A 48,472-nucleotide genomic window follows, 5' to 3' on the forward strand; every position below is an offset into this window, starting at 1 on the left:
CTGCGGCGCCGATCCCGAAGGCGTCGTCAAGGCGGTCGACATGCTGCTCGGCGCCGAGCGGCCGGTGATGCTGGTCGGCCAGGGCGTGCGCTATGGCGGTGCCGCCGAAGAACTCCTGAAGCTCGCCGAACGCCTGCAGATTCCGGTGGCGGCGTCGGCCTCGGGCCTCGGCGCGATCGACTGCAATCATCCGCTCGCGCTTGGCCTCGTCGCGCGCGCCGGCCATTATCAGGCCAACCACGCCACGCGTCAGGCCGACGTGCTGCTGGCGCTCGGCGTGCGCTTCGACGACCGCACTTCGAGTTCGTGGATCCCCGGTTATTCCTTCACCATTCCGCCAACCCGCCTCATTCACGTCGACATCGATCCCGAAGAGATCGGCCGCAACTATCCTGTCGCGCTCGGCCTGATGGCCGATGTCCGCACCTTCCTGCGGCAGATCCACGCCGAACTCGACCGCCGCGCCGACCTGACCAAACGCGCCGATGCGCGCAGGAAATGGCTGGCGCAGATCGACACCTATCGCAAGGAATGGGACAAGTTCGTCGCCCCCGGTTTTTCCGACGACACCACGCCGATCAATCCGCAGCGCGCAGCACTCGAGATCGACAAGGCGCTGCCGGAGAATGCGATCCTGGTCAGCGATATCGGCGTGCATCACAATTGGCTGCTGAGCTTCTGCAAGCCGAAGCGGCCGGACTCGCTGATCGGCTCGATGGGGTTTGGGCCGATGGGTTTTGGCGTCGCCGGCGTGATGGGCGCGAAATTCGCCGCGCCCGACCGGCCCTGCGTGTCGGTATGCGGCGACGGCGCGTTCTTCATGCACGCCAACGTGCTGGGAACGGCGGTCGAGTATAATCTGCCTGTCGTCTGGGTGGTCTGGAACAACTACGCCTATGCCTCGATCCGTGGCCTGCAGCGCGGCTATCTCGGCGGCCGCGAACTCGCCACCGACTTCCACGATCCCGTCAGCGGCCAGCGCTACAATCCGGATTTCGCCGCGATGGCGCGTTCCTGCGGCGTCGAAGGCGTGCGCGTCGACCGCGCCGGCGATCTCGGCGAAGCCATTCGCAAGGGCATTGCCGCCAACAAGCCCTATCTGATTGACGTCGATATCGCCGCCGACATCAATCCCTCCGGCGCCGGCGTCTGGGAGCTTCCGGGGCTCGGGCGAAGCAAGCCGGGCATTGGAACGCAATTCGAGCCGACCTGATCGTCGCAACAATCGAAGCGGAATTCTCGTCCGCAAAAAATCAAAGGGGGAAACGTCATGATGCTCAAAGGCAAGAAGGTCGTTGTGGTCGGGGGTTCGTCCGGTATCGGTCTTTCGACCGCCGAACTGGCGACGCGGGAAGGCGCCGAGGTCATCATTGCCTCGCGCAATGCCGAACGCCTCAACGCCGCGGCGGGCCCGATCGGCTCCAGGGCGATTCCGGCCGACGTCACCAGCGACAAGAGCGTTGAAGATCTGTTCCGCGCCTGCGGCCCGGTCGATCATGTCGTGGTCACGGCTGCGCAACTCAAGACCGGTCCGTTCAAGACCGTGGCCATGGACGACGTGCGCTCGACGATGGAAGGCAAGCTCTGGGGCGCCTGGCGCGTCGCGCGCTTCGCCGATATTCGTCCCGGCGGATCTCTCACGCTGGTGTCCGGGTATCTGAGCATTCGGCCCCGGCCCAATTCCGCTGTTATCAGCGTGGCCAACGGCGCGCTGGAATCGCTCACCCGCGCCTTGGCGCTCGAACTGGCGCCGGTGCGCGTCAATTGCGTGTCGCCGGGGATTATCGACACGCCGATCCGCGCGGCGATGCCGGAAGCGGCGCGCCGCGATATGCTGGCCAAGACGGCGGCGAGCCTGCCGGTGGGGCGCGTCGGCGTCGGCGAAGACATCGCAAGGCAGATCCTCGCCTTCATGACCATCGGCTTTGCGACGGGTTCGATCGTCTATCTCGATGGCGGCGGGCTGGTCACCTGAACATAAGGCCTCAAGCCCGCGAACACTCGAATGCCGCAAAACCCCGCAAAGCTGGTTGTTGTCGGACACGGGGCGGCCGGGCTCGCCGCGGCGCTTTCGGCGGCCGAGCAGGCGCGCGGCCGCGGCGTTTCCGTCGACATCACCGTGCTTGAGAAATCGCGCGAAGATGAAGCCGGCGGCAATACGCGCTGGTCGCCATCGAACATGCGGCTCGATGCGCCCGACCGGATCGATCCCGCTTTTGCCGATGACATGCTCAAGATTTGCGGCGGGCGCGGCGATATCAGCTATTTTCGTGCGCTGGCGGAACATGCGACCGCGACGATCGGATGGCTGCAACGCCACGGCGTCGAATTCATCACGCCTCTCTACTATCTCAGCGCCGGGCCTGCGCGCATCCAGCCGGTCGGCGGCGGAGGCGCCATCATTCAAAAGCTGCTCGCCGCGGCGAAGCAGGCAGGAGTGAAGGTTCGCTATGAATACGAGGCGCAGCGGCTGGTGATGGCGGAGGGGCGCATCGGCGGCATCGAGGTTCACGCCGGCGTTGGCGCTGCGACAACGCTCGACGCCGATGCGGTCATTCTTGCCAGCGGCGGATTTCAGGGTAACCCTTCGATGATGCGCGCGCATTTCGGACCCGGTGGCGAGAGCATCAGGCTGATCTCGCCGGGAACGCGCTTCGACACCGGCGACGGCATCCGCATGGCGACCGAGCAGGGCGCCAACATTTCCGGCGCGTGGGACGGCATGCATATCGAGCCGGTCGACCCGCGCAGCCAACATTCCGCGCCAGTCGTGCTGGTGTACCCTTACGGCATCGTCGTCGATCAGCACGGCCACCGCTTCTTCGACGAAGGCGGCGGCCTGATGCACGAGACCTGGGAGGCGCTTGCCCGCGACATCCACTTTGCACGGCCGAAGCGGTTGGCCTATGCGATCCTCGATTCCCGGCTGTTCGATATCGACGGCTACGCGCGCGCGATCCGGTCGGAGGTCCCACCTGTTAAGGCCGACTCGATCGAAGCGCTCGCGGCGCAGATCAGCGTACCGCCCGATAATTTGCGAAGCACGGTCGAGGCGTTCAACGCGGCTGCGACCGGCGACCCCGCGCGGTTCGATGCGGCCCGCTGCGACGGCCTGGCGGCTTCCAGCGAACTGAAGCCACCGAAATCGAACTGGGCGCGGGCCATTACAAAACCGCCGTTTCTCGCCTATCCCCTGGTCGGCGCCATCGCCTACACTTTCGGCGGTCTTGCGACCAGCACAAGAGCTGAAGTCATGGGCGAGCAGGGGCCGATATCGGGTCTCTACGCCGCCGGCGAAACCACCGGGCATTTCTACGGCACCGCGCCGAACGCGGTTGCGGTGCTGCGGGCGCTGGTTTTCGGAAAAATCGCGGGAGAAGCGGCTGTAGAATTCCTGCAGCGGCGATAGCATCGCCTCCTGCGCGGATAAGAAGAGGAAAGACACCATGACCGAACTGAACAACGGCGCCTTCATCCGCAACATCGCCGAAGTGCCCTGGCGCGAATTCCCCAACCATTTCGGCGGCGCGCTGTCGAAGCCGCTGGTGATGCCGGAGACCGCGGGCTCACACCATATCGATTACCGGATTTCGATGTACCAGCCGATGGCGCATGTCGCGCGCCACAAGCATCAGGTTCAGGAGCAGATCTACCACGTGCTCGAAGGCGAGGGGCTGATGGAGATCGCAGGCAAGAACCATCTGGTGCGCAAGCACGATTTTATCTTCCTGCCACCCGGGGTCGAGCACGCGATTTCGAATTCAGGTCTGGTCGACCTGGTATTCCTGGTGATCACCTCGCCGGTCACCGACGACGCCAAGATCGTCTGATGATTCATCGGCCACATGGTTCGAGACGCGCTTCGCGCTCCTCACCATGAGGGACTTCGGCCGTAGCAGAATTGGACCTCATCCTGAGGAGCACGCGTTAGCGTGCGTCTCGAAGGATGAAGCCACCGCACTGGAAATTGCTTCAACCGAGCGGGCCTGAGTGAAAATGCCGGCTTCCGACGCTTACGATGTCGTCGTCATTGGCGCTGGCGCCGGTGGCATGACGGCGGCCGCCGTCGCCGCCGCGGAAGGCTTGAGCGTCCTTGTCATTGAGAAGACGGACTTCGTCGGGGGAACGATGGCGTGGTCGGGCGGAATGGTCTGGATCCCCGTCAACACCTTGATGAAGCAGGCAGGCCTTGATGACAGCTTGCCCGCCGCCGCGAGCTATCTCGCCGGCACCGTTCCTGAAAGCGAAAACGCCGATTTGCGGCAAGTGTTTCTGGCGCGGGGGCCGGAGGCGGTCGAATATCTCGAAGCGAAGACCGAGGTCCGGCTGCAGCCGGTGAAAACCTATCCCGACTACTATCCGGAAAAGCCGGGATCGACGGCCGGCGGCCGCGTGCTCGAACCCATCAGTTTTGACGGCGCCGCGTTGGGCGCGAATTTTGCGCGGCTGCGTCCGCCGCTGCCGGAATTCACATTGTTCGGCGGCATGATGGTCAACCGGCTCGATATACCGCATCTTCGCAAAGTGGGGCGCTCGTTGCGCTCGACCCTGCGCGCGCTGCGTCTGGTTTCGCAATATGCGCTGCAGCGGCTTCGCGCACCCCGCGGTACCACGCTGCATCTGGGCAACGCGTTGGCCGCGCGGCTCTACGCGTCGCTGCTGAAGCGAAATGTCGATATCCTGTTCGGCACCGGTGTTGAGCAGCTCGTGATCGAAGGCGATGCCGTCCAGGGTGTGGCGATCAGGGATTCATCCGGCGCACGGGCGATCGCCGTGCGCAAAGGTGTCGTGCTGGCGACCGGCGGCTTCTCGCACGATGCGAGACTTCGGGAACAGTTCTTCCCCGCTGGAGCAGGTCCGGTTTCGGCCACGGCGCCCGCGGGGACCGGCGACGGCCTGCATGTCGCACTCGCCGCCGGCGCCAGCCTCCATACGCGGGTGGCCAGTCCTGCCTATTGGGTGCCGGCATCGCTGTTCAAGCGCGCCGATGGCAGCCAGGGTGTTTTCCCGCATACCGTGACCGACCGCGCAAAACCCGGAATCATCGCGGTCAATGCGGCGGGCAGGCGCTTTGTCAATGAAGCCTTGTCCTATCACGAGTTCGTCCTGGCCATGCTGCGTGACGGCAACGACGCGGCGGACCGTTCGATTCATCTCGTCTGCGACCGGCGGTTTCTATGGCGCTATGGGCTTGGCCGGATTCAGCCGTTCACTCTGAACGTGAGACGATACGCCCAGAGCGGCGAACTGATCGAGGCCGCCAGTGCCGACGCGCTCGCCGAAGCGATCCGCGTAGAAAAATCGGCGCTGGCAAGAACGCTGGAGACATACAATGCATCCGCCCGGATCGGGATCGATCCCGAATTCGGGCGCGGCGGCTCCATCTATCAGCGTCACCTCGGCGACCCCAGTCATTCGCCTAATCCCTGCGTCGCGCCGATCGAGCAGCCGCCGTTTTACGCGTTGCGGATTTATCCGGCGGATCTGGGCACCGCGATCGGCCTCCAGACCGATGGCCACGCCCGCGTTCTGAGGAAGGACGGCAGCGTCATTTCCGGGCTCTATGCCTGCGGCAACGATATGGGCTCGATCATGAACGGAAATTATCCGGGCCCCGGCATCACGCTCGGGCCGGCGCTGACCTTCGGCTACATCGCCGGCCGGCATCTCGCGCAAGAAAGAGGTAAGTGAGAGGACAATCATGACAAGCCCGGCCGCCGGCTTCGGCGTCAATACCTATTCCTATATTTTCGGCGGCAGCGCCGCCGATACCGTCGCGCGGCTCGCCGACCAGGGTTATGGCGGTGTCGAGCTGATGTTCTTTCCCGGCCATCTCTGGCCGGCCGAGCTTGATGCCGCAAAACTCCGCGGCTTGCGCAATCTCTGCGAGCAGCGGCTGCGGCTGGTGGCCGTCAACATGCCCAATGTCGACATCAACGTCGCCGCCGCCGCCGAGGAGATGCGCGCCTATACGCTCGATCTCCTGATAAAATTCGTTCGCTGCGCCGGGGAGTTGGGAGCCGGCGGGATCATCATCGGCCCCGGCAAGCCCAATCCGCTGTTTCCAATGCCACGCGACCGCATGGTCTCCCATTTCTATCGCGCGCTCGATGTGCTGGCGCCTCTGGCACGCGAGGTCGGCACAAGGCTGTTGATCGAGAATATGCCGTTCGCCTTCCTGCCGGACGCGGAGTCGTTGATGAACGTGGTCGACTTCTATGGCGACGCCGGCATTCGCGTCATCTACGACGTGGCGAACGCGCACTTCATCGGCGAGGCCCCCACGGAGGGATTGCGGCGCGTCCGCGACCGGCTCTCTCTCGTGCATTTCTCCGATACGACAAGGCAGACCTACAAGCACGATCCTTTGGGCCACGGCGATGTTCCACTCGCCGGCATCGCGTCCGCGATGAAAGAGGCCGGATACAGCGAGCTGCCGATGCTGGAAATCATTTCGCGCAGCCCGGATGCCGACATCGCCGATAGCTGCGCCCGCATGCGCGAAGCGGGGTTTGGCGGCGAAGCGTGAGCGGGTTTCGCGCGCGGTTACGCGCTGGTCCCCAGCCCCAGGCTCGCATAGATCCGCCGCGCATAGGCGCCGAATTCGTCCGTGGTCTTGATCGGCAGCGCGCGGGGAAACGGCAGCAGAATTGGGAAATATTCCGCCATCCGCGCGGGTCCCGCGGTGAGCACGGCGCAATGCGAGGCGAGGAACACAGCTTCCTGGATGCTGTGGGTAACGAAGATGATGGTCTTGCCGCTTTCGCGCCAGATCCGCAGCATCTCCAGATTCATCTGCTCGCGGGTCAGCGCGTCCAGCGCGCCGAACGGCTCGTCCATCAGGATCAGTTTCGGGTCGTGGACGAAGGCGCGCGCGATCGCGGTGCGCTGCTGCATGCCGCCCGACAATTGCTGCGGATATTTGTCCTCGTAGCCGGAAAGCCCGACAAGGTTGAGCAGGTCGCGCGCACGCGACCGCGCCGCCTTCATCGGCAGGCCGACGATTTCAGCCGGCAGCAAGACGTTGTCGAGAATGGTCCGCCATTTCAGCAGCAGCGCCTGCTGGAACACCATGCCGATGTCGCGCGCGGGGTCGAACGGCGTGTGGGCATTGCCGATCTGGATGGTGCCGCCGTCGGCGTCGTGGAGCCCCGCCAGAATCTTCAGCACGGTGGTCTTGCCGCAGCCGGAAGGCCCGACCAGCGAGATCAGCTCACCTTCCCTGACGTCCATGGTGACATCGGAGACCGCGAGAAATTCCTGGCCGCCCGAACGATAGACCTTGCGCACATTGCGCAGGCGGATGAAGGGCTCCTGCGGCTCGCTCATGCCAGCCATTTCTGCAGATTGTCGGTGACGAAATCGTCGTCGGAAAGATCCGCGTGCTCGTTGCAGACCCGGTCGATCTCGTGCATCTGGCCGGGGCTGAGGCCCTCCGCGGGATCGAGGCACCAGATTCCCTCCATCAGGCCTTGCCGGCGCAGGATCTCGTGGCAGCCGGCGATGCAGCCGCGGAAATTGTTGGCGACGTCGAAGAACGCGCTGTTGCAGTCGGTGACGCGGGCATCGAGCGCCAGGAGATCCGCCGGCACCGCCGCCTTGCCCCGCGCCGCCTTGCACATCTCGAACTGCTTGATCGCGCTCGCGGTCCATACCGACCAGTGGCCGAGCAGGCCGCCCTTGAAATAAGCGCGCGTGGTGACGCCCTTGTCGCGCAAATCGAACGGCAGCGTGAGGTCGAGCAGGATGTGGTCGTCGTTGCCGGTATAGAGCGCGATGCGATCGAGCCCGCCGGCGGCGGCGACGCCGCGCAGCACGTCGAGCGTGCGGTAGCGGTTGAACGGTGCGACCTTGATGGCGATGACGTTGTCAATCATCGCAAATCGCCGCCAGAACTCCGCGCTGAGGATGACGCCGCCGACCGCCGGCTGCAGATAAAACCCGACCAGCGGAATCTCGCGCGCCACCGCCTCGCAATGACTGATGATCTCGTGTTCGCTCGCGGATTTCATGGCGGCGAGGCTGAGCAGCCCGGCATGATAGCCGATGCCGCGCGCAACTTCCGCCTCGGCGACGGCTTGCCCGGTCGGGCCAGCGAGGCCTGCGACCAGCGCCAGCGGCCGCTTGGTCCAGCCCACCGCGGTCTCCGCGGCGAGCTCCAGCACCGGCCGGTACAGGCCGACATCGCGGATCGCGAACTGCGTGGTGTGGACGCCGACCGCAAGGCCGCCGGCGCCGGCGTCGATGTAATAGCGCGTCAGTGCGCGCTGATGTGTGGCATCGAGCGTGCGATCGGCGTTGAGCGCCAGCGGATGGGCGGGGATCACGGTCCCGTCGGCGATCAGGCGCCGCACCGCGGATTCGATTTTGCTATGATGCATGGCGATGATCCCTATCCATATTCCGGGCCGGCGACGGCGAAGGGCAGTTGCGCGGGCGGCGGGGCGGCGTCGCCGAAGCGCATGCGCTGAAACGGCCGCTCGATCTTCCAGCCAGAGCGTGTCAGGCCGTCGAGGAATGGGGCCTGCTCGAACACGACGTCGATCAGCAGCGGACCGTTCTCGGACCGCACGATTTCATTGACCAGAGTCAACGCCTGCTCCGGGCTGGTCGCAAGCAACGGGCCGATATGCCGCGCCTTGCGGCCGTCGCGGACGAGGGCAAGCGCATCGCCGTTCGACACCAGCCGGGAGCCGGAACGTCCGCCGAGCTCCGTCAGCAGGTCAACGCGATCGAAACCCATCGCGAGACGGTCCCGGGCGGCAAGTGTCGCGGTATCGACGGACGACAGCGACGGCGGCGCTTCGGCCTTGGTCGACATCGCATGCTCGAGCCGCAACCGCCGCAACTGCAGCGTCGGCTTGAATCCCAGGGGACCATAGACCGAGGCGCCTGCCGGCGTGGCGTCGAGCCACGTCGTCAGCCCTTGTTTGGCCGCGGCGGCGAGACAGGCATCGACCGATCTCGTGGCGAGACCGCGCCGGCGCCAGCTTTCGGTCACCAGCACCATGCTGATCCAGGCATTGCCGGACGAGTAGGGCAACAGCGCCGCGCTGGCGACGAGATGCCCGTCACTGTCGCGCACGCCGAACACAGCTCCCTTGGTCAGGAAGAAACGCCAGTCGGCCTCGTTCTGGTTCCAATGCGCTTCCGTCGAAAGCAGGAGTCCCGCGGCTGCGTCGTCCAAACCGAGCCGAACGATCGGCGTCTCGTCAGTACCGGCCATCGCGCACCTCGTATTTGGTGGGCTTTCCCAAGCTCGGCATCGCGCGCGCGACCCAGTCCGCGGTCCATTTTATCAATTGCTCGGTATCGACGATCGGCAGACCGAACAGTTTTACGGCCTGCGAGGTGTCGGTGAGCCAGGCGGTCGGCTCCTCCTTGCCGACGATGACAGGCGCACGGCCGAGCCGCGCGCCGAGTTTGGCGGCGAGATCGCGCACCGCCAAGATCTGGTGGCCGCTGACATTGATCGGCGAGGTCGGCGTGTCGCAATTCGCGAGGCAGCGCAGCGCCTGCGAAGACGCATCGCCCTGCCAGATGAAATTGACATGGCCGAGGCTGACGTCGATCGGCTTGCCGTTAAGGATCTTGCTCGCGATGTCGTGCAGTACGCCGTAACGCATGTCGATCGCGTAGTTCAGCCGGAACAGCCGGCCGGGCGTCGAAAACCGGCGCGAGAAATATTCGAACATGCGCTCGCGGCCGACGCAGGATTGCGCATATTCGCCGGGCGGATTGGGCTGAACGCTCTCGTCCGCGCCCTTGCCGTCGATCGGAACGAACGGATAGACGCAGCCGGTCGAGAACGCCACGATACGGGAGTTCCGGAAGACCTGCGCGACCAGCGCAGGGACGTGCGCGTTCATCGCCCAGGTCAGCGACAGATCGCCCTCGGCGCCGAATTTGCGCCCGGCCATGAACACGATATTTTTCACCTTGGGCAGCGCCTTGATCGCGGTCTCATCGAGCAGGTCGCACGCGATCGTCTCGACGCCGCGGGCCTCCAGCCACGCCTTCGCGGCCGGTTCACTGAAGCGCGCGATGCCGATCACGCGGCGGCCGGGCAGGGCGGCTTTGGCGAGGCCCGCCAGTGTCGGTCCCATCTTGCCGGCGACCCCGAGGATCATGATGTCGCCGTCGACCTTGTTGAGATCGTCGATCAGCGCCTGGCTTGGGCGGCACAAAAGATCGTCGAGCGCTCCGATATCGGCGATCGTCTCCGGCAAGGTGTTGCGCGTCAGAAACATGGATCTTCCTTCTTATTGCAGCCGCACGTCCCTGACCACGAACAGCCGTTCGAGGCCAAGCACCAGGCCGTAGAGCGCTACTCCCAGCAGCGTCAGCAGCACGACCGCCATCACCATGGCCGGTGTGTCGAGCGAGGATTGCACCTGGATCATGAGATAGCCGAGCCCGCGTTCGCTCGCGATGAATTCGCCGACGATGGCGCCGGCCACGGCCAGGATGGCGCCGACCTTCATGCCGGAAAACACGTAAGGCAGCGCACCCGGCAGCTGGATCTTGCGGAACAGCGTCCAGCGCGAGCCGCGCAACGATTTCACGAGGTCGAGCAGATCCGGCTCGACCTCGGTGAGGCCGCGCGCGGTGGTCAAGAGGATCGGGAAGAAGCAGATCGAGAAGGCGATCAGGATGTTTGGAAAGATGCCGTAGCTGAACCAGACGATGAACAGCGGACCCAGCGCCACCTTCGGGATCATGTTGAGCGTGACGAACAGCGGCAGCAGCAACAGGCTCACCAGCGGCGACCAGCAGAACACCACCGCCAGCGCCACGCCGACAAAGGCGCCCAGCGCAAAACCGCCGAGGATTTCGACCGCCGTCACCGCCAGATTGGAGAGCCATGCATATTTCGCGTAACCCAGCGTCGCGATCGTCGCCAGCGGCGATGGGAGCACGAATTTCGGCACGTGAAAGGCATCGACCAGCACCTGCCACAGCACGATCACGGCGACATGCACGACCAGGATGATCGCGAAGGTGCGGGCCGAGCGCATGCCGTCTGTGAACAAGGTGGTCTCCTGTCCCGCCCGCCGCTGGCGGGCGAGGGGTAGCTTAACCTATCCCGATACCCAGCAGCTTTCAACCAATTGGTTGATTAGGTTGGCTGCTTCCGTCGTCATTCCGGGATGGTGCGAAGCGCCAGACCCGGAATCTCGAGATTCTCCGATGTGCAATGGCACACCGTAGTTCGATGCTGCGCATTGCCCGGAATGACGGGGCTCCCTCACGGCCTCAACGCCTGCATCACCAGATCGACCACGTGCTTGCGGCGGGCGCGCCGGGCGGTGGGGCTCGACAGGTCCTTGCCGAAGATCGCCGACAGCGTCGGGGTGTTGGAGAAGAAGAAATAGCTCAAGCCGGCGATCGAGATATAGAGATGCACGGGGTCGACGCCGCTGCGAAAGGTTCCGGTCCGGACGCCCTGCTTCAGGATCTTCGAGACCATGCTGACCAGCGGCGAGTGCATGTCCTCGATCCGCAGCGAGGCGCGTACGTGCCGGGCACCGTTGCGGTTCTCGTCGTTGAGCAGCACGATGAAGTCCGGATGCAGCGCGAGGTGGTCGAAGGAGCTCTCGATCAGCTTGCGGATGGCCTGCTCGGGAGGCAATCCCTCGAGGTTGAGCGTGCGCTCCTGGGCGCGGATTTCCTCGTAGACCCATTCGAGCACCGCCAGGTACAGCGCGTCCTTGTCGCCGAAATAGTGATAGACCAACTGCTTGTTGACGCCGGCGCGGGCCGCGATCTCGTCAACCCTAGCTCCGGCAAGCCCGCTCTTGGCGAATTCGCGCCGCGCTGCGGTCAGCAGCTTCTGGCGTGTGGCGACGGGGTCGCGGCGCTGCGGCTTGGCGGCAGTTGGTCGTTGTTTGGGCATTTCCAACCAGACAGTTGACAATTCGGTCCGTCCCTTGTTGCATTGGTAGACCGGCGAAGGCGTGGCGACAAGGCCGCGAGACCCGAGTCACAAAGCGCCAACCGCGAGATCGAGGAGAGCCGCCATGAAGCGTTTCGGGATTGCAGGACTGGCGCTCGCGCTGCTGGCGCCGACCGCTCCCGCCGGCGCCGGCGAAGCCGTCAACCTGATCCTGAACTGGACGCCGACCGCCGATCACTCGCCGTTCTATTACGCCAAGGCGCAGGGCTGGTACGAGAAGGCCGGCATCGATCTCACCATCGAGGTCGGCAAGGGCTCCGGCGTCTCGGCGCTGAAGGTCGGCTCGGGCGGTTCGCCGTTCGGCATCGCCGATCTCGCGACCATGCTGGTGGCGCGCAGCAAGGGCGCCGACGACGTGGCGCTGATGAGCATCTACGCCAATACCGGGCAGACCTTCTACTGGCTGAAGAGCTACGGCGTGAACGGGGTCAAGGATTTTCCCAGCCACAAGATCGGCAATCCGCCGGGCGACGCCTCGCGCGTAATGTGGCCGGCCTTCGCCAAGGCGGCGGGGATCGCGCCGGATTCCGTGAATTTCGTCAATGTCGGGCCGACCGCGAAGATCGCGGCGTTGAAGAGCCACACCGTCGACATCATCAGCGATTTCTACAACGAGCACGATCTGAAGGCGATCGAGTTCGGGGCCGACCTCGGCTACGTCAACTGGAAGGACATCGGGCTCAACCCTTACGGCAACTCGCTGATCGTCAACGGTGCCTACCTGCAGAAAAATCCGAAACTGGTCGAGGATTTCGTCAAGATCAGCCAGAAGGCGTTCGCCGCCTGCGTCGCCGACGTCGATCCCTGCCTGAAGGCGCTACTTGACCAGGTCTCCGGCCTCGACAAGGAAAACCAGCAGCGCCAATGGGAAAGAATAAAATTCCTGATGACCGACGAGTTCACCACCAGCAAGGCGCTGGGCTGGATCGACGGCGAGCGGATGAAGAAGGATTACGAGCTGGTGCAGACCTATCTCGGCATGGAAAAGCCGTTCAACGTCGAAGACGCGTTCACGACCAGGATGCTTGATACGTCGGTGAAGATGGACGCGAGCAAGGTGAAGAAGTGAGCGCCTAGGGCGCGTTCGGGTCCGGTCGGGTAACGATCGGCCGTTTGGCTTCATAGGCTCGACGCACGGCTTTGCCGTGCTCCTCACCATGAGGGTCCAAGGCCTCATCGTGAGAGTCTGATTCAAAAAGCGGTCAATAAGTTCGGACATTGGCGCCTGGCTCGTCATGCCCGGCCTTGTGCCGGGCATCCACGTCTTATAGTGCAGCGGCGAGAGAGACGTGGATGGCCGGGACAAGCCCGGCCATGACGAAAGTGAATCAATTTCGGGCTACGAGCGAGTGCCCTAATATGCTGGCTGCTTTTTCAGTCAGGCTCTGAGGGGCGCGTAACGCCGTCGCGAAGGATGACGCCCCCTGAGTTGGAACGATGCACGAGTTTGAATTTCGCGACACGTGAGGGAGGACCACACCATGACTGCAACAGCCAGCAGCGAAGCCGCCAAGGAAATGTCAAAGGAAACGCCCAAGGACGCGTCCGCCTCCGTCGTCGCCCAGCAGGCGGCGATGCTGGGCGCGCTGCCGTTCTCCGACACCGCCGATTTCGACGACGCCGCGCGCGGCTTCATGGGAACGATCGAGCATGCGCGGATCGCCAACCCGCAAGGGCGCGTGGTCTGGAGTCTGGAGCCCTACGGCTTCCTGTCCGACGCGGAGGCGCCCGCCACCGTCAACCCGAGCCTGTGGCGGCAGTCGCGGCTCAACATGCAGCATGGGCTGTTCGAAGTGATGCCGGGCGTCTATCAAATTCGCGGGCTCGACATCGCCAACATGACGCTGATCGAGGGCGACTCGGGCGTGATCGTGGTGGACACGCTGACCTCGATCGAAGGCGCGCGCGCCGCGATGGAGCTCTATTTCAAGCACCGCGGCCTGCGCCCGGTCGCCGCCGTGATCTTCACCCATACCCATACCGACCATTGGGGCGGCGCGCGCGGCGTGCTGGAAGAGGATGCGCTGGCGACCGGCCGCGTCCCTATCATCGCGCCCAACCTGTTCATGGAGCATGCGGTTTCCGAAAACATCATCGCTGGTCCTGCGATGCTGCGCCGCGCGCAATATCAATTCGGGCCGTTCCTCGCCAAGGGGCCGCGCGGGCAGGTCGATTGCGGGCTCGGCAAGTCGATGGCCGCGGGCTCGGTGGCGCTGCTGCGCCCGACCGATCTCATCATGGAGACCGGCGACAAGCGCATCATCGACGGGCTGGAATTCGAATTCCAGATGGCGCCGAACTCGGAGGCCCCGGCGGAGATGCATTTTTACGTGCCGCACTACAGGCTCTTGAACCTGGCGGAAAACTGCACGCATAATTTCCACAATCTGCTGCCGTTCCGGGGCGCCGATGTGCGCGACGCGCTGGCCTGGTCGAAATATCTCGGCGAGGCCTTGGCGATGTGGGGTGGCAAGGCCGACGCCATGTGCGGCCAGCACCACTGGCCGGTCTGGGGCAAAGCGCGCATCGACACCATGATCCGCCAGCAGCGCGATCTCTACAAGTTCGCGCACGACCAGACCATCCGCCTGATGAACCACGGCCTGACGGCGACCGAAATCGCGGAGACGATAAAGCTGCCGGCGAGCCTGGAGGGCGCATGGCATACGCGCGGCTATTACGGCCATATCCGTCATAACGTGAAGGCGATCTACCAGAAATATCTCGGCTGGTACGACGCCAACCCCGTGCATCTCGATCCCTTGCCGCCGGTCGACGCCGGCACGAAATACGTCGAGTATATGGGCGGCGCGGCGGCGATCCTCGATCGCGCGCGCAAGGATTTCGCCAAAGGCGAATTCCGCTTCGTCGCGCAGGCCGTCAGCCATCTGGTTTTCGCCGATCCCGATAATGCCGCCGCCCGCGCGCTGCTCGCCGACACCTTCGAGCAGCTCGGCTATGCCGCCGAAAGCGCGACCTGGCGCAACGCCTATCTGTTCGGCGCGCAGGAGCTGCGCCAGGGCATGCCGAAGGCGCCGCCACGCCCCTCGATGCCGCGCGAAACGCTCGCCGCGCTGCGCAGCGGGCAAATATGGGACGTGCTTGGCGTCCGCCTGAACGGGCCAAAGGCCGAAGGCAAGCACATCGTTCTGAACTGGAGCTTTACCGATACCAGGGAAAACTTTGTGCTGACGCTGGAGAACTGCGCGCTGACCTATCTCGAGGGCGCACTGGCTCCCACGGCGGACGCCAGTTTTACGCTGCCGCGCAGCGTGCTTGACGATGTCATCGCCAAACAGACCTCGTTTCCGGAAGCCGTCGCCAGCGGCAAGATCACCTTCACTGGCAATGCGATGCGGCTCGCCGAACTGATGAGCCTGATGGACGAATTCCCGCGCATGTTCGAGATCGTCGAGCCGAAGCGGACCGCAGTGAGCTAGCGAGCCGTCATTCCGGGGCGATGCGCCAGCATCGAACTCCGATGTGTCGGCAACCCGTCCGGGGCTTCGGGCACGCCATGCGGCTCGCGGAACGGATGGGCCCGATGGACGAATTCCCGCGCAGGGAGCTGTTGCGGTCTGTCGTCGGGCTGCCAAGTCGGATCAGCGAAGCCCAGGGGGGAAGCCGGATGGTCACTTCAGCATCCTGCACTGGCGCAGTCTGCGTTCCTTCCGTAAAGAAGCCGGACGCCGGGCGGCTTCGATCGCCCGGCCAACATTGGGGAGGAAAATACCGCATGTTTTCGCATGTCATGATCGGCACCAACGACCTTGAAAAAGCAAAATCGTTCTATGATGCGTTGCTGGGCACGCTCGGCGTGCAGCCCGGCAGGGTGGACCGCCATCGCATTTTCTACAGGACCAAGACCGGCGTGTTCTCGGTCTCGAAGCCGATCGATGGCAAACCGGCGACGCCTGCCAATGGCGGCACCGTCGGCTTCGTCGCCGCTTCCCCCGAAGAGGCCGACGCCTGGCACGCCACCGGCGTCGCCAATGGCGGCAAGACCTGCGAAGACCCGCCCGGCGTGCGCGAAGGCCCGCAAGGCAAACTCTATCTCGCTTACCTGCGCGATCCCGACGGCAATAAGATCTGTGCCTTGCACCGGATGTAACCGCAGGTCGGATCAGCGATAGCGTAATCCGCCGTTCCTCGTGCGGGTGGCAAATAAGTGCGAGTCGTTTCTGCGCGTCACACCGTGGCGTCCCCGCGAAAGCGGGGACCAACCACAGGCGGTAGCGGGTGCACGAAAGCCGTCGAACAGCGTCTTTCACAACAGACGACACGGAGTGTCCCGGCTTTCGCCGGGACGACTAAGAGAGCGCCCGCCGCTCAGCGCCTCCCGTCTACTCCGCGCTGCTTACCAGCTTGATGCGTGGTTCGGCGGCTTCCATCAGGCTGCGATAGGCCGCGAGATAGTCGAGCGCCATGCGGCGGGCGGTGAAGCGGGCTTCGAACTGCTTGCGGATCGCAGGACGGCTCAGGCCCGACAGACGGTCGACCGCAGAGACCGCGCTGGTTTCATCCTCGACGACGAAGCCGGTCAGCCCGTCCTCGATGATCTCCGCGACCGAGCCGCGGTTGTAGGCGATCACCGGCGCGCCGCACGCCATCGCCTCGATCATGACAAGGCCGAACGGTTCCGGCCAGTCGATCGGAACCAGTAGCCCGATCGCGCCGCTGAGGAAGTCCGATTTTTCGTGGTCGCCGATCTCGCCGATATATTCGACCAGAGGATGGTCGATCAGCGGACGGACGATTTCATCGTAATAATCCTGGTCGGCGCGGTCCACCTTGGCGGCAATCTTCAGGGGGATGCCGCATCGGATGGCGATCTTGATGGCGCGATCGACACCCTTTTCCGGCGCAATCCGGCCCAGCACGGCCAGATAGCCGGGGGTCACCGGCCGCGGCGTCAGCAGCGCTTCCGGCAGCCCGTGATGGATGGTGCGCACCCAATTGGCCTGCGGCACCGGGCGCCGCTGGGCGTTCGAGATCGAAATCACCGGGATCGATGAAAATGTCGTGAACACCGGCTGATGCTCCGGCAGATCGAGCCGGCCGTGCAGGGTGGTCAGAAACGGCGTCGGCTGGCGGGAGAACAGCGAGAAGGGATAATAGTCAAGATGGAAGTGCAGAAAGTCGAACTCCTCATCGTCGCATTTTCGCCGTACGCGTTCCAGCATCACCATGTGCAGCGCGTTGGGATCGCGCACCGCGCCGTCGAGGCGCAGCGCCTTCGGCCAGGTCGCATCCAGCTTGGCGGAGGTCTGGGAGTCGCCGCTGGCGAACAAGGTGACGTCGTTTCCCAGCGCGACCAGTTCCTCGGTCAGCCAGTGCACTACCCGCTCGGTACCGCCGTACAGTTTAGGGGGAACAGCCTCCGTCAACGGAGCAACCTGCGCGATGCGCATCTCTCACTCTCCTGTTCGTGATCACAATTGAACAATCAGCCCTTCGCGGAGTCGGTACCGGCATGCCGAGTCGGGAACGTTCTCGCATGTGCGAAGTTCCTTGGAACAGCACACTTCTTCCGTCTCACGGTCTTCTTGATGCCATCGACCCAGATCAGAGGTTTGACGCGCGCCATGCTGCAAACGCGTAGTAGGGGCAGCGTTGCGGGAACCGCGGGGAAGTATCGATCATTCAACTACCGGGCTCCGAACCGATAGAGTTCCCTCTCCAACAGGTCTGCCGCATGGACAATCTTTCAGGCTACGCCAACCGTCCGCTTTCGTTCGTGTTGCGCTATCTGCGCCACCGTCTCGCCGCCCATGTCGTCATTTTGACTTCAGTTGTCGCCGCGGTTGCCTGTTCCGTAGGCACTCAATACGGCGTGAAGTATCTGGTCGACGGCTTGTCGGCGGGACCTGCCCGCGCCGGCGGCGTGTGGCTGGCACTCATTTTTCTGATGTCGCTGATCGCGGCGGACAATTTCCTCTGGCGGATCGCAAGCTGGACCGCGAGCTTCACCTTTGTGGGCGTAACCGGGGATCTGCGCCGTGATATTTTCCGTCATCTCACCGGTCACGCGCCGAGCTATTTTTCCGACCGGCTGCCGGGCATGCTGACCAGCCGCATCACGGCCACGTCGAACGCAGTTTATACCGTCGAGAACATGGTCGTCTGGAATGTGCTGCCGCCCTGCATGGCGACGATCGCTGCAATTGCCCTGATCACGACCGTGAGTCCGGTGATGGCTGGGGGTATGATCGTGGTCGCGGGCGTCATGGTGGTTGCGATGTTCCGTCTGGCGGCCGCCGGCAAGCCTTTGCATGACGATTTCGCCAACAAGGCCGCGGCTGTCGATGGCGAGATGGTCGACGTCATCAATAACATGCCGCTGGTGCGAGCATTTTGCGGGTTCCGCTTCGAGCACGAGCGCTTCGACGCGACCGTCAGCCGCGAATTGACGGCGCGGGGACGAAGCCTGCGCTATCTGGAAAAGCTGCGGATCACTCACGCCGCGATAACGGTCGCACTGACCATCGCGCTGCTGGTCTGGGCGATCGTGCTTTGGCAGCACGGCAGCGCCACCACCGGCGATGTCGTGCTGGTCTGTACGCTGGGGCTTTCGATTCTGAGCGCGACGCGCGATCTCGCGGTGGCGCTGGTCGACGTGACCCAGCATGTCGCCCGGCTGACCGAAGCCATCGCCACCCTGCTGCTGCCGCACGAACTCCGTGACCATCCGCAAGCCGAGCCGCTGATAAAGGCGGGGGCGGCGATCGTCTTCAACAAGGTGTCGTTCCAGTATCCCGGGGGCCTGCAGGTATTCGACAAGTTCAGCCTCCGGCTCAACGCGGGCCAGAGGGTCGGGCTGGTCGGACAGTCCGGCGGCGGCAAATCCACCGTGTTCGTCCTGCTGCAGCGTTTCTACGACGTGAACCAGGGGCACATCGCTATCGATGGCCAGAACATTTCCCGGGTCACGCAAGAGAGCCTTCGCGCGGCGATTTCGGTGGTGCCGCAGGATATTTCGCTGTTCCATCGCTCGATCATGGAAAACATCCGGTACGGACGGCCGGGCGCTACCGACGACGAGGTGCTGCGTGCGGCCATCGCGGCGCGGTGCGATTTCGTCGAGACCCTGCCGGAAGGTTTGGCGACCCAGGTCGGGGATCGTGGCGTCAAATTGTCGGGCGGGCAGCGGCAACGCATCGCGATTGCCCGCGCCTTCCTGAAGGACGCGCCGATCCTGCTGCTGGACGAGGCCACCGCAGCGCTTGACAGCGAGTCGGAGGAGGCGATCCGCGAAGCGCTTGCGCGCCTGATGCGCGGGCGTACAGTGATCGCCATCGCGCATCGGCTGGCAACGCTGCGTAATTTCGATCGGGTCATCATGCTGCAGGGCGGCCGGATCATCGAGGATGGACCGCCCGATCGTCTCATGCAGGGCGGCGGCCCGTACCGGGAACTGGTGGCGCGGGAGATGAACCGGCTGGCGACGCATGCGGCCTGAGGTCGTCAGCGATTGTTCTGAGTTGCGTACCGTCGCGCGAAATACGCAAGCAACCGGCCAAGGTCACCCAATGGCAATTGAAGCTCTCTCTCAAACGACGATTCGCGAGACCGACATCGTACTGGAATCGCCGTTCTATATTCCGATGACCGGGCCCGCGGCGCGGCCGCGGCGCTCGCTCAAGCACGACAACACCTTCATCGTGCTCGACAGCCATGGCGACATCGGCGCTTCCGCCGGCGGACCGGACGGGCTGTTCAACACCGACACCCGTTATCTGGCCCGGCTGGAACTCGTGCTGGACGAGCTGCAGCCGCTGCTGCTCGGCTCGAACTTGCGCGATGACAATTCCGCCCTGACGGTCGATCTCACCAATCCCGACGTCTATCGCCAGGGGCGGATCGTGCTGCAGAGGGACATGCTGCACATCGTGCGCACCATCTTCCTGTGGTGCGGCACCGCCTATCAGCGGATCGGCGTGCAGAACCATGGCGACCGGCCAGCGAGTTTTGACATGACGCTGCTGTTCGACAACGACTTCGCCGATCTGTTCGAAGTGCGCGGCGAGAAGCGCCCGCGCCGGGGCGTCGGCTCCAGCAAAATGCTCGGCCCCGCCCACGTCCTGCTCGAATACAGGGGGCTCGACGATGAAGCGCGCGCCACGGCGCTGCATTTCGATCCCCGGCCGACGCGGCTTGCGGTGAATTCGGCGACCTATCATTTCGATCTGGCGCCGCAGCAGGTCGCTTCGCTGTTCGTCGCCGTATCGTGCAACAAGCCGGCCGGGTTCAGTCCGGCGCCGTTCTTTCGCGGATTGCTGGCGCATCGCCGCGAAATGCGCCGATCGACATTGGGCGCCACCTGCGTAGAAACTTCAAACGATATCTTCAACGAGGTGCTGTGCCAGTCAATGGCCGACCTCAACATGCTGATGACGGACACGCCGCAGGGACGATATCCCTATGCGGGCATCCCCTGGTATTCGACGACCTTCGGCCGCGACGGAATCATCACCGCGCTGCAAATGTTGTGGATCGATCCGCGGGTGGCCCGCGGCGTGCTGCGGCGGCTCGCCTTCTATCAGGCGAAGTCGGTCGATCCGCTCGCCGACGCCGAACCCGGCAAGATCCTGCACGAGATGCGCGGCGGCGAGATGGCTGATCTGCGCGAGGTGCCGTTCGCGCAATATTACGGCAGCGTCGATGCGACGCCGCTGTTCGTGCTGCTGGCCGGCCTCTATGTCGAGCGCACCGGCGACGACGAGACGCTCGCGGAGCTGTGGCCTTCGATGGAAGCCGCGCTGCAGTGGATCGACGGGCCCGGCGATCCCGACCGGGACGGCTTCGTCGAGTACCGGCGCGCATCGGAACAGGGCCTCGCCAATCAGGGCTGGAAGGATTCCTACGACGCGATCTTTCATGCCGACGGTCGCTTGGCGGAAGGCTACATCGCGCTTGCCGAAGTGCAGGGCTACGTGTTCGCGGCCAAGCGGCTGGCGGCGCGCTGCGCCTTGCGCCTCGGACTTGCGCAAAAGGCCGGGCAACTCGCGACCGAGGCGCAAACGCTTGCCGCACGGTTCGAAGAGGCCTTCTGGTGCGACGATCTCGGGACCTATGCGCTCGCGCTCGACGGCGAAAAGAAGCCGTGCCGGGTGCGGACCTCGAATGCCGGGCAACTCCTGTTCACCGGCATCATCCGCCCGGAGCGCGCCCGAATGGTCGCCGCCGATCTGATGCGGCCGCATTTCTTCACGGGCTGGGGCATCCGCACCGTGGCGCAGGGCGAAGCGCGCTACAATCCGATGTCCTACCATAATGGCTCGATATGGCCGCACGACAACGCCCTGATTGCGCTCGGACTTGCGCGTTACGGGCTGAAGCATTCGGTCGAGTGTGTGTTCAAGGGCCTGTTCGACGCCGCCGCCTACATGGATTTGCGGCGGCTTCCAGAGCTGTTTTGCGGATTCCGGCGTGAGAAGGAGCGCGGACCGACGCTGTACCCCGTCGCCTGCGCGCCGCAGGCCTGGGCGAGCGCGACGCCGTTCACGCTGCTGGAAGCGGCGCTCGGCCTCGAATTCGATGTTCAGCGCGGCGAAATTCGGCTGCGCAATCCGCGCCTGCCGGCATTCCTCAACGAGGTGGTGCTGCGCGATCTGCGACTGGGACCCTCAAGCGTCGATCTTCGGGTCAGCCGCCACGGCGAGGAGGTCGCGCTGGAGGTGCTGCGCACGCGCGGCCAGATCCAGGTGTCGATCGTCCTGGCGCATTGAAGGCGGCGCTCGACCGGAGGAGGCCTTATGCGCGCAAGACACCTGTTTATGTGCGTTGCCGTCGCGTTCGCGGCGTTGCCGGCCGCCATGTCGTGGGCTCAAGATCCCCCGGTGGCGCCGAAAACGCCGGCGCCGCCGCCTTCCGTCACCATTATCGCCGCTAGGGAGGCGCACGGGGTGCTCGGCCGCGACGTCCGCAGCCCGGCGGATGAGGACATGGGGCATATCGTTGACGTGATCGTCGATCGTGCCGGCGTGGTGCGCGCGGCCGTCATCGACTTCGGCGGCTTTCTCGGCGTCGGCAGCCGGAAGATCGTCGTCGACTGGAACGCGCTGCATTTCGGGCATGTCGCTGACAAGGGCGACAGCATCACGCTTGAATTGACGAAGGAGCAGGTGAACGCCGCGCCTGAATACAAGGAGGACACGCCGATCGTAGTGCTTGGCGCGGCGGGCAGCCTGGCGCCCTGGCAATTTGACCATTGACCCCGGAGAAGCAAACTGTTGGTGCGCTCGTCCAGACAGTCGCCCGATCGGATTGACGACCGCGGCGCCCGGGCCAACGTCCGCGGCGGCGATCCCGTGCTGCCGAGGGAGCCGGAGGTGCGCAGGTCACCGGCGCCGTCTCGGCAGAGCTTGCGCGGTCTCGACTGGTTCATCTTCTTTCTCGCGGACGTGCAGACCGGGTTCGGTCCGTTCATCGCGGTTTACCTCACGACACAAAAATGGACCCAGGTCGAGATCGGTCTTGTACTGTCGATCGGCGGTCTGGTCGCCCTGATCGGGCAAATGCCGGGCGGGGCCATCGTCGACGCCGCCCGTTCCGAGCGGCTGGTCGCCGGCCTCGCAGTGGCAACGATCGGCACCTGCGCGCTGGCCTATGCCGCCTGGCCGATCTTTCCGGTGGTGGTGGCCGCGGCGACCCTGCACGCCGCCGCCAGTTGCGTGCTCGGTCCGGCGATTGCGGCGATCAGCCTCGGCCTGGTCGGGCCGTTTGCGATTGGCGAACGGTTCGGACGCAACGCCCGCTACGCGTCGCTCGGAAATGGCGTCGCGGCAGCCGTGATGGGCACGTGCGGCTACCTGCTGTCGAGCCGTTCGGTGTTTCTCGTCACCTTCCTGCTGGCGATTCCGACCCTGCTGGCGCTGGGGCGGATTCGCGAGCGCGAAATCGACGCGGCCCGCGCGCACGGCGCCATGGCGCGTGATGCGTCCGACGCCAGCGCCACCAGCGTTCTCCGTCTGCTGCGCCAGCGCCCCCTGCTCATCTTCGCCGGCAGCGTGTTGCTGCTGCAACTCGCCAACGCGGCGATGCTGCCGCTGATGGCGGGCGTGGTTACGACCCGCTCGAGCCAGTGGGCGCCGGTGCTGATCGCCGCCTGCATCGTGGTGCCGCAAGCCATCGTGGCGCTGACGTCGCCGTGGGTCGGACGAACGGCACAGCTATGGGGTCGACGGCCGCTGCTGCTCTTGGGTTTCGCGGCGCTGGCTGTTCGCGGCGTACTGTTCGCCACCGTGAGCGATCCATACCTGCTGGTCGCGGTGCAGGTGTTCGATGGCATTACCGCTTCGGTCTTCAGCGTGATGATACCGTTGACCGTCGCCGACGTTGCCTTCGGAAGCGGTCACTTCAATCTGGCGCAGGGCATCGTCGGCACGGCGACCGGCATCGGGGCTTCGCTCAGCACCGTGCTGGCGGGTTACGTCAGCGACAGGTTCGGCAGCAGTATCGCGTTCACGGGACTTGCATGCGTGGCGGCCACGGGCCTCGTCATGATCTGGCTGGTGATGCCGGAGACGCGGCGGAGTCCGAACTGATCGGGCCGGAATACGAAAACGCCGGCCCAACGGCCGGCGTTTGAAACGGGATCAGACGAGAAACTTGGCTCGCTTATGCGTCCAGCGTGCGTAGCTTCTGGCGGTTGCGGAGCACGATCTGGCGTGCGCCGGAAAATCCGAGAATTCCCTGGCTGTGGAGCTGCGAAAGCGCCCTCGAGACGGTTTCCAGCGTAAGGCCGAGATAATCGCCGATATCCCTGCGGCACATCGGCAGCGCCATCATGCCCGCAACGGCGAGCCGGCCGTCCATTTCCAGGAGGAAGGTGGCCACCCGCTCCATCGCCGTCTTGCGTCCGAGCAGCAGCATATGGTCTTCCGCATGCCGGAGATCGCCGGCGGTCATGGCCCAGAGCTTGCGCGCGACCTGGACATCGACGCCTGCTGCCTGTTCGAGGCTGCGGCGCTTCACCAGCCGCACGGTGGTATCGATGATGGCTTCCGCGGCCAGCCGGTGAATGGTTCCGGATTCGAGGCCGAAAACATCGCCCGGAAGGTGGAATGCGCCGATCTGGCGGCGTCCGTCGGACAGCAGCTTGTAGCTGCGAACCGCGCCTGTAATTACCTGGTAAACGTATTCCGCAGGTTCATCCTCGCCGTAGATTTCCTCGTCCTTCTTGTAGGAAAATTCCGTTGCGACGAGACCCGCATGACCGGTAACCGCGCCGAACTGGTCGGGGGCAGGAGCGGGGAAGGCGACGGGGCTGACCTTGTGGCCGATAACCGAGGTGCTGAGGGATTGGGTAAGCATTTTGCCATCTCCTGTGCGGCGGATGGCGAATGGGTACCGGGGATTTTCGGGGCTGGAAATTTCGCGAGATATCTTAAGGGGAACTACTTACGTATATTACCGGAGGTGGCCGTTCCAGGCCTCAGCCGCCGGCCGGTCCGCTCTCCTGGATGGCCCCCCGGATACGGGTGACAAGGCTCTCATCCAGCAGCGGTTTCATCAGGACGTGCCGGACGCCCGCCGCTTCAGCCCTTGCCGAGATGTTTTCGTCGGGGTAGCCGGTAATGAGGATGACCGGCGCGGCGATGTCGCGGTTTCGCAGGCGGCCGGCCAGATCGATGCCATTCATGTCGGGCATCTTGTAGTCGATCACGAAACAGTCGACGCCGGTCGAATCCACGGCGTTCAGCAGCGAGGCGCCGTTCCTGAAAGTGCGGACGTTGAAGCCGTCCGTTTCAAGAAGGAATCGAAGCGAACCAAGCACATCCGCGTCGTCGTCGACCACGTAAACTGTTGGTTTGGCGAGTGGCGACATCGCGAAAGCCCGCGCATCTTTCGAGCTGATCTGGATCATAATTTATCCAGACTACCACCCGATAGGCGATGGGGGCTTGATTTAGCTCAATCCTTCAGCAGGCCGGCGCGCATCGCCAGCCGCACCAGTTCCGAGAGGCTGTTGGCCTGCATCTTTGTCATCACGTTCGCCCGGTAAACTTCGATGGTGCGGGGGCTGATGTCGTAGTCGCGGGCGATCAGCTTGTTGGAAAGCCCGGCGATCAGTCCGTCCATGACCTGGCGCTCGCGAGGGCTGAGCGATGCTACCCGCGCCGCGATATCCTGGGTGATCGCCTCGCTCTTGGCGGCCGGCTCCGCCTGATGGATGGCCGTCTCGATCATGGCGATCAGGCGGTCATCCTCGAACGGTTTCTCGAGAAAATCGACCGCCCCCAGTTTCATGGCTTCGACGGCAAGCGGCACGTCGCCATGCCCGGTCATGATCACAATCGGGAACGTGCTGTGGCCCGCCTTCATGCGCTTCAGAAGCTCGATTCCGTCGAGGCCGGGCATGCGCACATCGGAAACGACGCAGCCGAATTCAAGGCGCGGGAGGGCATCGAGAAATTTCAAGGCGGTCTCGAACAGCGTGACCTTGTAGTTGGCGGAATCGAGCAGGAAGTTCAATGAATCCCGCATCGCCTCGTCGTCGTCGATGACATAGACCTTTCCCCTGTCCGGCATATCTCAACTCTCGTTCGATGCTGCTGGCAGGGTGAAGCGAAACGTCGCGCCTCCCGCAGCATTGCTTTCGGCCCACATCCGGCCGCCATGGGCTTCGATGATCGACCGGCTGATGGAAAGTCCTACCCCCATCCCGGTTTCCTTTGTCGTAAAGAAGGTTTGAAACAGGTTGGCTTTGACGTCGTCGTGGAATCCGGACCCGGTATCCGACACTTCGATCTCGATCATGTCGTCCTCGACCTTGGCGTTCGACGCAATAAGCTCCCGTCGAGGCGACTGCGCCATCGCCTCCAGCGCATTGCGAAACAGATTGACCAGCACCTGCTGGATCTGGACCCGATCCGCCAGTACCAGGTCGAACTCCGGATTGAGGTGGAAGCGCAGTTGGATGTTCTGCTCACGGGCGCCCGCCAGACCGAGCGCGCCTGCTTCCTCGATCAGTTTCGAGAGGCTTTCGACGCGTTTTTCGGATTCGCCCCGAGAAACGAAATCGCGGAGACGGCGGATGATCTGGCCGGCGCGAAGCGCCTGTTCGGCGGCGCGGTCCATGGCGTTTTCAATTTTCGCCGCATTGGGATCGGTGCTGCCCGCCAGCAGCCTGCGCGAGCCCTTCATGTAGTTGCTGATGGCGGCGAGCGGCTGGTTGAGTTCGTGCGCCAGCGCGGATGCCATCTCGCCCATCGCGCTCAGGCGCGAGATGTGGACCAGTTCGGATTGCAATTCCTGCAGCCTTGCCTGGGTTTGCTGGTGTTCGGTCAGATCGCGCACGAACCCGGTGAAATAGGGCTCTCCGCCCGATTGCATCTCGCCGATCGTGAGGTGCATCGGGAAGGTGGTGCCGTCCCGGCGCTTGCCGGTCACGATCCGCCCGATGCCGATGATGTGCCGTTCGCCAGTGGATCGGTAGCGCGCCAGATAATCGTCGTGGCGCGCCTGGTCCGGCATCGGCATCATCTCGCTGACGTTTTTGCCGATCGCCTCCCGCTCGGTATAGCCGAACAGCCGCTCGGCCGCGGTGCTGAAGAACTGGATGATGCCGTAACCGTTGATCACGATCATCGCATCCGGCACGGTGTCGAGGATCGACCGCAAATGGCTCTCGCGCGTTCTCAGCGCCTCTTCGAGCTGCTTTTCCTCGTCGATATCGAGCGCGATCCCGCTGACATGGCATGGAACCCCGGCCTCGTCTTTGACCAGGCCCCCGCGGGCGCGAATCCACTGCCCGGACTTGTGCCTGCCACGCAGCCTGAAAGAAACGTCGAGACTGCCGCCGGTCTCGGCAACCTTCGTGATCGCCCGGTCGATGCGCTCGCGCTCTCCGGATTCCAGCAGGGAAAGAAACAGCTCGTAGGATATGGGCTGTTCGCGGTCGACGCCGAACAGGTTTCGCGTGGCATCGGACCATTCCAGCTCTCGCGTGGAAAGGTCGAGGTCCCAGGTTCCGACGCCGAATCCCTCCATTTGGAGTTGAAAGTGCCCTTTTGCCGATCCGGTTATGCCAGCCACGCTAAACTTTCACTTCCTTTGCCCGACGTCCACCAGTCCGAACCAGCAAGCGCGCAGGACAATCCTACACCAGTTTGACGTCCGATAACCGCCAGTAACTCAAACTTTGATGCTGGATTCACAATTTCGCCCGGGTTGGCATGGTCCGGAATCCACCAAGGCGTCATTGCATATCCCGGCCCGTTTTCCCAATCGCACGCCGGCCGTGGGGGCTCTTGCGAATTTCGCGAAAAGTTCGAAGGCACTTTGATCTATCTCATCCTGGGCTTCGATTCCGTCTCTAAAAGAGCTCCGTGGCAACGGAGAAAGTCGGATGACATACGCGACCGTCATGGTCAGCCTGGCGCTTGATCAGCCGAACGAGGCGCGTCTCGACGCGGCGGGGCAGATCGCCGAACGATTCGACGCGCGTATCGTCGGGATCGCGGCGTCGCAGTTTACTCCGCCGCTCTATTTCACGTCAGGCGAACTGGCCCAGGACCTGATCGACGAGGGACAGGCATCGATCAAGAAACGCATCGGGGAGTTGGAAGTCCGGTTTCGCGACGCGGTAAGGAATCGGGCCAAGCCAGTCGAATGGCGCAGTGCGATCGACTTCCCGGCACGCTATATCCTGCGGGAAGCACGTTGCGCCGACATCATCGTCAGCGGTGGAGACAGGGGGGTGCTTTCGGACCCGCTGGCGATGGCCAGCCCGAAAGACCTCGTGATGCAGGCGGGCCGGCCGCTGCTCATCGTTCCCGATTCGGCCAATTGGCTCGATCTGCGAAGCGTGCTGGTGGCCTGGAAGGATGCCACGGAGGCGAGGCGGGCGATCGCCGATGCCCTGCCCATGCTGCGCAAGGCCAAAAACGTCACCGTCACGGAAATCCTGGAGCACGACGGTAGCCGGTCGGCCGCCACGGCGCGGGTCCGTGATGTCGCGGCGTGGCTGTCACGGCACGGCGTTTCCGCCTCCGAGCGCGTTGCGGAGAAGGATGGCGACCAGGACGCGACCGCGCAACTGGACGGAATTGCCGCCGACGTCGGGGCCGGGCTCATTGTTGCCGGCGCCTACGGTCATTCGCGATTCCGCGAATTGATTCTCGGCGGCATGACGCAGCATCTCATCACCCAATCCGCTCGCTGCGTGTTGCTGTCGCATTAGAGGCCAACGCTTTAACCACGGAATCGATTGGATCGCGCCTTGTACAAGTTTCTCGAACAAACCGTAGCCGGCTACATGACGCGCGCAGCCAAGACTGTGACGCGCGAACGAACAGTGCGCGAGCTGAGCGAAATGTTCGAGCGAGACGATTTCAACTCCTATCCGGTCGAAGAGGACGGGCAGGTGGTCGGCATCGTCACCAAATTCGACCTGCTGAAGTGTTTTATCTTTACGCCGAGCCAGATGATTCCGCCGTACGAGCAATTGATGAGCCGGACCGTCGGCGACGTCATGACTCCGGAATTCATTTACGTTCGTACCGACACCAAACTGACCCGGGTACTCCAGCTCATGGTCGATCACCGCATCAGGAGCGTTCCCGCGATCGACGACGAACATCGATTGTCCGGCATCATCGCGCGCAGGGATGTTCTCAAGGCGCTGGCGGATTGCAGCGGCGGGTGACGCTTCCGTCTGTCCACAGGCGTTTCATCGCCGACGTCGGGAATGAATCGCGTCCATCAAGCCGTTGACTAGAAGCGCTAAAAGACGATTCCCGGGCTCGGCGTCGGTCTCACGGATCAAACCTAGTTGATCTCGATCAAATCGCGCCCGGTCGGACTGTGGTTGTTTGAGTCGTGTCCTCAAGAGAGAATCCGCATGAGCCAGGCCTCTAGTTCCAAAACCATGACCATCGGCGAAAGTGGCTTGTCACTGATGTTTGCAGTGACTTCCTTTCTTTGCGTGGTCGCCGCGGCCAAAGCCGTCGACGCGCCCTTCGCATTTCATGCCTCTCTCGGCGCCGCTGCCAGTCTTGCGGCGGTATTTGTCATCCTTAACCGGTATTTCGACCGCCCCGCCGCGCTGCCGGCGTATGAAATCAATGGCCGGCCCAACTACAATATGGGTCCGATCAAGTTCGCTTCGGTCATGGCGATGTTCTGGGGAATCGCCGGCTTTACCGTCGGATTGTTGATCGCTTCGCAACTGGCGTGGCCGTTGCTGAATTTCGATCTGCCCTGGACCAGTTTCGGCCGGCTGCGGCCGCTGCATACGTCGGCCGTGATCTTTGCGTTCGGCGGCAATGTCCTGATCGCAACCTCGTTCTATGTCGTTCAAAAGACGTCCCGGGTACGTCTCGCCGGCGATCTCGCGCCGTGGTTCGTCGTTGTCGGCTATAATTTCTTCATCCTCATTGCCGGCACCGGCTATCTGCTCGGGGTCACGCAATCGAAGGAATATGCCGAGCCGGAATGGTACGCCGATTTGTGGCTGACCATCGTCTGGGTGACCTATTTGCTGGTGTTCCTGATGACGCTGGTCAAGCGCAAGGAACCGCACATCTTCGTGGCGAACTGGTTCTATCTGGCCTTCATCCTCACCATCGCGGTGCTTCACCTCGGCAACAATCCCGCACTGCCGGTATCGGTGTTCGGCTCGAAGTCGTACATCGCCTGGGGCGGCGTCCAGGATGCGATGTTCCAGTGGTGGTACGGCCACAACGCCGTCGGGTTCTTCCTGACAGCCGGCTTTCTCGCCATCATGTATTATTTCATTCCCAAGCGCGCCGAGCGGCCGATCTATTCGTACCGCCTGTCGATCATCCACTTCTGGGCCCTGATCTTCCTCTACATCTGGGCGGGCCCGCATCACCTGCATTACACCGCGCTTCCGGACTGGGCTCAGACGCTCGGCATGACCTTCTCGATCATGCTGTGGATGCCGTCCTGGGGCGGCATGATCAACGGCCTGATGACGCTGTCGGGCGCCTGGGACAAGCTTCGTACCGATCCCGTACTGCGCATGCTGGTCGTCTCGGTGGCCTTCTACGGAATGTCGACCTTCGAAGGCCCGATGATGTCGATCAAGGTCGTCAATTCGCTGAGCCACTACACCGACTGGACCATCGGACACGTGCATTCCGGCGCGCTGGGCTGGGTCGGCTTCGTCTCGTTCGGCGCGTTGTATTGCCTGGTGCCCTGGCTGTGGGATCGCAAGGGACTTTACAGTCTCAAGCTCGTCAACTGGCATTTCTGGATCGCGACCATCGGTATCGTTCTCTACATCTCCGCGATGTGGGTTTCGGGGATCCTGCAGGGCCTGATGTGGCGCGCCTATACCTCGCTCGGCTTCCTCGAATATTCCTTCATCGAGACCGTGGAGGCGATGCATCCATTCTACATCATCCGCGCCGCGGGAGGAGCGCTGTTCCTGATCGGCTCGCTGATCATGGCCTACAATCTCTGGATGACGGTGCGCGTCGGTGAGGCGGAAGTGCAGTCGCCCGTCGCTCTTCAGCCGGCGGAATGAGGAGCGATTAAATGTCTTTCTGGACTCGGCATCAAATTTTCGAAAAGAACTCGATCATCCTGATCGTGGGAATTCTCGCGGTCATCGCGATCGGCGGTCTGGTCGAGATCACCCCGCTGTTCTACCTGAAGAGCACGATCGAGGTGGTCGACGGCATGAGGCCGTACACGCCGCTCGAGCTCACCGGCCGCAACATCTACGTCCGCGAGGGCTGCTATCTCTGCCACTCGCAGATGATCCGGCCGCTGCGCGACGAGGTCGAGCGTTACGGTCATTTCTCGCTCGCCGCCGAAAGCATGTACGACCATCCGTTCCAGTGGGGATCGAAGCGAACCGGGCCCGATCTGGCGCGGGTCGGCGCCAAATACTCCGACGACTGGCATGTGACGCATCTGACCAATCCGCGCGCCATCGTTCCCCAATCGGTGATGCCCGGCTATCCGTTCCTGGCCGAGACCGAGATCGACGCCGACAACATCGCCGATCATCTGCGGACCAACCGCGCCGTCGGCGTGCCCTATACGGACGATCAGATAGCCAACGCCGTTGCCGATCTGAAGGCGCAGGCCGATCCAGACAATCCGGGGGTGGATGCGTTCTCGAAACGCTACCCGAAGGCCGTGGCGCGCAATTTCGACGGCAAGCCGGGTGCTCCGACAGAATTGGACGCGCTGATCGCCTACCTGCAGATGCTCGGCACGCTGGTCGATTTCAAGCTTTACAACGAAAAAGCCAACCTTCGCTGAGGCAGAACGATGAGAGCAATCCTAACCGTTCAGAATATCACATCGGATTTCGTCACGACCTTCTGGACGCCGATCTTCGTCGGAATCTTCATCGCAATCGTGACTTACGCGCTTTGGCCTCGCAACCAGAAAGCCTTCGACGAGGCGGCGAGAATGCCGTTGCGGGAGGAATGACAAAATCATGACTGAACATAGCGATTTCGACCAGATCTCCGGCAGGACCACGACCGGTCACGAGTGGGACGGCATCAAGGAACTGAACACGCCGCTGCCGCGCTGGTGGGTGATCACCTTCTATTTGTGCATCGTCTGGGCGTTCGGGTACTGGATCGTCTATCCGGCATGGCCGCTGGTTTCCGGATATACCTCCGGCGTGCTGCATTATTCGTCGCGCGCGGACCTTGCCGTGGAACTGGCTAATCTCGAGAAGATCCGCGGCGACAAGATGGTTGCGCTTGGCGCGGCGTCCCTCGCGGATATCGAGAAGGATCCGGCCTTGCTGGCGCTCGCGCGCGCCCGCGGCAAGACGGTGTTCGGCGACAACTGCGCGCCATGCCACGGCTCCGGCGCCGCCGGCGCCAAGGGCTTTCCCAACCTGAACGATGACGATTGGCTCTGGGGCGGCACGCTCGAGCAGATCATGCAGACGATTCAGTTCGGGGCGCGTTCGGGGCATGCAAAGAGCCACGAAGGCCAAATGCTCGCCTTCGGCAAGGACGGAACGCTAAAGAAGGAGGAAATCGTTACGGTCGCCAATTACGTCCGGTCGCTGTCGGGCCTGCCCACGCGTCCGGGATATGATGCGGCAGCCGGCGCGAAGATTTTCGCCGACAACTGCACCGTCTGTCACGGCGATGCGGGTAAGGGAAATCAGGAAGTCGGGGCGCCCAATCTCACGGACAAGATCTGGCTTTATGGTTCCGACGAGGCGACGATCATCGAAACCGTCACCAACGGCCGGGCCGGCGTGATGCCGGCATGGGTGGGGCGGCTCGATCCCTCCACGATCAAGGCCATGGCGGTCTATGTTCATTCGCTCGGCGGAGGGAAGTGACCGCCATAGCGTTTTCGAGCGGAGTCGATGCCGGTCCGCGGGATGAAAACGCGCCAAACCGACGATTTGCAGCCTCGGTTCTGATTCAATCAGAACGGGGCTTTGGCAAAGGACATCCCCGATATCTGCCGGCTATTTGAGCTGGATCAACCGCGCGTCGGATGCTGGGTCTAGGCTCAGTTGCAAATGCGAGATGAATCCCGCCGATGAACAAGCCCGTACTCCCAACGGAAATGGAATATGACGACAACGGGCCGCTTTATGTGGCCCAAAAGAAGGTCTATCCGCAGAGCGTTTCCGGAACCTTCCGCCGCATCAAATGGGGGCTGATGGCATTCTGCCTCGGCGTCTACTACCTGCTGCCGTTCGTGCGCTGGAATCGCGGCCTCGGCGCCCCCAGCCAGGCGGTGCTGATCGACCTCCCCAACAGCCGCTTCTATTTTTTCTTTATCGAGCTTTGGCCCCAAGAGGTCTACTATTTTACCGGCCTGTTGATCGTCGCCGCCCTTACGCTGTTCCTGATGAACTCGATGGGCGGACGCATCTGGTGCGGATATCTATGTCCGCAGACCGTGTGGACGGATCTGTTCTACGCCGTCGAGCGCCTGATCGAGGGTGACCGCCGCGAGCGCATGAGAAAAGACGCCGCGCGGGGTACGCTGAAGCTGGAGCGCTTCGCCGAGATCACGCTGAAGCATTCGATCTGGCTGATGATCGCATGGTGGACCGGGGGCGCCTGGGTGCTCTATTTCAACGACGCGCCGACGCTGGTGAAGCAACTCGTGACGTTCCAGGCACCCATGCTGGCCTATATCTGGATCGGAATCCTGACCGCGACGACCTATGTTCTCGCCGGGTTCCTGCGCGAGCAGGTCTGCGTCTATATGTGCCCATGGCCGCGCATCCAGGCGGCGCTCACCGACGAATGGGCGCTCAATGTCACCTACAAATACGATCGCGGCGAAAAGCGTACTTCCCTGAAGAAGGCGATCGAATTGCGGGCGCATGGCGAAACCGCCGGCGACTGCATCGACTGCTATCAGTGCGTCGCCGTTTGTCCGACCGGCATCGACATCCGCAACGGCCCGCAGCTCGACTGCATCCAGTGTGGCCTGTGCATCGATGCCTGCGACACGGTGATGAAGAAGATCGGCCGGGAAACCCGCCTGATCGGCTACGACAACGACATCAACATCCACCGCCGCCAGGCCGGCAAGCCGCCGGTCTATCGCCTCGTCAGGCCGCGCACGATCGTCTACAGCGCCATGATCGCCGCCGTCGGGGCGGTCATGCTGTATGCGATGCTGACGCGGTCGCTGCTCGACGTCAACGTATTGCATGACCGCAATCCGGTCGCGGTGCGACTGAGCGACGGCTCTGTTCGCAACGCCTTTACGGTTCGGCTTCTGAACAAGCGGGGCTTCGACCGCGTCATCGCGATCGACGTCGACGGGCCGGCTAACGTCACGGTCCATGTCGTTGGCGTCGATTCCGTCACACCGGACCGGCCGATGATCATCCTGGCGCGGGATACCACAACCGAGCTGAGGGTTCTCGTCACGGCACCGTTGGAAGAAAATGCCGAAAAATCGATCCCGGTGAAATTCCGCGTCACCGACATCGGGCTCGGCGAGGTCGCATCCGCAACCGATCATTTCGTTACTCCCTGAAGAATCCAAGAAGGAACCCGGCATGAGCAGATCGCACGTTTCACCGAAGCCTCTCACCGGACGCAAGGTGCTTGTCATGCTGGTCGCGTTTTTCGGCGTGGTGTTCGGGGTAAACTTCCTGATGATGAAGCTCGCTATCGATACCTTGCCGGGGACTGAAGTGGACTCGGCCTACAGCGCCAGCCTGGCTTACGAGAAGGAGATCGCGGCGGCGCACGATCAGGACGCGCGGGCATGGAAGATCAATGCCCACGTTCAGCGCGGTACGGATGGCGGCGCCACGGTGCAGGTCGAGGCGCGCGACAACAAGGGCGTACCGATGTCCGGCCTGACGTTTCAAGGCCGCTTCGAACGGCCGACCGACCGGCGAGCCGATCAGTCGGTTGGACTCACGGAAGTCGGCGGCGGCGTCTATCGCGGCAACGCGCCGCTGATCGCTCCCGGACAATGGGATCTGGTGCTCGAAGGCGACGCGGCGGGACAGCGGATGTTCCTGTCTAAGAATCGCGTGCTGCTGAACTAGGAAAACCCGACCATGCAGGCGACGCGCGACTTCTCCCATTATGTGAGGGATGCAGGCCCGGGCCTGCAGCACATCGACCTTGCCATCGAAGGCGTCAGCTGTGCCGGATGCATGTCGAAGATCGAGCGGGGGCTGTCGGCGATCCCCGACGTCACGCTCGCGCGCGTCAATCTGACCGACCGTCGCGTGGCGCTGGAATGGAAGCAGGGCACGCTCGATCCCGCCCGCTTCATCGACCGGCTCGCGGAGCTTGGCTACAAGGCCTATCCGTTCGAAACCGCGGGCGCGGAGGCGGCGGAGGCCGAACAATCGCGCTTTCTGATGCGCTGTCTCGGGGTCGCGGCATTCGCGACCATGAATGTGATGATGCTTTCGATTCCGGTGTGGTCCGGCAATGTCAGCGACATGATTCCGGAACAGCGGGATTTCTTTCACTGGCTGTCGGCGCTGATCGCGCTGCCGGCGGCGGCCTATGCCGGCCAGCCTTTCTTCCGCTCGGCATTCCGCGCACTGCGCACCGGCAACGTCAACATGGACGTTCCGATCAGTATCGGCGTGATTCTTGCGCTTGCGATGTCGGTGGTCGAGACCATCAATCACGCCGAGCATACCTATTTCGATGCCGCGATCATGCTGCTGACGTTTCTCCTGGTGGGACGCTACCTCGACCAGAGCATGCGGCGGCGAACGCGGGCGGTCGCCGGAAATCTCGCGGCGCTCAAGGCGGAGACCGCGACCAAATTCGTCGGCGCCGATGAAATCTCGCAAGTCCCGGTCGCTGCGATCTTTCCGGGCGACATTGTGCTGCTGCGGCCGGGCGAGCGTTGCGCGGTCGATGGCACCGTGATCGAAGGCCGCTCCGAGATCGACCAAAGCCTGATCACCGGCGAAACCCTGTACGTCACCGCGGAGCAGGGCACCTCGGTCTATGCCGGCTCGCTCAACATCTCCGGCACATTGCGCGTGCGGGTTTCCGCGGCATCGGAAGGTACGCTGCTGGCGGAGATCACCCGGCTGCTCGATAATGCGCTGCAGGCGCGCTCCCGCTATGTGCGGCTCGCGGACCGGGCGTCGCGGCTCTATGCGCCGGTGGTGCATGCCACCGCGCTATTGACCGTGCTTGGCTGGGTGCTGCTGGGCGCCAGCTGGCACGACGCCATCGTTACAGGCGTGGCGGTTCTCATCATCACCTGCCCCTGTGCGCTGGGTCTCGCGATCCCGACGGTGCAGACCGTTGCCTCCGGCGCGATGTTCAAGGCTGGCGTCCTGCTCAATTCCGGCGATGCGATCGAGCGGCTGGCCGAGATCGACTGGATCATCTTCGACAAGACCGGAACCCTCACGTTGCCCGATCTCGAAGTGGTGAACGCCGCCGGCATCCCCGACGAGGTGTTCCGTCTCGCGGGCCAGCTCGCGCTGGCAAGCCATCATCCGGTCGCCGCCGCCGTGGCGCAGGCGGCGGGCGCGAAATCGCCTTTTGTCGGCGCCGTCGAGGTGCCCGGGCAGGGCGTGCGCGGCATGCTCGGCCAAACCGAGATGAGGCTGGGAAGGCCGTCGTTCTGCGACGCGGAGCAACTGGCGAACGAGCGCGCGAAGCTCGACCCGGAAGCCTCCATCGTGGCGTTCAGCCTCGGCGAAGCGAAATACGTGTTCGCCGTGCGCCAGGCGCTGCGCCCGGACGCGCGAGCGATGATCTCGGCGCTGCAGAAGCGCAACATCCGGCTTGAAATTCTCTCGGGCGACCGGGAGCCTGCGGTGCAGGCGGCGGCGCGAGCGCTCGGCATCGGCGAATGGCGTGCCGGCGTGACGCCGGCCGACAAGATCACACGGATCGAGGATCTGAAGCGGCAAGGCCACAAGGTGCTGATGGTCGGCGACGGCCTGAACGATGCGCCGTCGCTCGCCGCGGCGCATGTCTCGATGTCGCCGATCAGCGCCGCGCATCTGAGCCAGGCGACCGCCGATCTGGTTTTCCTCGGCAAACCGCTGGCGCCGGTGGTCGCGGCCATCGATTATGCGCGCAAGGCGCTGTTTTTGATGCGGCAGAACCTCTGGCTCGCGATCGGCTACAATCTTCTGGCGGTTCCGATCGCGATCGGCGGCGTGGTGACCCCGCTGATCGCGGCAGCTGCGATGTCCGGCTCATCCATTCTGGTCATGCTGAATGCGCTTCGCGCCCGCCGCGTCGCCAAGGGGAGAGCGTGATGGAAGTGATGGTCATTCTGGTGCCGCTGGCACTCGGACTTGGGCTGGTTGGCCTGCTCGGATTCCTCTGGTCGCTCAAGAGCGGTCAGTATGACGATCTCGAGGGCGCGGCCTGGCGGGCCATCGCCGATGACGAGCCGCCGCAGGAGAAGCCGGCTGAGTGAGGCGCTGCAGAGCCTCCTCAGGAAGACAACGCCTTGCGATAAAGCGCGTTGTAGCAGGCGGCCGAAATGTCCCAGCTGAACGATCGCGACATCGCGCTGCGCCGCATCGAGTTGAGGCGATCCTTCGCCATGTAGGTCGCGAACGCGCGCCGGACGCCGCCGAGGAACGATTCTGTTGAGGGACGGTCGAACAGGAAGCCCGTTTCGCCGTCGGTGATGGTTTCCGCCAGCCCTCCGGTCTGGTGACCGATCGGCAGCGATCCGAACTTCTGCGCATACATCTGGCTCAACCCGCACGGCTCGAAGCGCGACGGCATCAGGGTAAAATCGCTGCCGGCGAAAATCCGCCGCGCCTGTCCGTCATTGAAGCCGATGGCGACGCCGATCGCGTCCGGGCGGCGGCGGTGCGCATCGACCAGCGCCTGCTCGATGTCGGGCTCGCCGCTGCCGGTCACGATGAGCTGTCCCCCGGACTCGATGATCTCGTCGGCGGCGGCCAATACCAGATCAACGCCTTTCTGATGAACGAGGCGGGCCACCAGGCCGAAGATCGGTCCGCGCGACAGCGCCAGGCCGAACTGCTGGCGGACGTAGTCCGAGTTGGCCTGCTTGCCTTCCCAGTCGCCGGGAGCAAACGGCTGCGCCAGTTGCGCGCAGACCCGGGGATCCCAGCTCTCGTCGATGCCGTTCAGTATTCCCGTCAATTGCGCGGCATCGGAGCGGCGGCGCAGCAGGCCTTCGAGACCGCAGCCGAGTTCCGGCGTGGTGATCTCCCTGGCATAGGTCTCGCTGACCGTGGTGAGGTGCGACGCGTAGATCAGGCCGCCTTTGAGGAAGGACAGTTTATCGTAAAACTCGAGGCCTTCGATATGGAAGGAGTCTTCCGGTGCGCCGATCCGGCGCAGCGACTCCTTGGGAAACAGGCCCTGATAGGCGAGGTTGTGGATGGTCAGGATGGTGGGAATCCTGATGTTGTTCCAGGCGAGGTAGGCCGGCACGAGTGCGGCCTGCCAGTCATTGGCGTGAACCAGGTCCGCTGCCCAGTTCTTGTCCAGACTGCCTGCCGCCAGCTCAGCCGCGACCGAGGCAAACCGGCCGAAGCGGATATCGTTGTCCGGCCAGTCGCGGCCGGACGGGTCGCCATAGGGGTTGCCCGGGCGGTCGTAAAGTTGCGGACAGAGCAGAACGTAGACGGGCAGGCCGTCTCTGGTCGCCGCCAGGCCGAGCGTGCAAGCCGGCATTTCCGCTTTCGCCGGACAATGGCCAACGATTTGAATATGCGTGAATTGTTCGACGACGTCACGATAGCCCGGGAGCAGGATCCTGACATCGGCCCAGAGCCGCAGCGCCCGGGGCAAGGCCGCCGAAACCGCCGCGAGACCGCCCACCCGGATAAAGTCGTCCATCTCGGTCGTGACGAACAGAACTCTCAAAAACTGCCCTCGTTGCCCCGGTCTGACCTAAATTTATGCAAGAACGATTCCAGTTTCTCTTCCGGGTTGAAATGGGAATTGGGACGGGCTTCCGCCAGAGCCTTACCGGCTCGTTAGGGAAATGCTTCCCCCGTCGAGCCGCGCAATTTAGGGTCACGCCGCGACTTGAAGCGCGCGGGCCGGAGGGATTCTCGAGCAATGACGATAGCGGCAAATGATGAGGCTAATTTGACAAAGAGCTTCGCGGGTCTTCGCGTGCTGGATTTTTCGACCACGATCGCCGGCCCACATTGCACCCGGATGCTCGCGGACATGGGCGCGGAAGTCATCAAGATCGAACAGGTCGAAGGCGAGACGATGCGGACCCGCCCGCCGGTCCGCAACGGCTGCTCCACTGCCTTCGGCCAGCTCAATGTCGGCAAGAAGAGCCTCGTTCTCGATCTGAAGTCGGCTGACGCGATCGAAATCGTCCGCCGCCTGGTCGCCAGCGCCGATGTGCTGGTCGAGAATTTCCGCCCCGGCGTGATGCGCCGGTTGAAGCTCGACTACGGCTCGCTGCGCGAACTCAATCCGAAACTGATCTATTGTTCGATCTCCGGCTACGGCCAGACCGGGCCGTCGGCGGAACTGCCGGCCTACGCGCCGGTCATCCACGCCTCTTCCGGCTACGAGATGGCACACCTCGCGTATCAGCCCGGGCGGTCCCGCCCGGATTACTGCGGCATCTACCACGCCGATGTTCTGACCGGCGTCTATGCCTTCGGGGCGATTTCGGCGGCGCTGTATCAGCGTCACGGCACTCAAAAAGGCCAGCACATCGACGTCTCGATGCTGGAATCGATGCTCAGCCTGACCTTGAACGAAGTGCAGTGGTCGCAATTCCCGGTGAAGCAGACCCAGCGGCCGCTGTTCGGCCCGGTCGAGACTGCCAATGGATATGTGATGCTGGCGGTCGCCAGCGAGAAGACATTCCAGAGCCTGACCAAGGTGATCGGTCATCCCGAGTGGATATCCGATCCGCGCTTTGCCAGATATTCCGACCGCCGCGACCACTGGGGCGATCTGATGAATGGCGTCGAGGCGTGGTCGCGCGCGCTGACCACGGAAAAATGCCTCACCGAACTGAACGGCCACGGCGTTCCCTGTTCCGCCTATCGCACGGTGGCCGAAGCATTGAACGATCCGCAGATCGCCCATCGCGGCGCATTGTCCGAGGTCCGCGATGGCGGAGGCACGTTCAAGGTGCTGAACCTGCCGTTCCGCATGTCCGGCGCGACAGTGTCCGCGGCAGAGCGGATGTCGACCCTGGGCGAGCACACCGTTGCGCTGTTGAAGGAGGCCGGCCTTTCCCTGGATGAAATCGCCGCCTTCTCCGACAAACCGCTGGCGGCGGAGCTGCGCTAACGCCAAGCGCGCGTCGACGGCAGCACAACAACTGCGGCTTTTCATCCCGAGCATACTCCCCGGCCTTGCCGGGGCCAATGTTTCCAGCCAAGCTTGCGAACGATCCGGAATACCGGACGTAGCGCTCTGGCAGGAGACGACATGATGGCGGCGATCCGCTCGCGCAAATCGGCGCAAATAGTCCTTGGTGCGGCATTTGGCGCAGCCTTGTTTGCGGGCGCTGCCCACGCGCAGAAGCAGGGTGGCAGCATCACGGTCGGCCTCGAGCTCGACATTCCCGGCTTCGATCCGCTGAAGGTCGGCGTCTACGACACTTCGGCCGAAACGGCGGCGGCAGCGATTTTCGATACGCTCACCACGCTCGACGACAAAGGCGAGGCGCAGCCGAAGCTCGCGCTGTCCTGGACGCATTCCGATGATTTCAGGACCTGGACCTTCAAGCTGCGGTCCGGCGTCAAGTTCCATGATGGCACGCCGTTCGATGCCGAAGCGGTGAAAGCCAATTTCGACCGGCAGAAGGATCCGGCCAATAAATGCCGCTGCGCGTTTTACATTTCTTTCATCCACGATGTGCAGGCGTCCGACGAAATGACTGTGGTTTATAATCTGATCGATCCATCGGTGAACCTGCCGGCGATCATGACGATCCAGAGTTCGAACTTCGTCATCCAGTCGCCGACGGCGTGGAAGACCAAGGGCGATGATTACAACCGCAATCCCGTCGGCACCGGACCTTATATCCTGAAATCGTGGACCGCGGGCGACCGCATGGTTCTCGAAAGGAATCCGGACTACTGGAACAAGGGGCATCCCCATCTCGATCGCATCGTCCTGAAGCCGCTGCCGGACGCGCAGTCGCGCTTCGCCAGCCTGCAATCGGGCGAGGCGGATATCATCTGGGATGACGAGGTCGACGCGGACAATATCCAGAAGGCGCAAAAAGACCCGAAGATGACGGTCCACACCTATGCGGGCTCCGGCGCTTCGGTCTATGCCTTCAACACCAAGGTGGTGCCGTTCGACGATGTGCGCGTGCGCCAGGCCCTGGTGATGGCGATCGACCGCAACAAGATGTCGCAGGCCCTTACCAACGGGCTGAGCCGGCCGGCCTCCAATCCCTACGGCGAGGGCTCTTGGGTCAAGTGCAAGGACGACGGGGCGCTGCCCAGCGACGTCGAGAAGGCCAAGGCGCTGATCAAGGATTACGGCAAGCCGGTTGACTTCAAGATGATCGTCTCCGCGACCCCGCGCGGACGTAACACCGGTCAGATCCTGCAACAGTTCTGGAAGCGGATCGGCGCCAACATGGAGATCGAACAGGTCGACCAGGCCACCATCGTGCCGCGCGCCTTCATGCGGCAGTTCCAACTGACGCCGTGGCGGATCATCGATCTCGCTGATCCCGACCCGCAGATGTATGCGAATTTCCACACCGGCAGCCCGGTCGCGCTCGCCAACTATTCCAATCCGGAGCTCGATCACCTGCTCGAACATGCGCGCGTTACGGCCGACGTCGCCAGGCGCACCGACGACTATTGCGCGATCAGCCGGCTGATCAATCAGGAGGCGATCTGGTTCTGGACCTTCCAGAATACCTATTACGCAATTTCGAGCGCCAAACTGAAGGGTTTGCCGAAGATCTATGGCGGCGTGATCGACGTGTCCAACGTCTGGATGGAATAACGGCCGATGCTGGGTTTTGTGGCTCGAAGGCTGCTGTACCTGGTACCGGTACTGGTCGCCGTATCGCTGCTGACCTTCCTGATCGCGTCGCTTTTGCCGGGCGACCTCGCTTACGTCATCCTCGGCGATCAGGCGACGCCGGAAAAGGTCGCGGCGCTGCGCCACGACTTGGGGCTCGACCAGCCGGTCTGGTGGCGTTACCTCAGCTGGCTCGGTCACGTCCTGGAAGGCGATTTCGGCCGGTCGTTCCGCACCGGCCAGACCGTGCTGCAGGCGGTGGCCGAGCGGCTGCCGGTGTCGCTCGAGCTGATGTTCTTTGCCGAGATCGCAGGCCTTGCCATCGGTGTTCCCGTCGCCATCGCCTGCGCGGTGCGCAGCGGCAGTGCGTTCGACCGCTTCATGACCGGCAGCGCCTTCGGCATGCTGTCGGTACCGACGTTCCTGTCCGCAATCCTTTTGATCTATCTGTTCGCGGTCGAACTGCGCTGGCTGCCGGCGACCGGCTACGTGCCGTTCGCCGAAGACCCGGTCGCGAATTTGCGCTTCATGGTGCTGCCGGCGCTGACGCTGGCGCTGGCTGAATGGCCGGGCATCATGCGGGTGCTGCGGTCCGACATGATCGCGACCTTGCAGGAAGACTATATCGCCTTGGCCAAGGCCAAGGGATTGAAGGCGTCGCGGATTCTTTTTGTGCATGCCCTGAAACCCTCCTCGCTGACCCTGATCACCGTCACCGGCATCAACATCGGGCGTCTGATCGGCGGCGCGCTGATCGTCGAGACCATCTTCGCGCTGCCGGGCATCGGCCGGCTTCTGGTCGGTGCGATCTATACCCGCGACCTCATCATCCTGCAGGGCGTGGTGCTGTTCGTCGCCGGCGGCTTCGTCGTGATGAATTTCGTCGTCGATATGCTCTACGCCGTGCTCGATCCCAGGATTCGCCATGGCCACGCTTGAGCTCGGCATCGACGAGCAGGTCGCCGCTGGTCCGGCCGGGCGGACGCGCCGGCTGGGGCCGCTGTTCTGGGCCGCGGTCGGCTGGACCGTTTTTATCCTTGCCGCCGCCGCGCTCGCTTCGCTGTTGCCGTTGCCGAGTCCGACCGACATGGACATGCTGGAGCGACGGGCGCCGATGTCGCTGCAGCATTGGCTCGGCACCGACGGCCTCGGGCGGGACGAACTGGCCCGGCTGATCCATGGCGCGCGGATATCGCTGACGGTCGGCCTTTGCGCGCCGGTAATCGGGGTTGCGATCGGCGGCGCGCTTGGCATGCTGGCCGGCTATTTCCGCGGCCGTTTCGAAACGCTGGTGGTCGGCAGCATGGATGTGCTGCTGGCCTTTCCGCCGCTGATCCTCGCGTTGGCGGTGACCGCCTATCTTGGTCAGTCCCTGCTCAATCTCACCTGCATTCTCGGCGTGCTCGGCATTCCCGCCTTCATGCGCGTGGCGCGTGCCGCAACCCTCACGCTGTCGCGGCGCGAATTCGTGATCGCGGCCCAGGCGCTGGGTGCCACTCATGTTCGCATCCTCCTGCGCGAATTGTTGCCCAATGTGTTCCTGCCGCTGCTCGCCTTTTTCCTGCTCGGCGTCGCCGTCACCATCGTCGTCGAAGGCGCGCTGTCGTTCCTCGGTCTGGGGGTGCCGCCACCGATATCGAGTTGGGGCAGCATGATCGGGGAGGGCCGCGAGAGCCTGGAAATCGCGCCGCGACTCGCCTTCATTCCCGCGATCGCGATGTTCCTGACCGTGCTTTCATTCAACCTGATCGGCGACACCTTGCGGGCGCTCACCGATCCCAGGCAGGGCGCGCTGTGACGGAACCGGCGTTGCTTTCCGTCGAGGACGTCTCGGTCGACCTGCCGACCCCGCGCGGCAATTTGCGCGCCGTGGATCATGTCGACCTGACGGTCGGCGCCGGCCGCACACTTGGGATCGTCGGGGAATCCGGATGCGGCAAGACCATGCTGTCGCGCGCAATCCTTCATCTGTTGCCGAAAAAGGCAAAACTGTCGGGACGGGTGATGTTCGACGGGCAGGACCTCGTGCGCCTCGATCCCGAACGCCTGCGCAAATTGCGCGGCCGGTCGCTCGCCGTCGTGTTCCAGGACCCGATGACCTCGCTCAATCCGGTGCTGACCATCGGCACCCAGTTGATCGAAACGCTGCAGGAGCATCTCGAGCTCGACGGCGCGGCGGCGAAAAGGCGCAGCGCCGAGTTGCTGGCGGCGGTGGGCATTCCCGCCCCCGAGCAGCGGCTGACGCAGTACCCGCATCAACTCTCCGGCGGCATGCGGCAGCGGGTTGCGATCGCCATTGCTCTGTCGTGCGAACCAAAGCTCCTGATCGCCGACGAGCCGACCACCGCGCTCGACGTCACTATTCAGGCCCAGATCCTCGATCTCCTGGCGCGCGAGCAGCGCCGCCGCCATATGGCGATGATCATCATCACCCATGATCTCGGCGTGGTCGCCGGCCGGACCGACGAAGTCGCCGTGATGTATGCCGGCCGCGTCGTGGAACGGGCGCCGACGCCCTTGCTGTTCAAGAATATGCATATGCCGTACACGCAGGCGCTGCTGGCGGCGATCCCCAGGATCGATGCCGCCCCGCATACGCCGCTGCCGGCAATTTCCGGGCGTCCGCCCGATCCGACCCGGCCGCTGCAGGGCTGCTCGTTTGCGCCGCGCTGCCGTTATGCCACCGGGCTGTGTCATCGCGAGAAGCCCGCGCTCACCCCAGCGGAATCCCCGGAGCACCGATTTGCCTGCTTCCATCCGATTCTGGCGCCAGCCGGGGTAGGCGCATGACGCAGGATATCCGGCCATCGCCTCCGCCCGATCCGCTGCTGAAGGTGCAAAACCTCGTGGTCGAATATGCCGTCGGCGGCAAGACCATCCACGCGGTGTCCGATGTCAGCCTGGAAGTGGCGCGCGGCGAGACGCTGGGGCTGGTCGGCGAGTCCGGGTGCGGCAAGTCCACGCTCGGCCGCGCAGTGCTGCAGTTGCGCCGGGCTCAATCGGGGCGGGTGCTGTTCGACGGCGAGGATCTCACGGCCATGCACGGCGATGCCTTGCGCAAGATGCGCCAGCGCGTGCAGCTGATCTTCCAGGATCCGATCGCCTCGCTGAATCCGAGGCGGCGGATCGGCGATATCGTCGCCGAGCCGCTGGTGATATCGGGCGTCAGGGATCCCAAAAAACGCGAGGAGCTCGTCCGCGAGGTGCTCGGCGCGGTCGGTCTCGACCCCTCGCTGGTGATGGGGCGCCTGCCGCACGAGTTTTCCGGCGGCCAATGCCAGCGCATCTGCATCGCGCGTGCGCTGGTGCTCAATCCGGAATTTGTCATCTGCGACGAGCCGGTGTCGGCGCTCGACGTTTCGATCCGGGCGCAAATCCTCAATCTGCTGGAGGACATGAAGGCGCGCTTCGGGCTGACGCTGCTGTTCATCGCCCACGACCTTGCGGTGGTGAAGGCGGTCAGCGACCGGGTGGCCGTGATGTATCTTGGCCGGCTGTGCGAGGTCGGGCCGTCCGAGCAGGTGTTCGCCCACCCCGCACATCCCTATACCGCGCTCTTGATCGAGGCTATCCCGGTACCCGATCCGGACGTGCGGCCGGCCGAAAGCGTGGCGGTCGGCGAACCGCCGTCGCCGATGTCGCCGCCGTCGGGTTGCCGTTTCCGCACCCGCTGCCCGCGCGCCGACCAGCGCTGCAACGACGAGGTGCCGGAACTCCGCGAGCTGGCGCCTCGGCAGTTCGCCGCCTGCCATCATCCATTGATCGCAGCCGGCTAAACGTCTAGCAAGCGTATGGGAATGCGTGGCAATCTCTGCGCAAGAGCAACAATAATCGGGAGCGAAGCGATGAAGAGTTTCCAGGTCACCGAGTTCAACGCCCCCCTGAAAGAAGTGGATCAGCCGACCCCGCAGCCGACGGGGACCCAGGTGCTGATCAAGGTCAAGGCGGCCGGCGTCTGTCACAGCGACCTGCATATCTGGGAGGGCGGCTACGATCTCGGCCATGGACGCAAGCCGCTGTCCTTGAAGGATCGCGGCGTGTCGCTGCCGCGAACCATGGGCCATGAGTCGGTCGGCGAAATCGTCGCGTTCGGACCGGACGTCAAAGCCGCCGACAAGGGCGACCTCAAGATCGGCGACGTCGCGCTGGTCTACCCCTGGCTCGGCTGCGGCAAATGCGACGTGTGCCTGGCCGGCGAAGAGAATATGTGCCTGAAACCCGCATCGCTCGGCGTCTATTGCGACGGCGGCTATGCCGACCACATGACGGTGCCGAACCCCAAATACCTGCTGAATTTGAAGGGGCTCGATCCCGTGACCGCGGCGCCTTACGCCTGCTCCGGGGTCACCACCTACAGCGCCCTGAAGAAGGTCGAGGCGGATTTCAAGACGCCGATCGTCATCATCGGCGCCGGCGGCCTCGGCCTGATGGCGCTGTCGCTCCTGAAGGCGATGGGCGGCAAGGGCGCCATCGTGGTCGATATCGACGCGCGCAAGCGCGAAGCCGCCGAAAAGGCCGGCGCGCTCGCGACCGTCGATGGCTCCGCGCCCGACGCGCTGGAGCAGCTTGCCCAGAAAGCCGGCGGTCCGATCCGCGCGGTGATCGATCTCGTCGGCAACGCCAAGACTACCCAGCTCGGCTTCGACTGCCTCTCCAAGGGCGGCAAGCTCGTCATCGTCGGCCTGTTCGGCGGCGGCGCGACCTGGGCGCTGCCGCTGATCCCGATCAAGGCCATCACCATCCAGGGCAGCTATGTCGGCAATCTCCGGGAGACGCAGGAGCTGCTCGATCTGGTGCGTTCCAAAAAGATCGCGCCAATCCCGGTGACGCCGATGCCGCTGGCCAAGGCCAACGAGGCGCTGGTCGACCTGCAGAAGGGCAGGCTGGTCGGCCGCGCGGTGCTCATGCCGTAGTCGTTCGTCATTCCGGGATGGTGCGTTAGCACCAGACCCGGAATCTCGAGATTCTTCGATGTGCAATTGCACATCGTAGTTCGATGCTTCGCATCGCCCCGGAATGACGAATGTGGATTGCTTCGCTTCGCTCGCAATGACAACTTTCATCTTCATCTCCCCGGTTCTGTTGAGGAATTTCCATGTCCGCTAACAACGCCCTTCACATCGCCGTGCTCGCCGGCGACGGCATCGGGCCTGAAGTGATGGCTCCGGCGCTCGAAGTTCTGCGCAAGGTCGAGGCGACCACCGACCTGAAGTTTCGCTTCACCGACGCGCCGGCCGGCGCCAACGAATATCTCGCGACCGGCAAATCGATGCCGGACTCCACCGTGCGGCTGTGTGACGAGGCGGACGCGATCCTGCTCGGCGCCTGCGGGCTTCCTTCTGTGCGCTACCCCGACAACACCGAGATCATGCCGCAGGTCGAGCTGCGATTTCACTTCGACCTCTATGCCGGCGTGCGCCCGGCGCGGCTCATTCCCGGCGTCCCCAGCCCGATCGTCGGCGCCGACCAGCGCGGCATCGATCTCGTGGTGATCCGGGAGTCCACCGAGGGCCTGTTCGCCTCGATGGGCAAGGGCGTCGTCACCGACACCGAGGCGCGCGAGACGCTGGTCATCACGCGAAAGACCTCGGAGCGGTTGTTCGAGTTCTCGTTCCGGCTGGCGGAACGCCGCAAGGCGCGCGGCCGACCCGGCCAGCTCACCTGCGTCGACAAGGCCAATGTGTTCAAGGCCTTTGCCTTCTTTCGTGAGATGTTCGACGAAGCGGCCAAACGTCATCCGGATGTCAGGACCGACCGGCTTTATGTCGATGCCTGCTCGGCGCTCTTGGTAAAACGGCCCTGGGATTTCGACGTCATGGTGATGGAGAATATGTTCGGCGACATCCTCTCCGACATGACCGCCGGCCTGATCGGCGGCATGGGCATGGCGCCGTCCGCCGATATCGGCGACACCCACGCGGTGTTCCAGCCTTGCCACGGCACCGCGCCTGATATCATGGGACAGGGCAAGGCCAATCCCACCGGCATGATCCTCTCCGCCGCGATGATGCTGGACTGGCTGGCCGACAAGCACGGGCTGGAGTCCGCTGCCGAAGCGGCTCAAAGCATCGAGCGCGCGGTCGACAAGGCCTATGCAGATGGTATCAAGCCGATGGAATTCGGCGGCGGCAACGGGACGGCGGATATCGCCAAGGCCGTCCTGGCGGCGCTGTGAGGGCGGGCATGTGAAACGGCGTCAAGTTCTTGGTGCGCTCGGTGCAACCGCGATCGCTTGGCCGCTCGGCGTGCGGGCTCAGCAGCCGGAGCGGATGCGCCACATCGGTGTGCTTGTCGGATTGGCACAGGGCACGAACGATCCCGCTGCCGAGGTTTTCCTCCGGGCCTTTCGCGATGCGATGCAGCAGTCGGGATGGATTGAGGACAAGAACATCCGCATCGACTACCGGTTTGGCGGGACGCTCGCCAATCTCGCAAAGACCGATGCGTCCGCCGCCGAGCTTGTCGCGCTTTCTCCCGAACTGATCTATGCCCAGGGATTGCCGTCGACGCTGGCGTTGCATCGAAAAACCAGCACGATTCCCATCGTCTTCACCCAGGTGGCCGATCCGGTCGGCTTCGGCCTGGCCGATAGCGTGGGACATCCCGGCGGCAATGTCACCGGCTTCGTGGTCTGGGACCTTTCTATCGGCGGCAAGTGGATGCAGCTGCTTCGCGAACTCATCCCCGACCTCACCCATGTCGGCATCCTCTACAACCCGGACACCACGGCCTATGCGCCGCCGCTGGTCGCCGCGGCCAGGGCCGCCGCCGGAAGCGTAGAGGTCATCGAGTGTCATGCCCACAGTGACAGCGAGATCGAAACCGCGCTTTCCTCGCTCAGCCGTCAGCCGCATGGCGCTCTGATAGTGATCCCGGAGCCGTTCACGAACGCGCACCGCGACCAGATCATTGCACAATGCGCGCAATCCGGCCTGCCGGCCCTCAATTCCGTGCTCAGTGCCGTGGATCATGGTGCGCTGATTTCGTATACGGTCGTTCTGGACGAACTGGTACGCAGTCCCGTCGGCTACATCGATCGAATTCTGAAAGGGGGATCGCCGAGCGATCTGCCCATTCAGGCGCCGAACAAATATGAACTGGCGATCAACCTGAAGACGGC

Annotated in this window: 44 protein-coding genes; 32 read left to right on the forward strand and 12 right to left on the reverse strand. The window is 63.6% G+C overall.

The window, feature by feature from the left end:
- The 6 genes from QZ213_RS01155 to QZ213_RS01180 all read left to right on the forward strand — a co-directional run.
- The coding region (locus tag QZ213_RS01155; protein ID WP_291684205.1) for a thiamine pyrophosphate-binding protein at positions 1-1,213 on the forward strand (1,213 nt) is incomplete at its 5' end.
- Between the two features lie 57 nt (positions 1,214-1,270).
- Complete coding sequence (locus QZ213_RS01160) at positions 1,271-1,975, forward strand: SDR family oxidoreductase (protein ID WP_291684206.1); 705 nt, start codon at positions 1,271-1,273, stop codon at positions 1,973-1,975.
- Between the two features lie 30 nt (positions 1,976-2,005).
- Positions 2,006-3,409, forward strand: a complete 1,404-nt coding sequence (locus tag QZ213_RS01165; RefSeq protein WP_291684207.1) for an FAD-binding protein — start codon at positions 2,006-2,008, stop codon at positions 3,407-3,409.
- 37 nt (positions 3,410-3,446) lie between these two features.
- On the forward strand, positions 3,447-3,830 hold the full coding sequence (locus QZ213_RS01170) for a cupin domain-containing protein (protein ID WP_291684208.1): 384 nt from the start codon (positions 3,447-3,449) through the stop codon (positions 3,828-3,830).
- Positions 3,831-3,996: 166 nt separating this feature from the next.
- Positions 3,997-5,691 carry an FAD-dependent oxidoreductase gene (locus QZ213_RS01175; protein WP_291684209.1) on the forward strand — a complete coding sequence of 565 codons (1,695 nt, stop codon included), beginning with the start codon at positions 3,997-3,999 and terminating at the stop codon, positions 5,689-5,691.
- Positions 5,692-5,701: 10 nt separating this feature from the next.
- Positions 5,702-6,529 (forward strand): sugar phosphate isomerase/epimerase family protein, encoded by an 828-nt coding sequence (locus tag QZ213_RS01180; RefSeq protein WP_291684210.1) that lies wholly within the window; start codon positions 5,702-5,704, stop codon positions 6,527-6,529.
- Positions 6,530-6,546: 17 nt separating this feature from the next.
- On the opposite strand, the gene QZ213_RS01185 is transcribed toward QZ213_RS01180, so the two are convergent.
- The 6 genes from QZ213_RS01185 to QZ213_RS01210 all read right to left on the reverse strand — a co-directional run bounded on the left by QZ213_RS01185 (position 6,547) and on the right by QZ213_RS01210 (position 11,896).
- On the reverse strand, positions 6,547-7,338 hold the full coding sequence (locus tag QZ213_RS01185; RefSeq protein ID WP_291684211.1) for an ABC transporter ATP-binding protein: 792 nt from the start codon (positions 7,336-7,338) through the stop codon (positions 6,547-6,549).
- On the reverse strand, positions 7,326-8,381 hold the full coding sequence (locus QZ213_RS01190; RefSeq protein WP_291684212.1) for a dihydrodipicolinate synthase family protein: 1,056 nt from the start codon (positions 8,379-8,381) through the stop codon (positions 7,326-7,328). The genes QZ213_RS01185 and QZ213_RS01190 overlap by 13 nt, the downstream gene beginning before the upstream one ends.
- 11 nt (positions 8,382-8,392) lie before the next feature.
- Positions 8,393-9,226, reverse strand: a complete 834-nt coding sequence (locus QZ213_RS01195) for a GNAT family N-acetyltransferase (protein ID WP_291684213.1) — start codon at positions 9,224-9,226, stop codon at positions 8,393-8,395.
- Positions 9,213-10,250 carry an NAD(P)-dependent oxidoreductase gene (locus QZ213_RS01200; RefSeq protein ID WP_291684214.1) on the reverse strand — a complete coding sequence of 346 codons (1,038 nt, stop codon included), beginning with the start codon at positions 10,248-10,250 and terminating at the stop codon, positions 9,213-9,215. The genes QZ213_RS01195 and QZ213_RS01200 overlap by 14 nt, the downstream gene beginning before the upstream one ends.
- A gap of 12 nt (positions 10,251-10,262) precedes the next feature.
- The gene (locus QZ213_RS01205) at positions 10,263-11,018 is read right to left on the reverse strand and encodes an ABC transporter permease (RefSeq protein ID WP_291684246.1); all 756 of its coding nucleotides are present in this window, start codon (positions 11,016-11,018) and stop codon (positions 10,263-10,265) included.
- A 230-nt stretch (positions 11,019-11,248) separates the two neighbouring features.
- On the reverse strand, positions 11,249-11,896 hold the full coding sequence (locus tag QZ213_RS01210) for a TetR family transcriptional regulator (RefSeq protein WP_365884906.1): 648 nt from the start codon (positions 11,894-11,896) through the stop codon (positions 11,249-11,251).
- A 124-nt stretch (positions 11,897-12,020) separates the two neighbouring features.
- Between QZ213_RS01210 and QZ213_RS01215 the strand changes: the two genes are divergently transcribed.
- From QZ213_RS01215 to QZ213_RS01225, 3 genes are all read left to right on the forward strand, one after another.
- Complete coding sequence (locus tag QZ213_RS01215; RefSeq protein WP_291684216.1) at positions 12,021-13,025, forward strand: ABC transporter substrate-binding protein; 1,005 nt, start codon at positions 12,021-12,023, stop codon at positions 13,023-13,025.
- 412 nt (positions 13,026-13,437) lie between these two features.
- Positions 13,438-15,396 (forward strand): alkyl sulfatase dimerization domain-containing protein, encoded by a 1,959-nt coding sequence (locus tag QZ213_RS01220; protein ID WP_291684217.1) that lies wholly within the window; start codon positions 13,438-13,440, stop codon positions 15,394-15,396.
- Positions 15,397-15,692: 296 nt separating this feature from the next.
- Positions 15,693-16,067 (forward strand): VOC family protein, encoded by a 375-nt coding sequence (locus QZ213_RS01225; protein ID WP_291684218.1) that lies wholly within the window; start codon positions 15,693-15,695, stop codon positions 16,065-16,067.
- 232 nt (positions 16,068-16,299) lie between these two features.
- On the opposite strand, the gene QZ213_RS01230 is transcribed toward QZ213_RS01225, so the two are convergent.
- On the reverse strand, positions 16,300-17,367 hold the full coding sequence (locus QZ213_RS01230) for a glycosyltransferase family 4 protein (protein WP_291684219.1): 1,068 nt from the start codon (positions 17,365-17,367) through the stop codon (positions 16,300-16,302).
- Between the two features lie 284 nt (positions 17,368-17,651).
- Here QZ213_RS01230 and QZ213_RS01235 point away from each other — a divergent pair, with 284 nt between their 5' ends.
- From QZ213_RS01235 to QZ213_RS01250, 4 genes are all read left to right on the forward strand, one after another.
- Positions 17,652-19,415 (forward strand): ABC transporter ATP-binding protein, encoded by a 1,764-nt coding sequence (locus tag QZ213_RS01235; RefSeq protein WP_291684220.1) that lies wholly within the window; start codon positions 17,652-17,654, stop codon positions 19,413-19,415.
- Positions 19,416-19,485: 70 nt separating this feature from the next.
- Positions 19,486-21,684 carry an amylo-alpha-1,6-glucosidase gene (locus QZ213_RS01240; protein ID WP_291684221.1) on the forward strand — a complete coding sequence of 733 codons (2,199 nt, stop codon included), beginning with the start codon at positions 19,486-19,488 and terminating at the stop codon, positions 21,682-21,684.
- 87 nt (positions 21,685-21,771) lie between these two features.
- Positions 21,772-22,170: a PRC-barrel domain-containing protein gene (locus tag QZ213_RS01245; protein ID WP_291684247.1), complete on the forward strand. Its 399-nt coding sequence runs from the start codon at positions 21,772-21,774 to the stop codon at positions 22,168-22,170.
- Between the two features lie 96 nt (positions 22,171-22,266).
- Complete coding sequence (locus QZ213_RS01250) at positions 22,267-23,502, forward strand: MFS transporter (RefSeq protein WP_291684248.1); 1,236 nt, start codon at positions 22,267-22,269, stop codon at positions 23,500-23,502.
- 73 nt (positions 23,503-23,575) lie between these two features.
- On the opposite strand, the gene QZ213_RS01255 is transcribed toward QZ213_RS01250, so the two are convergent.
- The 4 genes from QZ213_RS01255 to fixL form a co-directional block, all read right to left on the reverse strand.
- Positions 23,576-24,271 (reverse strand): helix-turn-helix domain-containing protein, encoded by a 696-nt coding sequence (locus QZ213_RS01255; RefSeq protein ID WP_291684222.1) that lies wholly within the window; start codon positions 24,269-24,271, stop codon positions 23,576-23,578.
- 121 nt (positions 24,272-24,392) lie between these two features.
- The gene (locus QZ213_RS01260; protein ID WP_291684223.1) at positions 24,393-24,824 is read right to left on the reverse strand and encodes a response regulator; all 432 of its coding nucleotides are present in this window, start codon (positions 24,822-24,824) and stop codon (positions 24,393-24,395) included.
- A gap of 47 nt (positions 24,825-24,871) precedes the next feature.
- Positions 24,872-25,489: a response regulator FixJ gene (gene fixJ / locus QZ213_RS01265; RefSeq protein WP_291684224.1), complete on the reverse strand. Its 618-nt coding sequence runs from the start codon at positions 25,487-25,489 to the stop codon at positions 24,872-24,874.
- 3 nt (positions 25,490-25,492) lie between these two features.
- Positions 25,493-26,995 (reverse strand): sensor protein FixL, encoded by a 1,503-nt coding sequence (fixL, locus tag QZ213_RS01270; protein ID WP_291684225.1) that lies wholly within the window; start codon positions 26,993-26,995, stop codon positions 25,493-25,495.
- A 313-nt stretch (positions 26,996-27,308) separates the two neighbouring features.
- On the opposite strand from fixL, the gene QZ213_RS01275 reads away from it, so the two are divergent.
- The 10 genes from QZ213_RS01275 (at position 27,309) to ccoS (ending at position 36,814) form a co-directional block, all read left to right on the forward strand.
- Positions 27,309-28,142, forward strand: a complete 834-nt coding sequence (locus QZ213_RS01275; RefSeq protein ID WP_291684226.1) for a universal stress protein — start codon at positions 27,309-27,311, stop codon at positions 28,140-28,142.
- A gap of 39 nt (positions 28,143-28,181) precedes the next feature.
- The gene (locus QZ213_RS01280) at positions 28,182-28,607 is read left to right on the forward strand and encodes a CBS domain-containing protein (RefSeq protein WP_291684227.1); all 426 of its coding nucleotides are present in this window, start codon (positions 28,182-28,184) and stop codon (positions 28,605-28,607) included.
- A 195-nt stretch (positions 28,608-28,802) separates the two neighbouring features.
- Positions 28,803-30,452, forward strand: coding sequence for a cytochrome-c oxidase, cbb3-type subunit I (gene ccoN, locus QZ213_RS01285; RefSeq protein ID WP_291684228.1), 1,650 nt, complete (start codon positions 28,803-28,805; stop codon positions 30,450-30,452).
- An 11-nt stretch (positions 30,453-30,463) separates the two neighbouring features.
- Complete coding sequence (ccoO, locus tag QZ213_RS01290) at positions 30,464-31,198, forward strand: cytochrome-c oxidase, cbb3-type subunit II (RefSeq protein WP_291684229.1); 735 nt, start codon at positions 30,464-30,466, stop codon at positions 31,196-31,198.
- 9 nt (positions 31,199-31,207) lie between these two features.
- Positions 31,208-31,372, forward strand: coding sequence for a cbb3-type cytochrome c oxidase subunit 3 (locus tag QZ213_RS01295; protein ID WP_291684230.1), 165 nt, complete (start codon positions 31,208-31,210; stop codon positions 31,370-31,372).
- Positions 31,373-31,379: 7 nt separating this feature from the next.
- Positions 31,380-32,252 carry a cytochrome-c oxidase, cbb3-type subunit III gene (gene ccoP / locus QZ213_RS01300; protein WP_291684231.1) on the forward strand — a complete coding sequence of 291 codons (873 nt, stop codon included), beginning with the start codon at positions 31,380-31,382 and terminating at the stop codon, positions 32,250-32,252.
- 206 nt (positions 32,253-32,458) lie between these two features.
- Complete coding sequence (ccoG, locus tag QZ213_RS01305) at positions 32,459-33,922, forward strand: cytochrome c oxidase accessory protein CcoG (protein ID WP_291684232.1); 1,464 nt, start codon at positions 32,459-32,461, stop codon at positions 33,920-33,922.
- 22 nt (positions 33,923-33,944) lie between these two features.
- Positions 33,945-34,445: a FixH family protein gene (locus tag QZ213_RS01310; RefSeq protein ID WP_291684233.1), complete on the forward strand. Its 501-nt coding sequence runs from the start codon at positions 33,945-33,947 to the stop codon at positions 34,443-34,445.
- A 12-nt stretch (positions 34,446-34,457) separates the two neighbouring features.
- Entirely contained in the window at positions 34,458-36,650 is a 2,193-nt protein-coding gene (locus QZ213_RS01315) for a cation-translocating P-type ATPase (RefSeq protein WP_291684234.1), read from the forward strand.
- Complete coding sequence (gene ccoS, locus QZ213_RS01320; protein ID WP_291684235.1) at positions 36,650-36,814, forward strand: cbb3-type cytochrome oxidase assembly protein CcoS; 165 nt, start codon at positions 36,650-36,652, stop codon at positions 36,812-36,814. Before QZ213_RS01315 ends, ccoS begins: the two co-directional genes overlap by 1 nt.
- Positions 36,815-36,831: 17 nt before the next feature.
- On the opposite strand, the gene glgA is transcribed toward ccoS, so the two are convergent.
- Complete coding sequence (gene glgA / locus QZ213_RS01325; RefSeq protein WP_291684236.1) at positions 36,832-38,247, reverse strand: glycogen synthase GlgA; 1,416 nt, start codon at positions 38,245-38,247, stop codon at positions 36,832-36,834.
- Between the two features lie 198 nt (positions 38,248-38,445).
- Between glgA and QZ213_RS01330 the strand changes: the two genes are divergently transcribed.
- The 9 genes from QZ213_RS01330 to QZ213_RS01370 form a co-directional block, all read left to right on the forward strand.
- Positions 38,446-39,651, forward strand: a complete 1,206-nt coding sequence (locus QZ213_RS01330; protein WP_291684237.1) for a CoA transferase — start codon at positions 38,446-38,448, stop codon at positions 39,649-39,651.
- Between the two features lie 141 nt (positions 39,652-39,792).
- The gene (locus QZ213_RS01335) at positions 39,793-41,334 is read left to right on the forward strand and encodes an ABC transporter substrate-binding protein (protein WP_291684238.1); all 1,542 of its coding nucleotides are present in this window, start codon (positions 39,793-39,795) and stop codon (positions 41,332-41,334) included.
- A 6-nt stretch (positions 41,335-41,340) separates the two neighbouring features.
- Positions 41,341-42,291, forward strand: coding sequence for an ABC transporter permease (locus tag QZ213_RS01340; RefSeq protein ID WP_291684239.1), 951 nt, complete (start codon positions 41,341-41,343; stop codon positions 42,289-42,291).
- Positions 42,278-43,150, forward strand: coding sequence for an ABC transporter permease (locus QZ213_RS01345; protein ID WP_291684240.1), 873 nt, complete (start codon positions 42,278-42,280; stop codon positions 43,148-43,150). The genes QZ213_RS01340 and QZ213_RS01345 overlap by 14 nt, the downstream gene beginning before the upstream one ends.
- Before the next feature lie 11 nt (positions 43,151-43,161).
- On the forward strand, positions 43,162-44,142 hold the full coding sequence (locus tag QZ213_RS01350; protein ID WP_291684241.1) for an ABC transporter ATP-binding protein: 981 nt from the start codon (positions 43,162-43,164) through the stop codon (positions 44,140-44,142).
- A complete protein-coding gene (locus QZ213_RS01355; protein ID WP_291684242.1) occupies positions 44,139-45,128 on the forward strand; it encodes an oligopeptide/dipeptide ABC transporter ATP-binding protein in 990 nt (329 codons plus the stop codon). Before QZ213_RS01350 ends, QZ213_RS01355 begins: the two co-directional genes overlap by 4 nt.
- 69 nt (positions 45,129-45,197) lie before the next feature.
- Complete coding sequence (locus QZ213_RS01360) at positions 45,198-46,265, forward strand: alcohol dehydrogenase (protein WP_291684243.1); 1,068 nt, start codon at positions 45,198-45,200, stop codon at positions 46,263-46,265.
- A gap of 182 nt (positions 46,266-46,447) precedes the next feature.
- Positions 46,448-47,527: an isocitrate/isopropylmalate dehydrogenase family protein gene (locus QZ213_RS01365; protein ID WP_291684244.1), complete on the forward strand. Its 1,080-nt coding sequence runs from the start codon at positions 46,448-46,450 to the stop codon at positions 47,525-47,527.
- Positions 47,528-47,537: 10 nt separating this feature from the next.
- Positions 47,538-48,472: ABC transporter substrate-binding protein (locus tag QZ213_RS01370; RefSeq protein ID WP_291684245.1), on the forward strand; the 935-nt coding region annotated here is incomplete at its 3' end.

The sequence above is a fragment of the Bradyrhizobium sp. genome, from assembly GCF_017881085.1.
Lineage (GTDB): Bacteria > Pseudomonadota > Alphaproteobacteria > Rhizobiales > Xanthobacteraceae > Bradyrhizobium.

Excerpts from the sequence above, each read along its gene's own strand:
- QZ213_RS01160 (WP_291684206.1), top strand. The coding sequence starts at position 1,271 with ATGATGCTCAAAGGCAAGAAGGTCGTTGTGGTCGGGGGTTCGTCCGGT.
- QZ213_RS01165 (WP_291684207.1), top strand. The coding sequence starts at position 2,006 with ATGCCGCAAAACCCCGCAAAGCTGGTTGTTGTCGGACACGGGGCGGCC.
- QZ213_RS01170 (WP_291684208.1), top strand. The coding sequence starts at position 3,447 with ATGACCGAACTGAACAACGGCGCCTTCATCCGCAACATCGCCGAAGTG.
- QZ213_RS01175 (WP_291684209.1), top strand. The coding sequence starts at position 3,997 with ATGCCGGCTTCCGACGCTTACGATGTCGTCGTCATTGGCGCTGGCGCC.
- QZ213_RS01180 (WP_291684210.1), top strand. The coding sequence starts at position 5,702 with ATGACAAGCCCGGCCGCCGGCTTCGGCGTCAATACCTATTCCTATATT.
- QZ213_RS01185 (WP_291684211.1), bottom strand. The coding sequence starts at position 7,338 with ATGGCTGGCATGAGCGAGCCGCAGGAGCCCTTCATCCGCCTGCGCAAT.
- QZ213_RS01190 (WP_291684212.1), bottom strand. The coding sequence starts at position 8,381 with ATGCATCATAGCAAAATCGAATCCGCGGTGCGGCGCCTGATCGCCGAC.
- QZ213_RS01195 (WP_291684213.1), bottom strand. The coding sequence starts at position 9,226 with ATGGCCGGTACTGACGAGACGCCGATCGTTCGGCTCGGTTTGGACGAC.
- QZ213_RS01200 (WP_291684214.1), bottom strand. The coding sequence starts at position 10,250 with ATGTTTCTGACGCGCAACACCTTGCCGGAGACGATCGCCGATATCGGA.
- QZ213_RS01205 (WP_291684246.1), bottom strand. The coding sequence starts at position 11,018 with ATGCGCTCGGCCCGCACCTTCGCGATCATCCTGGTCGTGCATGTCGCC.
- QZ213_RS01210 (WP_365884906.1), bottom strand. The coding sequence starts at position 11,896 with ATGCCCAAACAACGACCAACTGCCGCCAAGCCGCAGCGCCGCGACCCC.
- QZ213_RS01215 (WP_291684216.1), top strand. The coding sequence starts at position 12,021 with ATGAAGCGTTTCGGGATTGCAGGACTGGCGCTCGCGCTGCTGGCGCCG.
- QZ213_RS01220 (WP_291684217.1), top strand. The coding sequence starts at position 13,438 with ATGACTGCAACAGCCAGCAGCGAAGCCGCCAAGGAAATGTCAAAGGAA.
- QZ213_RS01225 (WP_291684218.1), top strand. The coding sequence starts at position 15,693 with ATGTTTTCGCATGTCATGATCGGCACCAACGACCTTGAAAAAGCAAAA.
- QZ213_RS01230 (WP_291684219.1), bottom strand. The coding sequence starts at position 17,367 with ATGCGCATCGCGCAGGTTGCTCCGTTGACGGAGGCTGTTCCCCCTAAA.
- QZ213_RS01235 (WP_291684220.1), top strand. The coding sequence starts at position 17,652 with ATGGACAATCTTTCAGGCTACGCCAACCGTCCGCTTTCGTTCGTGTTG.
- QZ213_RS01240 (WP_291684221.1), top strand. The coding sequence starts at position 19,486 with ATGGCAATTGAAGCTCTCTCTCAAACGACGATTCGCGAGACCGACATC.
- QZ213_RS01245 (WP_291684247.1), top strand. The coding sequence starts at position 21,772 with ATGTCGTGGGCTCAAGATCCCCCGGTGGCGCCGAAAACGCCGGCGCCG.
- QZ213_RS01255 (WP_291684222.1), bottom strand. The coding sequence starts at position 24,271 with ATGCTTACCCAATCCCTCAGCACCTCGGTTATCGGCCACAAGGTCAGC.
- QZ213_RS01260 (WP_291684223.1), bottom strand. The coding sequence starts at position 24,824 with ATGATCCAGATCAGCTCGAAAGATGCGCGGGCTTTCGCGATGTCGCCA.
- fixJ (WP_291684224.1), bottom strand. The coding sequence starts at position 25,489 with ATGCCGGACAGGGGAAAGGTCTATGTCATCGACGACGACGAGGCGATG.
- QZ213_RS01275 (WP_291684226.1), top strand. The coding sequence starts at position 27,309 with ATGACATACGCGACCGTCATGGTCAGCCTGGCGCTTGATCAGCCGAAC.
- ccoN (WP_291684228.1), top strand. The coding sequence starts at position 28,803 with ATGAGCCAGGCCTCTAGTTCCAAAACCATGACCATCGGCGAAAGTGGC.
- ccoO (WP_291684229.1), top strand. The coding sequence starts at position 30,464 with ATGTCTTTCTGGACTCGGCATCAAATTTTCGAAAAGAACTCGATCATC.
- QZ213_RS01295 (WP_291684230.1), top strand. The coding sequence starts at position 31,208 with ATGAGAGCAATCCTAACCGTTCAGAATATCACATCGGATTTCGTCACG.
- ccoP (WP_291684231.1), top strand. The coding sequence starts at position 31,380 with ATGACTGAACATAGCGATTTCGACCAGATCTCCGGCAGGACCACGACC.
- ccoG (WP_291684232.1), top strand. The coding sequence starts at position 32,459 with ATGAACAAGCCCGTACTCCCAACGGAAATGGAATATGACGACAACGGG.
- QZ213_RS01310 (WP_291684233.1), top strand. The coding sequence starts at position 33,945 with ATGAGCAGATCGCACGTTTCACCGAAGCCTCTCACCGGACGCAAGGTG.
- QZ213_RS01315 (WP_291684234.1), top strand. The coding sequence starts at position 34,458 with ATGCAGGCGACGCGCGACTTCTCCCATTATGTGAGGGATGCAGGCCCG.
- ccoS (WP_291684235.1), top strand. The coding sequence starts at position 36,650 with ATGGAAGTGATGGTCATTCTGGTGCCGCTGGCACTCGGACTTGGGCTG.
- QZ213_RS01330 (WP_291684237.1), top strand. The coding sequence starts at position 38,446 with ATGACGATAGCGGCAAATGATGAGGCTAATTTGACAAAGAGCTTCGCG.
- QZ213_RS01335 (WP_291684238.1), top strand. The coding sequence starts at position 39,793 with ATGATGGCGGCGATCCGCTCGCGCAAATCGGCGCAAATAGTCCTTGGT.
- QZ213_RS01340 (WP_291684239.1), top strand. The coding sequence starts at position 41,341 with ATGCTGGGTTTTGTGGCTCGAAGGCTGCTGTACCTGGTACCGGTACTG.
- QZ213_RS01345 (WP_291684240.1), top strand. The coding sequence starts at position 42,278 with ATGGCCACGCTTGAGCTCGGCATCGACGAGCAGGTCGCCGCTGGTCCG.
- QZ213_RS01355 (WP_291684242.1), top strand. The coding sequence starts at position 44,139 with ATGACGCAGGATATCCGGCCATCGCCTCCGCCCGATCCGCTGCTGAAG.
- QZ213_RS01360 (WP_291684243.1), top strand. The coding sequence starts at position 45,198 with ATGAAGAGTTTCCAGGTCACCGAGTTCAACGCCCCCCTGAAAGAAGTG.
- QZ213_RS01365 (WP_291684244.1), top strand. The coding sequence starts at position 46,448 with ATGTCCGCTAACAACGCCCTTCACATCGCCGTGCTCGCCGGCGACGGC.